Below are 57,423 nucleotides of genomic sequence, written 5' to 3'. Positions count from 1 at the left end.
CCGGAAAGGTGCCCTCGCGGTCACCGTCGACTGCCCGCCCGGCCGCGCAGACTTGCCGGACGGCAGGAAGATCCAGCGGGCCGGAAGGAGCACGATGCGGGCCGGAGAGTGGCGCCAGGACCAGGGCGAGCGCGGTACAGCAGGGTCGGTCCGTCGCGGTGGCACCGCGTCCGGTGCCCGGCCGGAACATCCGATCATGGCGCTTCAGCACGCCGCCGGGAACGCGGCGGTCGCCGCAGCCCTCTCCGGTGAGCACGGCAGCGCACCCGCCCTGCCGGTGCAGCGGGCACCCGGCGGCGCCCAGTCGGCCTCGACCGAGCAGGCGGCGCCGGACTACACCCCGCGACTGTCCCGGGGACCGCTGCTCAGCTCCGCCGAGCGGGCGGAGATCGAGGCGGCCGGTCCCGGCAGCGCGGTGCAGGCCGAGACCGGGTCGTTCGCGCAGGCGCAGGCGTACCTGGACGCCAGCAGGTACTACGACTGGCTGCAACTGCCGCCGGGAAGGCGGCTGTACGTCGCCACCCTGGCCTGGGAGAGGCGGGCGGATTCCGGCGGCATCCGCGAGACCCCCGCGTACGTGCTGGCCCGAGGCATCATGATGCGGTCCGCGCCCGAGGGCGACCCGCTGCGCGAGGAACTGGAAGCGGAACTGACCACCGACGTACGCGACACGTTCGCGGCCACTCTCGCCGCCCAGGATCTCCAGCCCGGCCAGGAGAACAGCGAGGGACTCAGCGCGCAGCAGATCGATGAGTTCAACCGAAAGAACCAGCAGGCCAACACGCTGCTCCGGCGACTCTTCGTGATCATTCAGCAGGGTCTGGAGGTGGCCGGGGCCGAGGGGAGGAACTCGGCGGACCGGCAGTGGCGCCGCCACACCGGAGCCGTGGCGCGGGCCCTCGCACACGGCGGGCGGGTCAACGTCCGGGTGGAGATCCCCCGGGAGGAGACGGCGGAACCGATCGGTGGCAGGTCGCTGCCGGAGTGGTTGGGGATGCGGAACCTGCCGAAGCGGGCGTTCAGCACGCACGACATGACCGGCGGCAGCGAGGAGACGCTGCGCGAGGTCGGCGGTGTGAAGGCGACGGCCGGCAAACTGGTCAAGTACCCCCGTCGCGACGAGCGTGGCGCGGACATCGCGGCCGGCGGGATCGGCAGCCGTGACTTCAACGGTGACGTGGTGCTCCCCAACGGCGTGCACGGCCACATCCTGCTCGTCTACAAACCGCCCACCGCCAGCGACATCGGCTGGCTCCAGATCGGCCTGGAGACCACCGCCCCCGAATCGATGAAGGACACGGTGCTGCACGCGATCGGGCTGTCCAAGCCGGATCCGAACGCCCCGCAGAATCCGGTCGGATACCGCCACACCGCCAAGTCCACCGAGGCGACCGCCAACCCGGCGTCCAGCGTCGGCGGGCTCAAGCAGGACAAGATCGGGACGGGCAAGCTGGACACCATGCGGGTCACGCTCGGCGGCGACTGGTTGCGCAAGCTCAAGGCGGAGGACGCCAAACTGACCGAGCAGATCAACCGGGCGGACCGGGACGAACGCAGGCTGCGGGAGATCTTCTCCGCGCTGGTCGGCACCGGGGACGACTACGCACAGCTCGTCGCCGACGAGCCGACGGCCGTGCCCGACGACCCGGACCTGATCGCTCGCGCCCCCAAGTGAGGGCGGCCTCGGTCGGACACCCTCGGCGGTGGGGGGTGCATGGACGGGTCAGTAGTCCTGGACCTTCCTGATCGCCTCGACCTTCTGGTTCGTCTCGTAGTCCGGGCCATTGCGGTTGAACTCGTGTCCCGCGCTGCGCTGCTCGATGACGAAGTAGTACTTGTCGCCGCTGATCGTGATCGGTACCCGGTTGCTGGGTCGCGGATGGAAGTGGGTGAGTTCGCCGACCTCCACGCCGCCCGGGCTGGCGACCGGGGTCCTGGTCGCCACGGTGTCGTCGTCGCGGAGCATCTTCAGCAGTTGGCGGCCGGTGATGAGCCGGGTGACCAGGGCGTCCTCCAGATAGGTCAGGGATGTCGCCGGCACGGGTCGCGTCGCGGGTCTGCCGGATCTCGACCACGCGTTGGTCGCACCCGCGGCCAGGTGCGTCTTGCCGGTCGCGCCCAGCCAGGCCAGGAGCACCTTCGCTTCGCCGTCGTCGAGTATCGACATCACCGCGTCCTGGGGGCTTGCCTTGAGCATGGTGTGGAACTGGTACTTGTCCTCCTTCGCCAGGGCGTCGCGATTCTTGCCGAAGATGCCGAACAGGGCTTCTTGGAGCATGACCTGGGTGAGCAGCGCTGCCACGTTGCCGCTCACCTGCGGGAGTGGCGCGTCCGGGTAGTCCGCCGGGGGATAGCTCTGCCTCCAGTGCGCCTTCATGCCGGCGACCATGACGTGGGCTTCGACCCGGGCGAAGTCGTAGACCCTGCGATGTTCCTCCTTGAACAACCCGGACATCGGCGACGGCTGCGGGGCCGGCCGCTTGCCGACGGCCCGGGCCGACGCGCCGCCCCGGCCACCGCGTGCCGCCGGAACGCCTCGAGTGGGTCGGCTTGCGCCCTGCGCTGGCACGGTCGACCGGTTGTGCCGTTCCTGCGCCACCTCGATCTCCTCCGCGCTGGCCTTGCCCAGGTTCTCGTACGGAAGGGAGACGTTGGTCTGCTGGTTGGCGCTGTCGAACGGGTCGACGTTCGTCTTGTTCTTGCGCACACTGGTCGCAGCGGCGTCGATGATCAGGCTGAAGTTTTGCTCCTCTGAGCGCAGCGACTTGTTGTACGCGTTGAGGATCTCCTCGAGCGAGCCCTTTCCCGTCAACGCCTTGCCGAGCTTCTTGCGTGCCGAGATCACCGCAGGCCGCGCGTAGTTCCTGGTCGGCAAGGGACCGTAGATCAGCTCGATGGTCGGCGAGTTCCTCGGCGGGGCGGCGCCCTCCACCTCCAGCTTGAGCAGGGGGAGCGGGTCGTTCTCCCCGACCGGGGTCGCCTTGTCCGTCCTGGCCAGCGCCATGCCGTTGACGAGGACGACCGTGTCATCGTCGCTGGTGAGCTGCACCTTGGGGATCTCGACCTCGATGCCGGTGCGTTTGGCATCGGTCAGTTCCTGAGGCTGAGCGTACGGCGCTGGGCGGTCGGGGTCGTGCGCGTTGATGTACTCGGTCAGCTTCTCGTCGGTCATGTCGTTGTCGGTGACGAACTGCTCCAGCCGGGACGGCGCTCCCGCCGGCTGCGGCAGCAGCGGCCCCCGATTCAGCTTGCCGCGCTCCAGTTCGAAACGCATGAGGAAGTCCTGGTCGTCGGCCAGGCCCGCAGCGTTCAGCCGTTGCTGGAAGGCGTCCATCGTCATCCGCTGCACCGGCGTGTCCCGGCCGTTCGTCCCGGTCACCGAGGCGTTCCCTGCCGTCCGCTGCACCCCTGGGGCCCGGGCCACGTCCGGCCTGACCGGCTGGTCCCGCTGGGCCGGACCCAGCCGTGGCTCCGGGGAGGACGACGCATCTGCCCGCTGCGCGGGCGGCTCCCTGAGCGCCCGGTGGGCGTTCGCCTCCGCCGCCCGCTCGAAGGCGTCACCCGGGTCGGAGACCCGCTGGCCGTGACCGTTGTCGGTGCCGGCGACCGGGCCGGAGCGCTGCTGGATGACGTGGGTGAGTTCGTGGGCGAGGGTGTGCCGGTCGCTCCCGCCCCGGCCGAGCACCACGTGCGATCCCGACGTGTAGGCCCGGGCGTCCACCTCCGCCGCCGAGCGCTCGGCGAGCGCACCGGTGTGCAGGCGTACGTCGGAGAAGTCCGCGCCCAGCCGGGCTTCCATGTCCCGCCGTACCGGCTCGGCCAGCGGGCTGCCGGAGGAGCGCAGCACCTCGTTCACCGCCGACCGTTGGACCGGCTCCGACTCGTGGCCGTGGTCCGGGTCGGCGCAGCGCATCCGCTGGACCGCCCGGGTGGCTGCGGCGTTGCCCGCTCGGTGTTGCAGGTCCAGGATCGTGGCCGCCGCACCGGTCGGCCCGACAACGGTCGGCCCGACGGGGACCGCACCGGTCTCCGGTCGGGCCTGTTCGGCGCCGGTGGTCTCCGGCCGGGCCGGCGTGACGGGGCGGGCCGAGGCGTCGCGGCCGGCCGGATCGTGTGCTCGCATCGCTGCCCTCTCGTCAGTGGACCCGCGCGGGCTCCCCGCGTGGTTGGTACGCGCCGAACTCGCTCTCCAGCAGCAGCCGGCCGAGCTTGCGGTACTCCCGCTGCACCGCGCCGACCAGGTCCGCCATCCGCACCGGCCGGCCGGCCTGCGCGGCCAGGTAGGCGGCGGTCACCACGCAGGCCCGGATGCTGCCGCCGGCCAGCTCGAAGCTGCGGGCGCAGAAGTCCAGGTCCAGGTCGGGGTCGCGGGGCAGCTCGGTGCCGAGGCAACGGTCCCAGAGCGCCCGCCGCTGCGCCACGTCCGGCATGGCGAAGTCGACGATCAGGTCGAGCCGCCGGGTGAACGCCTCGTCCAGGTTGGCGCGCAGGTTCGTGGTGAGCACCGCGACGCCGTCGAAGGACTCCATGCGTTGCAGCAGGTAGGCGCTCTCCAGGTTGGCGTACCGGTCGCGGGCGTCCTTGACCTCCGACCGTTTGCCGAAGATGGCGTCCGCCTCGTCGAACAGCAGCAGCCCGTTGACACCGGCCGCCTCGGTGAAGATCCGTTCCAGGTTCTTCTCCGTCTGGCCGACGTACTTGTCCACCACCGTGGACAGGTCCACGACGTACAGGTCCAGACCGAGGTCGGCGGCGACCACCTCCGCCGACATGGTCTTGCCGGTGCCCGAGTCACCGGCGAACAACGCCAGCACCCCGCGCCCCCGCCCGCCGCCGGGGCGCATCCGCCACCGGCCGAGTACCCGGTCCCGGTACCGCACCCGCAGGGCCAGCTCCCGCAACTGGTCGTGCACCTGGTCGGGCAGCACCAGATCGGACCAGCCGACGCCGGGTTCGATCCGCCGGGACAGCCGGGCCAGACCACCGGCGTTCTGTCCGCGTACCCCCGCGCGCAGGTGGCCGGCGTCCACCCGGTCCGCGCCCGCGAAGAGCGCGAGCTGGTCGGCGGCCTGCGCGGCCCGCCGGATCTGGTCCGGGCCGAGCAGGTACGCGGCCAGCTCCCGCGCCGGGTCCACGCCGTCGGTCCAGCCCTCGGGCCGGTCGGCGGCCCGCGCCGCGCCCGCCGTGCGCCACAGCCGGGCCCGGCCCTGCTCGTCCAGCGGTGCGGCGGTGACCAGCAGCGGCGCCTGCCGGCTCCAGTGCGGATCCCACTCGACCGTCCCGGTGAGCAGCACCGGCACCGGCTGGTCGGTGACCCGACGCAGCAGACGGGCATGTGCCGGCACGCCGATCGGGTCGAGTGCCTGGACCGGGCCGGCGACCAGGCCGGCACCGCGCAGCCGAGCCTCCCGCACCACCACGGCCAGCACGTCGGCCGGGGCCGGCTCGGCGGCCAACGCGTCCAGGTCGAGCCGGAGCACCGCCCAACCGGCCGAGACCAGCGCCGCGACCCCCAGGTCGTCGGCGACGGCGCCGGGCTGTTCCCGCAGGTAGGCCCGGCGCACTCCGGCGCGTACCGCCGCGCCGAGGCGGTGCGCGGTGTCCGACGGCGGGGCCGTGTCGTCCCCGACGGGCCAGGCCAGCTCGGCGAGCCGGGCGTCGACGGTGTCGTCACCGAGCAGGTACCCGGCCACCCGGTCGGGCACCCGCAGCGACCGGGACAGGTACGGCTGGTCCGGCTGCTCGACCAGCAGCAGCCCACCGCCGACCAGGGGCGCGGCGGCGGCGAACCGGGACCGACCGGTGACCGCCGAGGCGGGCAACCCACACAGCTCCAGGGCCAGCCCGATGGTGGCGCGACGCCTGCTGACGTCGTCGTTGAGATAGCCGTAGAGCTTCTCGAACCGGGCCTCGACGTCGGGCAGCAACGCGACCAGCAGGAAGTCCACGTCCAGCGCGGTGAGTCCGAACCGGCGGGCCAACCGGAGCAGTCGCGGTTCCGGGCCGAGATGTAAGGAGGGGTCCCCTGCTATACACGAGGCGTTAGCAGGGGACCCCTCCTTACTCGACACCCCGACGTTCGCGGCAGCTCGCGCAGGTGCGGCAGTTCGCGCAGGTGCGGCGGCCAGGCGTTCGGCGTGGTCGGCTGACACGTACAGCCCACGGAAGGCGTCGTCCGGGTCGGGGTCGTCCCGGCGGCGCTCGGTCACCGCCTGCCGTACCCGCGCGGCGAGCAGCCCGAGCCGCTCCGACAGGTACGCCGTGTCGTCTGCCTCGCTCACCGCAGACCGCCCGGCCCGGGGAACCGACCGTCGCCGTCCCGGCGGGGGTTCGCCATCGTGTGCGTACGCCGACTCACCCGCGCCCCGGCGACGTCGCCGACCTGGACGGTCCGCTCCCGCACCGGCGGGGCGGCCGGCGACCGGCGGGTCGACACCGGGGCGGTGACCACCAGGTCCAGCGATGGTTTGAGCTCGCCCCCGAGCGCGGTCCACACGTCGGCCAGGGCACGTCCCTCGCCGGGCGGCGCGGCGACCGACATCGGCACCGCCAGACCCAGCGCGGCCAGCGAACCGGTCATCCGCTCGGCCGGCAGCTCGTCGTACCGGACCAGGCCGGCGAGCAGGGTGGCGAGCAGGCGGTGCTCGTCGGTGGGCCGGTTGGTCCACGCGGTGACCAGATAGGACAGCGCAAAGAAGTGCGGCGAGTCGTGCCAGGCCACCGTCTGGCCGGTCTCGTCCCGCTCCGCGACCCGGCCCTGGAAGTACCGGGACCGGTCCTCCCGGATGTCGTAGAGGAACAGGTTCACCGTCGGTGCGTTGCGGCGGGTCGCCCAGTCCCGGGTGGGCGCGTCGAACGACACCTCCACCCCGGTACCCGTCAGCGCCTCGGTGGCGACCAGCCCGCGCAGGGCCTCGTCGATCTCGTGTATCACGCGCCCGCTCCCATCGTCGTCACCAGCTGCGGCGCAGCAGTCCGGGCGGTTGCTGGGCCGGCAGCACCACCAGGAAGGGGGTGTTCACCGGGCGGAACCCGGTGCCGGTGGCCACCGCCCGGCGTTCGCCCAGCCGGTCCTTCGGCAGCACCAGCACCTGGCCGGTGAAGGTGCCGTCGGCGGCCGGCCGTACCGGTGCGGCGGTCGCGGTGATGCCGATGTCCCAGGCCAGGCGCACCGGTTGGCGGGGTGGGAAGTCGAAGCCCCGGATCGTGGCGACGAAGCCGGGCGGTCCGATCCCCGGCACCGCCTCGATACGCGGCTGGAGCACCCGCAGCCGCGCGGTGGCGGTGTCGTTGTCCGGGTCGGCGTTGCCGCCGGTGGTGGAGACGGTGCCCCGGACGGTCGTGTCGAGGGCCGCGCCGGGGGCGAGCGTGCCGCCCACCGTGGCGGCAGCACCGGGGGCGAGGTCCGGCACCGGGCAGCCGTCGTCGCGGCAGTCGGGCAGGAGCCCACCGGCCGGTACCCCGTCGGGCAGGCCGGCGCGGACCCGCAGGCCGGTCGCGGTGGTCCCGCCCGCGTTGCGCACCGTGTACCGGACGGTGACGACGCCGCCGACGTAGCCCGGCTGCGGGTCGACCGAGACGGTGATCGTCGGGTCGGCCGGACTGTCCGGCGGTGCGGGTACGACCCGGACGGTGGTCACCGTGGCGTTGTCCGACGGGTCCGCGTCGGTCGGGCTGGTCTCGACCGACCAGCCCACCTCGAAGCTGCCGGGAGCGTCGCCCACCAGGTCGACCCGGACCTCGACGGTGCGTCCCACCTCGACGCGGCCCAGCGCGCAGCGCAGGGTGGCGAGCACGCACTCACCGGCCGACGTGTCGAGGCCGGTCACTGACAGCCCGGCCGGTACGCGGAGGGTGCCCTGGACGTCGTCGGCGGCGGTCGGCCCCTGGTCGGTGACGGCGAACCGCAGCGAGGTCCGCCCGCCGACCGTGGTGGTGGGCGCGGGTGCCGACACGCTGGTGGCGACGTCCACGCGGCGCTGCCAGCTCGGCTCCTTCTGCCGTCCGGGCAGGTGCCCGGTGAGCGGTCCGACGGTGCCGGCGGCCAGGTCGTAGCTCCACAGTGCCTCGGGCGAGTTGTTGCCCTCGGCGCGGCGGGCCGAGAAGGCGAGCCGCTGGCCGTCCGGCGACCAGGCCACGTCGCGGGGCTGGTGCGGGGCGTCCTCGCGGTCGGGCACCGGCAGGGCGCACGACCCGCCACCGGCGGGCAGCAGCAGACGGCAGTCGCCGTCGTCCAGGTCGAGCAGGACCAGGCCGTCGGCCTCCCGGTTGAAGGCCAGCCGGGTGCCGTCCGGCGAGAACGCCGCGCTGTCGTCGACGACCGGGCACCCGACGCCGCAGATCGTCTCGGTCAGGTCGGTCTGGTCGAGGCCGTTGCCGGCGTTGGCGGTCCAGATGTGGGTCGACACCTCACCCCGGTAGGTGCCTCGGGTGAAGGCGATCCGGGTGCCGTCGGGCGACCAGGCGGGCTGGGTGTCGTCGAGTCCGGCCAGCGGTGCCGGGACCGGCAGGTCCAGCAGGAGCTCCCCGCTGACGGCGTCGACCACCTCGATCCGGGAGGGGGTACGTCCTCCCGGGCCGTCGCCCGGCGAGTTGCGGACCAGGGCCAGCCGGGTGCCGTCGGGCGACCACGCCGGGTCGGTCTCCCGGTCGCCGCTGCCCCGCCCGGCGATCGGCAGCAGCCGTGGCCGACCACCGTCGGCGTCCACGATCCACAACCGTTCGGTCCGTACGCCGTCGACCGTCTCGAACCGGGTGACCGCGATCTGTCGCCCGTCCGGCGAGTACGCCTGCCGCTCGAACCACGGATCACCGTCCACCGGCTCCCAGAGCAGCAAGGAGTTGTCGAGCGCCCCCGGGTCCTCGCGGAGCACCGATACGCCCAGGTCGCGCGGGTCCACCCCGTCGGGCCGGATGTCCTGGAGGGTGGCGGTGGTCCGGTCGAGGGCGCTGGTCCGGCCGACCAGCAGGGACTCGGTGTCGCTGCCGGGCGCGGCGTACCAGGTGGGATGGCTGACGTCGCGGTTCTCGTCGAGTCGCGGCACCACCACGCACTGACACACGTCCTCCTGCACCAGCACCGAGTAGACCCGGTCGACGTCACCGCTCGCGCTGCCGTCGGGCAGCGTCCGGCTGACGAACGCCACGGTGGTCCCGTCGGCGGTCCACGCCGGCTGCCGGGCCTGCCAGCCGCCGGGCAGCATCTGGGTCCGCGCGGTGCCGTCCGGGGCGATCAGCCACACCTCGGGGGCCGGTTCGGCCGGCCCGACCGTGTAGGCGAGACGTCCGTGCTCCGGGTTCGGGTCCCAGGCCGGCTCGGCGGCCCCGGTCGCCTCGGTGGTGACCTGGGCGACCGGGCCGCCGTCGACGGAGATCCGATAGACCTGGGGGAGCGTGGCGTCGCCACGCAGGCCGGCGAAGGCCAGCGTCGTGCCCTCCGGTGACCAGGTCGGCCACCTGTTGTCGCCGGTGCCGTCGGTCACCCGTCGGCTGTCGCCGGTCGCGACGTCGACCACGAAGACGTCGTGCGCGCCGTCGGCCCGACCGGCGGCCGAGCTGTACGCGATCCGGGTGCCGTCGGGGGAGAGGACCGGCCGGGACTCGTCGGTCGAGTTCCGGGTGACCCGCAGCACCGGGCCCGTGCCCCGCCGCAGGTAGACCTCAGTGGTGCGCGCGTCCCGCCGGCCCACCCAGGTCACCGCCGACCCCCGGGCCGACACCTCGTCGTCGAAGTGGCCCGGGCCGGTGCCGAAGAACGGCGCCGCCGTCGCCGAGGAGCCCTCGCCCGTGACGACACCGAGGCTGCGGTGCCCGGTGCCGGCGTACGCGATCCGCTGGCTCAGATCGTCGTTCGGAGCCGGTGCGGGTGGCGCGGTCGGGGCCGGTGCGGGCGCGGCGACGGCGACCCCTGTGGTGGGTGGCGGCGCGGCGACGAGCAGCACGGCCAGGACGACAGGGAATCCGATCATGCGTCGCACGTGGACCTCGCGAGGCGTACGTCGTACGGGATGGCCACCGTCATCCTCCGGTGCTCCGGCGTCCGGCCGCCTCGGCCTGCCGGGCACCCGAGGGGGCATCCGGCTCCGCCCGTTCAGGCAAACACGCCTCAGATCAGGCCGTTGCGCAGCGCGTACGCCACGGCGTGCGCCCGGTTGCGCAGTTGCAGCCGACTGGTGACGTCGTGCAGGACGTTCTTCACGGTCCGCTCCGAGTACGACAGCTTGCTGGCGATCTCCCGGGTGTCGAGCCCGTCCGCGACCAGCCGCAGCACGTCCACCTCCCGGGTGCTCAGCCCGAGCAGGGTGAGGCCGCGTGGTTCGAGGACCTGCCGCTGCAACCGCCCCATCTGGGCCATCAGCCGACCCAGCAGGTCCGCCGGGAGCGCGCCCTCACCACGGGCCACGGCCAGCACGATGTGGCTGAGTCGTTCCGCGCTCGCCTCGGTGCGGCGGACCAGCCCCACCACGCCGTGCTCCACCGCCTGGGACAACCCGGCGTCGTCGATCCGGGCCGGCACCAGTACCAGTTTGGCCGGGCCGGTCCGGTGCAGGCGGCGCAGCAGCCGGATGGCCGACTCGTCGAGGACGTCGACGACCACCAGCGAGACGCTCTCCGGCGTCTCCCGGCCCGGCTCGATCACCCACAGGTCCGGTCGGGCACGCAGTTGGCTCTCCACCCCCGACCGCGAGATCGGGTCCTCCGCGTGAACGCTCACCGTGACACGCTGCATCCTCAGCCTCCCCCACACCTCGACGCCCGGACCTGTTCGTCCGGCCCGGACGGCGCGGCACGGCGGGTGCCGCGCCGGTCCGCAGAGCATGACCGGCGTGACTTCGCGTGCACCTAACGTGGACCTAACGGGCAACGGTTCTGCCCGTGCCGGTTCCCCGCCGGACGGTCGGCAGGCGTCGCCACCCGCCTAGCGTGGGCGGACATGAGCGTCTCGTTGGGTCTGGTGGACACCCCGACGGTGGTCGTGCCGGGAGAAAACGTCGACATACCGGTGACGATCCGCAACTCGGGTGACGTCGTCGAAGCGTACGACCTCGCCATCGTCGGCGTACCCGACGCATGGGTGACGTTCGATCCACCCCGGGTGTCCCTCTATCCCGGCGCCAGCCAGACCGTCGTGCTCACCGTCCGTCCGCCCCGGTCCTCCGAGGTCCGCGCCGGGGACCTGCCGTACGGCGTGCGGGTGGTCCCGTCGGAGGCGCCGGAGACCGCGACGGTCGAGGAAGGCGTGCTGACCATCGCGCCGTTCTCCGAGGTGGGCGCCGAACTCCGGCCGCAGGTGCGGCGGGCCCGGCTCACTGCCCGCTACCGCCTCGCCGTCGTCAACGGCGGCAACATCGGCGAGGAGTTGACCGTCTCCGCGACCGACGGGGCGGAGCAACTGCGCTTCACGGCCCGCCCGCCGGCGATGATCCTGGCCGCGGGCGAGCAGTACCAGGCCGGGCTCCGCGTACGGACACGGCGGCTGCTCTGGCGCGGTACGCCACGTCACCTGCCGTTCCGGGCCCTGCTGACCGACCGGGACGGCCGCGCGATCACCCTGGACGGCACTCTGGTGCAGCAGCCCGTCCTCTCCGGGTGGCTGCTCAAACTGTTGGCGCTGTTGTTGGCGTTGCTGCTGCTCCTGCTGGCGCTCTGGTTCGGCCTGCTGCGCCCGGCGGTGCAGTCGGCCGCTCAGGAGGCCGCCGACGAGCGGGTGGCGCAGGCCGCGACCCAGATGGAGGCGTCCGCGAACGAGGCCGCCGGCCAGGCGGCCCGGGAGGCCGTGGCGCAGGAACGGGCCGAAACCCCCGCCGCGCCGCCGGCGAGCCCGTCGCCGACCCCGGCGGCCGCCACCGGCGGTGGGCAGTTCGCCACCGCGCTGACGCTGCGGACCAACCCCGGCAGCACGGCGTCCCGCAGCTACACGGTGCCCCGTAACCGGGTCCTGCTGCTCACGGACTTCCTGGTCGACAACCCGCAGGGGGACACCGGCACGTTGACCATCACCGCCGACGACGTGCGGGTGGTCACCTACGGCCTGGAGAACTTCCGCAACCAGGACTACCACTCGGTCACCCCGATCCGGGTACCGGCCGGAGCGCAGGTGACCCTCACCATCGAGTGCCGGCAACCCGGCACCCCGGTCGGCGCCGCCACCCCCCGGACCTGCCAGGAGGGGCTCTACCTGAACGGCATCCTGAACCGGACCAGGCAGAGCTAGACCGCTGGCACCCGGTCCCTGGCCGGCACGGACAACGATGGCGGCCACCGTGCACGGTGGCCGCCATCGTCGTTGCCTCGGCGACCGATCAGCTCCCTCGGCCGCCGACCCGACCGTCGTACGCCGCTCACAGCGGCGGCGCGACGTCCCGGCGCTCCTCGACCCGGCGGTACTCCGCCGGCTGCTTGGTGGTGACCACCTGGCGGCGGCGGCCCCAGACCAGGGTCGTCATGATCAGACCGAGTACGCCGGCGGCCATCAGGATCCAGCCGACGACGTCCAGGTCGAGACCACCGATGCTGGCGTTGACCGCGAAGGCGAGGATCGCGCCGAGCGCGAGCAGGAAAACACTGGTTCCGATACCCATGACAGCCTCCTTCTTCCAGGGGCGCGGTGTGCTGTCGTGAGGGTCTGTACCCCGACGGTGACCGGCACAATCACGTCGGGAAGCGGGGTGGGCGGTCGAGCGATCTTGTCATCGGGTAGAGTTGGCGCGTCCCCGGCACTTCGCGGGGCACGCGGACGTAGCGCAGCTGGTAGCGCATCACCTTGCCAAGGTGAGGGTCGCGGGTTCGAATCCCGTCGTCCGCTCGCAGCCTGCCCACACCCCTCGGGTGTCGGCGGTCTCCACGGGCGATTGGCGCAGTGGGAGCGCGCTTCCTTGACACGGAAGAGGTCACTGGTTCAAACCCAGTATCGCCCACCGCCGTACCGCACTAGGCCACTGTCACCGGACGAAGATCTGGGTACCCACACGGAGACCTCAAGGTCGTGCTCGATCCTGGATCGAGTGGTTATGGTGCCGCCGGTGAAGCCACTCGATCCCGGATTGAGCGTGATCTTGGCTGGGCGGGCCACACGCTCCTCGGCTATTCGCCCCCGTCGAGGGAGCAGGCTGAGCTTCTCGCCGTCAGTGACGTCCGCTGTTGTCGGGCAGGGCGAAGCGCCATCCAGCGGTACGTGCCGACGGCACGAAGCGGTCCACCGCGTCGACGGTCTGGCTCCGGTCTCCACCCCCGTCGTGCAGCAGCACCACCGCGCCGGGTGCGGCACCGTCGGTGAGTCGCCGCAGCAGTTCGTCGGTGCCGGGTGGCTCCCAGTCGGTGACGGCGAGCCGCCACCCCATCGGCCGCATGCCGAGCGCGGCGGCGACGGTGGGGGTCTGACCCCATGCGCCGTACGGGGCGCGGAAGTAGCCGACCCGGGTGTACGGGACGGCCTGCCGGATCACCGCGTTGGTCTCCAGCAGGTCCGAGGCGATGCGTCCGGCGGCCCAGCCGCTCATGTCGTCGTGCCGCATCCCGTGGTTGCCGAGCACGTGGCCCTCGGCGGTGATCCGGCGGACCACCTCCGGGTACCTGACGACCTGGTCGCCCCGGAGGAAGAAGATCGCCCGGACGTCGTGGTCGGCCAGCACGTCGAGCAGGCGCGGGGTGTGCACCGGATGGGGCCCGTCGTCGAAGGTGAGGCAGAGGACCTGCCCGGTGTCGATCACCTCGACCGGGCGTGCCGGCGGGGGCCCGATGCCCGGCCGTAACGTGACGGCGGGGTAGGGGGCGTGGCGAGACTGGGTGGACGGTGGCATCACCGGTGGCCTTCCGACGAGGTGGTGCGGCGAGTAGGTCGCGTGGGGCGCGGACCCGCCCCACCTGGCACGGCGACGATGCTGCGGTGGCGATGCGGTCGTTCCGGGAGCGTCCGGTAACTTGGTCGAAACGTTACGGCCGTCGATGCCGGGGCGTCAACGGTCGATACGTCCGACTCTCGGCATATTGCCTGCTCAGAGAGCTGGAAAGCGATATCGAAAACTTTCCGGACGCGTCTCCGGTCAGTGTTCGAGGTAGGTGGCGTGGTCGAAGTCGGCGTACCGGCCGTCACCGCCGATGTCCTGCACCCAGAGCCCGAGCAGCGAACCGGTGAAGCCCCAGGCGGTGAACTCCCCGTCGACCATCTCCGTGGCGTGCTCGTCGGAGAGGATGGTGGCGTCCAACTCGACCGGCACCTGCTGCCAGCCGTCACCCAGGTCGTACTCGAAGCGCAACACCGGGCCGTCGAAGGTCACCCGCAGGCCGACCCGGCGGGCGCCGCCGGTGTTGACGGTCAGCTCCGGGTACGCGGTGCGCCGCCCCCGGTCGCAGCTGAGCACCTCCAGCACGACGCGCCCGTCGTCGGCACGGGTCAGATAGAGGTGGTGCCAGTTGCGGGTGTTGTAGTAGCCGGTCACGCCGGCCAGGTGCCGGTGGTCGCGCGGGTCGAACTCGACGACCGTCTCCAGCGAACAGTGCGTCGCACCGACCCGGCGGGCGACCAGGCTCGGGGTCTGCTTGCCGGTCGGCGACTGTCCACCGTGCACCCGCAGGTGCGAGGGTCGGGAGCGCAGGTCGATCCAGTCGTCGTCGGCCGGGCGGCGCAGAGTCGACCAGCACACCGCCAGTTCGGGTGCGTCGAAGTGGTCGACGGCCGGTTCCGCCGGCCACGGGTGGGCCGGCAGGTCCGGAGCCGGGACCTCGTCGGCCGGGATCCCGCCGTCGATGCGGGGCCACCCGCCGGACGGCCAGTCCACCTTCTGCAGGGCGGTCTCCCGCCCCAGCACGCACTTCCCGAGCGGGGTGTACGGGCGGCCGACCAGGTGCGCCAGGTACCAGTCGCCGTGCGGGGTCTGCACCAGGCTGCCGTGTCCGGCCTTCTGCAACCTGAGGTCGGGCCGACCGACGGAGGTGAGCAGCGGTCCGGCGGGGTCGACCTCGTACGGCCCGAACAGCTCGCGCGAGCGGGCCACCGTGACCTGGTGCTCCCAGCTCGTGCCGCCCTCGGCGGTGACCAGCCAGTACCAGCCGTCGCGGCGGTACAGGTGCGGTCCCTCGGTCAGGCCGACGTCGGTGCCGGTGAAGATGACCCGTGGCTCGCCGACCATGCGCTTGCCGACCGGGTCGTACTGCTGGATCTCGATGCCGCCGAAGCGGTCGCGGCCGGGCCGCCACTCGGCGCTCAGCGCGAGCACCCAGGTGGTGCCGTCGTCGTCGTGGAACAGGGCGGCGTCGAAGCCGTGTGAGTGCAGCCGTACCGGCTCCGACCACGGGCCGGCGATGCTCGGTGCGGTGGTGAGGAAGTTCTGCGCGTCCCAGTAGCCGCCCGCGAAGCTGGCCACGTCGCTGTAGACGAGGTGGAACAGTCCGTCGTGGTGGGTCAGGTCGGGTGCCCAGATCCCGGCGGCGTCGTCGCAGCCGCGCAGGTCGAGCAGGCGGCGGTCGGTGACGATCCCACCCAGGTCACGCCAGTGCACCAGGTCCGTGGAATGGTGCACGCGCACGCCCGGATACCACTCGAAGGTCGAGGTGGCCAGGTAGTAGTCGTCGCCGACGCGCAGGATGGAGGGGTCGGGGTGGAAACCGGCGAGGATCGGGTTCCGGATCGACCGGGTGGTGGCCACGTCCGCGGTCTCGGCCGACATGCGCTACTCCTTCAGGCTTCGATCCCGGTGGATTTCCGGAAGTGGGCTGCGGGAACCCGCCAAGATTCGGCTCACCGTAGCCGGTAGTGTCTGCTTGCGACAGCCCTCTTGACCGCGTACGTCGACGCGTCGTAACGTGCCGGCCATCACGTCGAAAATACCGGCAACGGGTTGAAACTTTCGAACTGCCATTCGCGGCCTGTCGCCGATCGCGGTGCCCCCATGCGTACGTCACCGGTTGTCGAAGGGATACAGATGACAGCGCCCGTCTCCCGCAGGTCACTTCTCGGCCTGGCCGGTCTCGGCGCCGGTGCCTTCCTGCTCGGAGGATGCGGCGGGGACGAGTCCGACAACGCCGGTGCCCCGCAGACGATCAACTGGTGGCACATCCAGAACACCGAGCCGATGCTGCCGGTCTGGGCCGACCTGGCGCGGGTGTACTCGGGCCGGCACTCGAACGTGACGTTCGACATCACGCCGCTGGAGAACGAGATCTTCAAGGCCGAGCTGGCCGAGATCACCAAGAAGGGCACGCCACCGGACCTGTTCCAGTCGTGGGGCGGCGGCCTGTTGCGGCAGCAGGTGGAGGCGGGCCTGGTCAAGGACATCACGGCCGACGTGGAGCCGTGGATCGGGCAGTTGCTGCCGGCCGCGTTGCAGCCCTACACGATCGACGGACGGATCTACGGCATCCCGTTCGACGTCGGTATGACCGGCTTCTGGTACAACCGGGACCACTTCTCCGACGCCGGCATCACCTCGCCGCCGACCACCTGGACCGGGCTGCTGGAGGCGGTCGGCAAGCTCAAGGCCCGGGGCATCACCCCCATCGCGCTCGCCGGCAAGGACAAGTGGCCGGGGCACTTCTACTGGGCGTACCTGGTGATGCGTGTCGGTGGCCTGGAGGCCCTGCGCCGCGCGGGTGAGACCGGGAACTTCGACACCCCGGAGTTCGTGGCCGCGGGTGAGCGTCTGCAGGAGCTGATCGATCTCAAGCCGTTCCAGCGGAACTGGCGCTCGGCGGAGTACGGCACGGCGGACGGGCAGGGTGCGGCGATGGGCAACGGCGAGGCCGCCATGGAGCTGATGGGCCAGTGGGCGCCCTCGATCCAGGCGTCGTCGTCGAACAGCAAGCGCGGCATCGGCAACCAGCTCGGCTTCTTCACCTTCCCGACGGTGGAGGGCGGCAAGGGCGACGCCACCGACGCGTTCGGCGGCGGCAACGGCTTCGCGGTCGGCCGCGACGCGCCGCCCGCGACGGTGGACTTCCTGCGCACGCTGCTGCGGTCGGAGAACCAGCGCCGGGCCGCCGAGACCGGTGCCGTGCTGCCCACCAACCTGGCCGCCGTCGGCCGGATCAAGGACCCGAACAACCAGGTGGTGGCGGCGCACCTGGCCGTCGCTGCCGGTTTCCAGCTCTACCTCGACCAGGCGTACCCGCCGGCGGTCGGCCAGCAGGTCAACGACAGCGTCGCCGAGCTGATGGTCGGCCGCAAGCGGGCGGATCAGATCGTCAAGGACATCACCGCGGTGGCGAAGAGCCAGCAGTGACGCCTCCGTCGGCGGCGTCCATCGAGCGAGGAGATGGAGGCGCCGCGTGGCTGCCAACGACAACCGCACAGTGACCATCGCGGCGATCGCCCGCCTGGCCGGCGTGTCGGTGCCGACCGTCTCACGGGTCATCAACGGGCGTTCGGACGTAGCCCCCCAGACGCGTCAGCGGGTGGAGGAGTTACTCACCCGGCACGGATACCGACGGCGTCCGCCGAGTATGCGGGCGAGTTCGGGGTTGGTGGACCTGGTCTTCAACGACCTGGACAGCCCGTGGGCGGTGGAGATCATCCGGGGTGTGGAGGACGTCGCGCACGCCGCCGGGGTGGGTACGGTGGTCTCCGCCATCCACCGCCGCACCTCCTCGGCCAAGCAGTGGCTGGACAACATCCGGACCCGCTCCACCGAGGGCGTCATCTTCGTCACCTCCACGTTGGAGGGACCGCAGCAGGCCGAGCTGCGCCGCCTCAACATCCCGGTGGTGATCGTCGACCCGGCCGGTGTCCCCGCCCAGGACGCGCCGACGATCGGTGCCACCAACTGGGCCGGCAGCCTGCGGGCCACCGAGTACCTGATCGGGCTGGGTCACCGGCGGATCGGGTTCATCGCCGGACTGCCCCAGTTGATGTGCAGCCGGGCCCGGATGGACGGCTACCGCGCGGCGCTGGAGACGGCCGGTATCCCGGTGGACGACCGGTTGATCCAGGTCGGCAACTTCTATCACGAGGCGGGGTTCTCCGGCGGGGTGCGGTTGCTCGGGCTGGCCGATCCGCCGACGGCGATCTTCGCGTCCAGTGACCAGATGGCGTTGGGGGTGTACGAGGCGGTCCGACAGCGGGGTCTGCGGGTGCCGGACGACGTCAGCGTGGTCGGCTTCGACGACCTGCCGGAGGTGCGCTGGTCCTCGCCCCCGTTGACCACGGTGCGTCAGCCGTTGGCGGAGATGGGGATGTTGGCGGCGCGTACGGTGCTGCGGCTGGCCAAGGGGGAGAAGGTGGAGAGCCCCCGGATCGAGTTGGCCACCGAACTGGTCGTCCGGGACAGCGCGGCGGCGCCGAGGAGCTGACCACCCGACGGCCCGAAGGATCTGCCCCACCTCCCGGTATGCGCGTGAAAATTCCGGCACTAGGGTAGGAGTTGTCGGCTGCCTCGCCGGGTGGGTCGCCGTACCGGGTTGGGTGGGTGGAGCTGTGGTTGCCAGAGAGACCCGCAGGGTCACGATTTCGGCGATCGCCGATCTGGCCGGCGTGTCCGTGCCGACCGTGTCGCGGGTGATCAACGGGCGTTCGGACGTGGCTCCCCAGACGCGTCAGCGGGTGGAGGAGTTGCTGACCCGGCACGGGTACCAGCGGCGTCCGCCGAGTATGCGGGCGAGTTCGGGGTTGGTGGACCTGGTCTTCAACGACCTGGACAGCCCGTGGGCGGTGGAGATCATCCGGGGTGTGGAGGACGTCGCGCACGCCGCCGGGGTGGGTACGGTGGTCTCCGCCATCCACCGGCAGACCGCTCCCGCCGAGCAGTGGCTGACCAGCCTGCGCGGCCGGGGCACCGAGGGCGTCATCTTCGTGACGTCCATGGTCGAAGCGCCGATGCGGGCCGAGCTACGGCGGATGGACGTCCCGGTGGTGATCGTGGACGCCGACGGCCTGCCGCCGCAGGACGCGCCGACGGTCGGTGCCACCAACTGGGCGGGCGGCCTGCGGGCCACCGAGTACCTGATCGGGCTGGGTCACCGGCGGATCGGGTTCATCGCCGGGCCGCCGCAGTTGATGTGCAGCCGGGCCCGGATGGACGGCTACCGCGCGGCGCTGGAGGCCGCCGGGCTGGGCTTCGACGACGCGCTGGTCTGCCCGGGCGACTTCTATCACGAGTCGGGGTTCGTGGGCGGCACCCGCCTGCTGGGGCTGGCCGATCCGCCGACGGCGATCTTCGCGTCCAGTGACCAGATGGCGTTGGGGGTGTACGAGGCGGTCCGGCAGCGGGGGTTGCGGGTGCCGGACGACGTCAGCGTGGTGGGCTTCGACGACCTGCCGGAGGTGCGCTGGTCCTCGCCGCCGATGACCACGGTGCGTCAGCCGTTGGCCGAGATGGGGATGTTGGCGGCGCGTACGGTGCTGCGGCTGGCCAAGGGGGAGAAGGTGGAGAGCCCTCGGATCGAGTTGGCCACCGAACTGGTCGTGCGGGACAGCGCCGCCACCCGGTCGACCACCGGATGAGCTACCGATACTTTTCCGGAAGTTGTTGACGCGCGTCTCGGTCGCGACGACGATTTAGCGTGCCAACCTTCGATGAAGGAGCCGGCCAGGGGTGCCCGCCGTGCCCGCGGCACCGCCCTGCCGAAGCCCGTGCCCGGCGCACGCCGTAGGCGTCCGCCGGGCACGGCACCGGACCGGCTTCTGCCCAGGGCAGATCCGCTGTCGGTGAACGAGGTGCCTCGTCACGCCCGACCCACGGCAGGGTGGACCACATGAGAATGCTCATGCTGGGCGGCAGCGGGTTCGTGGGCCGGGCGACGGTCGCCGAGGGCCTCCGTCGTGAATGGTCGGTGACGGTGTTCAACCGGGGGCGGCACGGGGCTCCTCCGGACGGCGTACGACACCTGGTCGGCGACCGCACCACCTCGGACGGGTTGGCCGCGCTGGCCGACGGCGAGTGGGACGTGGTGGTCGACACCTGGGACGGCGCGCCCCGGGCCGCCCAAGCCGGCGCGCGGATGCTCGCCGGACGGGTCGGGCACTACGTCTACGTCTCCTCCGGTGCGGTCTACGCGCCGCCGGTTCCCGCCGGGGTGACCGAGGACGCCGCCGTGGTCGACGCCGACCCGGACGCCGCCGACGGCGACTACCCGACCCTCAAACGCGGTGCCGAGCGGGCGGTGCAGGAGGTCTTCGGCGACCGGGTGCTGCTGGGCCGGGCCGGGCTGATCCTCGGCCCTGGCGAGGACATCGGCCGGTTGCCGTGGTGGCTGACGCGCATCGCCCGGGGCGGTGACGTGCTCGCGCCCGGTCCCGCCGACCTGCCGGTGCAGTACGTCGACGTGCGGGACCTGGCCGTCTTCCTGCTCGACGCCGGTGCCGCCGGCCTCGGCGGTGCCGTCAACGTGGTGGACCGTGCCGGGCACACCACCATGGGGGAACTGCTCGCCGCCGCTGTCGCGGCGACCGGCGCCGACGCGTCGCTGCGGTGGGTCGGGCCGGAGCGTCTGCGCGACGCGGGCGTGTCACCGTGGACCGAGTTGCCGGTCTGGCTGCCGCCCGGCCACGCGTACCGGTGGATGCAGCAGATCGACGTGAGTCGGGCGTTCGCCGCCGGGTTCACCGGTCGACCGGTCTCCGACACCGTCGCCGACACCTGGGAATGGCTGCGCCGGGTCGGCACGGTGCCCGACCGGGCGGGCCGACCGGCCCGGGAGCCGGTGGGTCTCGACCCGGTCCGCGAGGCCGCCCTGCTCGCCGAGCTGGCCACCGGCCACCCGGTTCCGCCAGCCCACTGAGCGTCGGCCCGGCCCTCCCCGCGACGTCACCCGGTCAGCCGAGGCGCACCGGCAGGTCCAGCGTCTCGTCGACCGGGCGGCGTGGGGTGGGCCGGCCGGGTCGACCGAACCCGATCCGCATCACCATCTGCGGGGTGCCGAACCTCCCCAACGACATCCGGAGCTGTTCGCGGGCCGAGGGCACCTCGATCGGCTGGGACAGCATCGACACGGACAGCCCGGAGTCGGTGGCGGCGAGCAGGACCCGCTGCAACGCCTGCCCGGCGACGACCTGGTCGACGGCGGTGTTGCCGGCCGAACCGAGCACCGCCACCAGCGGCTCCGGCTCGAAGTCGCGGCCGGGTGCGCGCTGGGCGCCACCGAAGCCGCGCGACGGCAGCAGGTCCTGGGGTTCGGCCTGCGGCCCGCCGGCTGCGGCCGGCACCCCGTCGGGCGCGGGCTCGGCGCGTGCCCAGGCGACGCGTTCGGCCCGGTAGGCGGGGTCGCGTTCGAGGACACGGTGCGCGCCACGGGCGATCTCGGCGAAGGCGGTGACCGCGCTGACCCCGATCAGCAGTTCCAGCCAGCAGTGCTCCGCGCGGGCCGCCTCGCCGAGGCGCCAACGGGTGTCGGCGGGTACCGGGTCCGGCCAGAACGGGGCACGGTTGCTGAACCGGCGGCGGATCGCCGCGTGCAGGTTCTGCTCGGCCGGAGTCGGTCGGCGTGGCAGGTCCGGCACCAATCGGGCCAGCACGGTCGGTTCCGCCGGGTACGGCCGCAGCCGGACGGTGGCCGGGTTACCCGCCACCGCCAGCGCCAGCCGCAGGTTGAACAGTGCCGCGCCACCGGCGACCCGGGCACCCCAGCCGCTCGGGTCGGTGGCGGGCAGCCGCCGCTGCGGGTCGAGCAGCACCTCGATCCCGCCGTCGCGCAGCCGGAACCGCCAGGGCTGGACGTTGTGCAGGGACGGCGCCCGAATCGCGTCGGCCGCGGCGACCCGAAGCTGCTCGACGGTGTAGCCGGTCTCCATGGTCCTGCCCCCTCACGCTCGCCGGTACCTCCCTACGGTGCGCCTCGGGAACCCCCGCCCAGCAGGGCCACACGTCCCGAACCCCCGGGACACCCCGCCCCGGCCCGGACGCCTCGCACCGGCGTCGACCCCTCGGGACGGGACCTTCGGCCCGTGCGTGTGGTGGGGGAGAACGGGTAGAAACGAGGGATGATCCGGGTGTTCCTGCTCGACGACCACGAGGTCGTCCGTCGTGGCCTAGCCGACCTGCTCCAGGCCAGCGGCGACATAGAGGTGGTCGGCGAGTCCGGCTCCGCGCCGGAGGCCGCCCGCCGGATCCCGGCGCTCCGCCCCGACGTGGCGATCCTCGACGCCCGGCTCCCCGACGGCAACGGCATCGACGTGTGTCGGGACGTACGGGCCGTGGACTCCTCGATCAAGGGCCTGATCCTCACCTCGTACGAGGACGACGAGGCGCTGTTCGCGGCGATCATGGCCGGAGCCTCCGGGTACGTGCTCAAGCAGATCCGCGGCACCGACCTGGTCGACGCGGTACGCCGGGTGGCGGCCGGACAGTCGCTGCTCGACCCGGCGATCACCACCCGCGTCCTGGACCGCATCCGCAGCGGGGTGGAGCAGCCGCGCGAGTTGCAGTCCCTCACCGAGCAGGAACGGCGGATCCTGGAGTACGTCGCCGAGGGACTGACCAATCGGGAGATCGCCGGCAAGATGTTCCTGGCCGAGAAGACGGTCAAGAACTACGTCTCCAGCGTGCTGGCCAAGCTCGGCCTGGAACGGCGTACCCAGGCCGCCGTGCTGGCCACCCGGCTGCTCGGCAAACCCCGCTGACGCGTACGCGCGACTGCGCCGGTCAGTCCCGCAGCGGGATCGACCAGCGCAGTTCGGTGCCGCGCGGACGAGCCGGGCGTACCTCGAAGGTGCCGTCGTGGCGTTCCGCGCGTTCGCGCAGGTTCACCAGCCCGCCCCGGGCGGCGGCCGGGTCGCATCCCACCCCGTCGTCGGTGACCAGCACGGTCACCCGGCCACCGTCGACCCGTACCGAGACCGTCACGGCCGACGCTTCGGCGTGGCGTACCGCGTTGGACAGGGCCTCCCGGAGCACGGCGGTGAGGTCGGGGCGGACCGCGTCCGGGACGGCGCTGTCGACCGGGCCGGTCAGTTCCAGCCGGGGACGGAAGCCCAACGACTCGGTGGCCACCTCCACCGCCTCGCGGATCTCGGTGCGCAGCGCCGCGCTCACCGGGCTACGCAGTTCGAAGATGGTGCGGCGGATGTCGGAGATGGTGGCGTCCAGGTCGTCGACCGCCGCGTTGAGCCGTTTGGTGAGTTCGGGCCGCGCCGCCAGCGGCACCGCGCTCTGCAGGTGCAGACCGGTGGCGAACAACCGCTGGATGACCACGTCGTGCAGGTCCCGGGCGATCCGCTCGCGGTCCTCCAGGACCACCAACTGCTCGCGCTCCTCCTGGCCGCGCGCCCGTTCCATGGCCAGCGCGGCCTGTCCGGCGAAGCTGCCGAGCAGCGCCACGTCCTCGTCGGTGGCACCACCGTGCTCGGCCGTGTGCGCGATCACCAGGACGCCGTGCAGGGTGTCGGCGGTGGCCAGCGGCGAGATCACCGCCGGCCCGGTGTGCAGCACCGCCGGCCAGGGAGCGGCGTGGGCGAGGTCGTCCACCGAGTCGTGCCGGCGCTGCGCGATGGGCCCGGCGAAGCTGGTGTCCGCCGCCGGCAGCACCGTGCCGACCAGCGCGCGGGCCTGAGCGCCGGCGCCGTCGACCACCTCCACCGTGAAGTGGTCGGCCTCGTCGTCATAGAGCAGCACCAGCGCCAGTTCGGCCTCGGCGACCTCGCGGGCCCGGCGCGCCACCAGCGTCAGCGCGTCGGTGCGGCGTACCTCGCCGAGCAGCAGCGAGGTGATCTCGGCGGTGGCGGCGAGCCAGCGTTCCCGCCGGTGCGCCAGCGCGTACAGCCGGGCGTTCTCGATCGCCACCCCGGCCGCCGCGGCGAGCGCCACGACGATCTCCTCGTCGTCCTCGGTGAACTGCGCGCCGCCCTGCTTCTCGGCCAGATAGAGGTTGCCGAAGACCTGGTCGCGGATGCGGACAGGCACCCCGAGGAAGGTGTGCATCGGCGGGTGGTTCGGCGGGAACCCGTAGGAGCGCGGGTGCTGGGTGATGTCCGGCATCCGCAGCGGCTTCGGGTCGTCGATCAGCAGGCCGAGCACGCCCCGGCCATGCGGCAGGTCACCGATCCTGGCGTGCAGCTCGGGGGAGATGCCGTGGGTGATGAAGTCGTGCAGCGTCCGGTCGGTGCCGATCACGCCGAGCGCGCCGTACCGGGCGCCGGCCAGGTCGCAGGCGGACTGCACGATCCGTTGCAGGGTGCTGCGCAGGTCCAGGTCGGTGCCGATGCCGACCACCGCGTCGAGCAGAGCCCGCAGCCGTTCCCGGCTCGTCATCACCTCCCCGACGCGGTCCAGCATCTCCTGGAGCAGTTCGTCCAGGTGGACGCGGGAGAGCGGACTGAGGCCGAGAGAGGGCGGCTCGTGCCGGGGGTGGGGTTCGCCGACGGTCACCCGGCGATGCTAACCGGCTGTCCCCTCCACGGCGGACACGTCCACCACCTGCGCACGGTCCAGTCGCGGCGTGTGCGGCGGACCGGCGTTCGCCGGGTCCGCGACCCCGAGCCGCAGGACGAGGTACGGGTGGCCGAGCCCGGCCAGCACCCCGCGCAGGACCTGCCGGGTCGCCGGCACCTCCACCACCCCGCTCAGCGGTACCACCGAGACACCCAGCCGGGTGGCGGTCAGCCAGGCGGCCGAGAGCGCCTCACCGGCCCGCAGCCAGTCCACCGGCTCGTCCTGGTCGCCGTGGAGCACCCCGTACGACGCGGCCCGGTCGTGCCCCGGCCCCACCGGCAACGTCCCCGGGCGGCCGAAGTCCCGGCCCGGCACGGTGGTCTGCGCCGCCTGCTCGGGTAGCACCTCGGAGGTCAGCCCGGTCCCGGCGGCCCGGCTGGTCCAGTAGTCCAACTCCTCGCGCAGCCGGGAGTCGTCCGACTCGACGGCGGCGGCGCGCGAGGCGGCAGCGGCCAACTCCAGCACCTGGTCGCGGTCGAGGATCTCCACCCGGGCGCCCTCCTGGTAGGCGGCGGTGCTGACCGCGTCCAGTCGTTCGTCGCCGACCGGTTCGTCACTGACCGGTCGCCGGTCGGTGTGCCGGACCTGCATGCACTGCACGGCGCGCATCGCGTCCGGGTCGGCCCCGCCGGGACGCGGGTCGGTCAGCCGGGCGAGCAGGTCCGGCTCCGCCGGGTCGGGCATCCGCCGTACGGTGGCCGTCCAGCCCTCGGCGGCCAGCGCCAGCCGGGCGTGGTGCAGCGCCGCCCCGCAGCTCAACCGGACCAGCTCGCCCTCCGGATCGGTCGCCGTCAACTGCGGGTCGCGGACCATCCGCAGCTCCAGCGCGTCGGGCAGGACCCGCCAGCGCCACGGCTGCGAGTTGTGCACCGACGGGGCCCGACCGGCCATGGTGGCGGCCTCGGCGAGCGCGGTGGGCAACGGGCGATGCGTGGCCGGCGTCTGGTGGCTCATCCTCACGACCTTTCCGTCTCTGCTCATCGTGCCGCACCTCCCTACGGCCGTGGGCCGGGTCTGCTTCATCCTGTGCCATCGGCCGGTCACCCGCACGGTCCACAGGTCCCGGCGCCGACGGGTAGTTCGGCCCGGTTTCTGGCCCGAGTACCCGACGGCGGGGCACCGTGCCTGCGACGATCCGCGCATGGCGGAACCGACGGCGGACGGGCCGGACCACGGTCCGCGCGAGTGCCTGCCGCCGCGACCCGTTCCGTCGGCCGGACCACGCTGGTGGTGGCTGTGGGCGCCGCTGACCGCACTGACCGCGCTGGTGCTGGCCGGCGCGGCGGTACGGCTGTCCGGGCGACCCGCCGTGGCCGACGCGCTGTGGGCGGTGGCCACCCTGGTCGCGTTGCTGCCGGCCGCCGCCTCGATGCTGCGTGAGCTGTGGCGGCGACGCTTCGGGGTGGACGTGATCGCGGTCCTGGCGCTGGCCGGCGCGCTCGTCGTCGGCGAGTACCTGGCCGGTGCGGTGGTCGCGGTGATGTTGGCGACCGGCCGGACCCTGGAGGCGTACGCGCACCGGCGGGCGACCCGTGACCTGCGCTCCCTGCTCGCCCGCGCGCCGCGTACCGCCCGTCGGCGGACGGCCGACGGCGCCGTGGAGGTGGTGCCGGTGGACCGGCTGGCGGCCGGGGACCGGCTGCTGGTCGGGCCGGGCGACGTGGTCGCCGTCGACGGGATCGTCGAGTCCCCGGCGACGCTCGACGAGTCGGTGGTGACCGGGGAGTCCCGGCTGGTCGAGCGGGCGGTGGGGGAGCGGGTGGTCAGTGGGGTGGTGAACGCCGGGGCGGGCTTCGGGTTGCGGGCCACCGAGAGTGCCGCCCGCAGCACGTACGCGGGCATCGTCCGACTGGCCGAGGAGGCGACCGCCCGCAAGGCCCCGACGGTGCGGCTGGCCGACCGCTACGCCGTCGCCTTCGTGCCGTTCACCCTCGTGCTGGCCGGTCTGGGCTGGCTGCTGTCCGGGGAGTTCCTGCGGGCGGTGGCGGTACTGGTGGTGGCGACCCCGTGTCCGCTGCTGCTGGCCACCCCGATCGCCATCGTCAGCGGGCTGTCCCGGGTGGCCCGGCGGGGGATGCTGGTCCGCGACGGCGGATCGCTGGAGGTGCTGGGCCGCGCCCGCACCCTGCTGGTCGACAAGACCGGCACGCTCACCCTGGGCCGGCCCCGGGTCGCCGACCTGGTGGTGGCCTCCGGTGGCGACGCCGACGAGATGCTGCGCTCGGCTGCCTCGGTGGAACAACTCTCTCCGCACGTGCTGGCGACGGCGCTGGTCCGCCACGCCCGGGAGCGGGGGATGCGGCTGGTCGCGCCGACGGAGGTGACCGAGGAGGCGGGCCGGGGGGTGAGCGGGCGGGTGGACGGACGGTGGATCCGCGTCGGTCAGCTCGGTGACGACGCGCCGCCGTGGGCGCTGCCCGTCCGTACCCGCGCCGAGCAGGCCGGACACACGGTGGTGTGGGTGTCCGACGAGACCGGGCCGTTCGGCGCGGTGGTGCTGGAGGACCCGGTCCGCCCGGACGCCCGCCGGGTGGTGGACCGGCTGCGTACGGCTGGGATGACCCGGATCGTGATGGTCACCGGAGACCGACCGGAGACGGCGCGCCGGGTCGCGCGGGACGTCGGCGTGGACGACGTGCTGGCCCGGTGCACCCCGCCGGAGAAGGCGGCCCGGGTCCGGGCCGAGGCGGGGCGGGCGGTCACCGTGATGGTCGGTGACGGCGTCAACGACGCGCCGGCCCTGGCCGAGGCGCACGTCGGGGTGGCGATGGGTGCCACCGGGGCGACCGCCTCCGCCGACGTCGCCGACGCCGTGCTGAGCGTCGACCGGCTCGACCCGCTGGCCGACGCGGTGGAGGTGGCCCGCCGGGCCCGGCGGATCGCGGTGCAGAGCGCCACGGTGGGGATGGGACTGGCGGTCGTCGCGATGGGGTTCGCGGCGGCCGGCAAGCTACCGCCGGTGGCCGGGGCGTTCCTTCAGGAGGGGATCGACGTCCTGGTGATCCTCAACGCCCTGCGGGCACTCGGCGGCGGGCCGCGCCGACCGGCCTGACACCGGCCGTCTCGGTCACGGCGTCGGCGATCGGCTCAGCGTTCCCGAACGACCGCCACCGGGCACTGCGCGTGCTGGATGAGCTGCTGGCTGACCGAGCCGAGCAGCATGCCGCGCAGGCCACCCCGGCCCCGGGTGCCGACCACGACCAGTTGCGCCTGACGGCTGGACTCGATCAGCAGTCCGGCCGCCGCGGAGGCGCCCGTCTCGACGCTGACCTCGACGTCGGGGAAGGTCTCCCGCCAGCGGCGCACCGCCTCGTCCAGCTCTGCGCGGTCCTCGGCCAAGGCGGCGTCGCGGGCCTGCTCACCGGTGAGGTTCCACTGTTCGCGTCCGGGCTGCCAGGCACGCACCACCCGCAGCGGCACCCGGCGCAGTGCCGCGTGCTCGACGGCGAAGCCGAGCGCCACCAGGGACGGTTCGGAGCCGTCCACCCCGACGGTGACGTGCCCGGCCCGCGCGGCGTCGACGGTGTCGCGACGGACCACCACCACCGGACAGTGCGCGTGCGCGGTGACACTGACCGCCGTGGAACCGGCGAGCAAACCGGCGAAGCCACCGTGTCCCCGACCGCCCAGCACCACCAGGTCGGCCTCTGCCGAGCTCTCCTCCAGCACCAGGGCCGGCGGGCCGTCGCGGACCTCACCGCGTACGGTCAGCTCGGGGTTGGCCGCACCGGCGTCCGCCGCCGCCTTGCCCACCAGCTCCTCGACCTGCTGGCGGGCCTGCTCGTCGGGCCACATCCCGGGCGTGACGCCGGGACCGACCCAGCCGGCCACGGTGAGCCACTCGAAGACGTACACCAGCCGGACCGGTCGGCCGTCCCGACGGGCCTGGTCCAGCGCCCAGTCCAGGGCCGCCGCCGCGTCCGGTGAGCCGTCGTAGCCCACCACGATCTCCGCGCCGCTCGTACTCCTGGTCATGGCTGCTTCCTTTCCTCAGGGGTTGGTCGGGTCGGTCTCGCGGACCCAGCGCCACTGCGCCACCCGGGGGTCGTCCTCGCCGTACCGGCGGGTGTGGTCGCGGGCCGCGTCGCGCGCGTCGGTCATCTCCTGCCGCAGGTACGCCACCCGGTCGCCGAGCCCGGGCACCCGGTCGATCACGTCGATGACGAGGTGGAACCGGTCCAGGTCGTTGAGCATCACCATGTCGAACGGCGTGGTGGTGGTGCCCTCCTCCTTGTACCCGCGTACGTGCAGGTTGCGGTGGTTCGTGCGGCGGTAGGTGAGCCGGTGGATCAGCCACGGGTAGCCGTGGTACGCGAAGATGATCGGCTTGTCGCGGGTGAACAACGTGTCGAACTCGTTGTCCGGCAGGCCGTGCGGGTGCTCGCTCGACGGCTGGAGCCGCATCAGGTCGACCACGTTGATGACCCGGACCTTGAGGTCGGGCAGGTGCCGGCGCAGCAGGTCCGCCGCCGCCAGGGTCTCCAGGGTCGGTACGTCACCGGCGCAGGCGAGGACCACGTCCGGCTCGCTGCCGGCGTCCGTGCTGGCCCAGTCCCAGATGCCGACCCCGCGCCGGCAGTGCTGGACGGCCTCGTCAATGGTCAGCCAGTTCGGTGCGGTCTGCTTGCCGGCCACCACCACGTTGACGTAGTGCCGGCTGCGCAGGCAATGGTCCATGGTGGAGAGCAGGGTGTTCGCGTCCGGCGGCAGGTACACCCGGACGACCTCGGCCTTCTTGTTCATCACGTGGTCGATGAAGCCCGGGTCCTGGTGCGAGAAGCCGTTGTGGTCCTGCCGCCAGACGTGGCTGGAGAGCAGGTAGTTCAGCGACGCCAGCGGCATCCGCCAGGGGATGCCCCGGGTCACCTTCAGCCACTTCGCGTGCTGGTTGACCATCGAGTCGACGATGTGGATGAACGCCTCGTAGCTGGTGAAGACGCCGTGCCGGCCGGTCAGCAGGTAGCCCTCCAGCCAGCCCTGGCACAGGTGCTCGGAGAGCACCTCCATCACCCGCCCGTCGGGGGAGAGGTGGTCGTCGCCGGGCACCGTGGCGGCCATCCAGGCCCGGTCGGTGACCTCGAAGGCCGCCTGGAGCCGGTTGGAGGCCACCTCGTCCGGCCCGAAGAGCCGGAACGTCTGCGGGTTCGCGGCGATCACGTCCCGGATCCACCGGCCCAGTTCCCCGGTGGCGCTGGTGGCCGTGGCACCGGGACGCGGCACGTCCACCGCGTAGTCGTGGAAGTCCGGCAGGACCAGGTCACGCAGCACCGACCCGCCGTTGGTGACCGGGTTGGCGCTCATCCGCCGGTCACCCGTGGGCGGCAGGGCGGTCAGCTCGGCGACCGGGGCGCCGGTGGCGTCGAACAGCTCCTCCGGGCGGTAGCTGCGCAGCCAGCGCTCCAACTCGGCCAGATGCTCCGGATTGCTGCGGACGTTCGACAACGGCACCTGGTGGGCTCGGTACGTGCCCTCGACCTGCTTGCCGTCGACCTCGTGCGGACCGGTCCAGCCCTTCGGCGTCCGCAGGACGATCATCGGCCAGCGGGGACGTTCGGTGCCGGCACCGGATCGGGCCCGACGCTGGATCTCGGCGATCTCGTCCAGCGCCCGGTCCAGGGTGGCGGCGAGCGCCTCGTGCACGGCGGAGGGTTCGTCACCGGCCACCACGTACGGCTGGTAGCCGTGACCGCGCATCATGGCGAGCAGGTCGGACTCGGGGATCCGGTCCAGCACCGTCGGGTTGGCGATCTTGTAGCCGTTGAGGTGCAGGATGGGCAGCACCGCGCCGTCCCGGGCGGGATTGAGGAACACGGTCGACTGCCAGCTCCCGGCCAGCGGGCCGGTCTCCGCCTCGCCGTCCCCGATGACACAGGCCACCAGCAGGTCGGGATTGTCGAACGCGGCACCGTAGGCGTGGCTCAGCGCGTACCCCAGCTCGCCGCCCTCGTGGATCGAGCCCGGCACCTCCGCCGCCACGTGGCTGGGGATGCCGCCGGGGAAGGAGAACTGGCGGAACAGCCGGGCCATGCCGGCCTCGTCGCGGCCGACGCCCGGATACCGCTCGCTCCAGGTGCCCTCCAGCCAGGTGTTCGCGACGACGGCCGGACCGCCGTGGCCGGGACCGGTGACGAAGAGGGCCGACAGGTCGCGGGCGACGATCACCCGGTTGAGGTGGGCGTAGATCAGGTTCAGGCCGGGCGAGGTGCCCCAGTGTCCCAGCAGCCGGGGCTTGACGTGCTCGGCAGCCAGCGGTTCGCGGAGCAGGGGATTGTCGAGCAGATAGATCTGCCCGACGCTGAGATAGTTCGCCGCCCGCCAGTAGGCGTCCAGGCGGCGCAGGTCCTCGTCGGTCAGGGTGCTCGGGATGTCCACGGCCGTGTCCATACTGCTTGAGCCTCTCGCGGGTCGGTGGATTCTGCATCCGCAGCGCGGGTTTCCTGCCTCCAGCTTCGCGGGATCGGCGGGCGTGGATCAGGGCCGTTGGTCCCGCCCGTCCGGGTGCCCTGGCCCGTCGTCGGCGGGCGGCCCGGAGACGCCGCGGACCACCAGCACCGGGGCCGGGGCGTGGTAGAGCAGCGACTGGCTGACCGCGCCGAGCATGCCGCGCCACGGTTCGTCGCCGCGCGCGGCGACCACCACCAACTGCGCGGCACGCGACTGCTCGACCAGGACGTCACCCGGTTCACCCCGGACGACCCGGCACTCCACCGCGACGTCGGGGTGCCCGGCACCGTGCCGGGCCACCAGCGCGGCGAGCCGGTCGGTGGCCTCGCCCACCGCCGCGTCGGACTCGGCCACCCAGACCACCAGCAGGTGCGAGCGGTGCCGTCCGGCACAGGCGTACGCCCAGGTCAGGGCGATCTCGGCGGAGGTCGAGCCGTCCACGCCGACCAGCACCGGTCCGGCCGGCGGGGGCTCCTGGCGGGCGACCAGCACCGGGCACTCGGCGCGGGCGGCCACCTGGACGGCGGGACTGTCGGCCGGGATGCAGCGGTCGCAGTGGGCCATGCCGCCGTCCCCGACGGCCACCAGGAAGGCCGCCTCGGACTTGCGGACCAGCGTCGCCACCGCCGCACCCTCGATGATCTCGGCGGTGACCGGGACGTCCGGCTCGCTCTGGTTGGCCGCCACGGTGGCCTCGGCGAGCAGTTCCTCGGCGTGCGAGCGGGACGCGGAGACCGCGGGTGCCTCCAGCGCGGCCCAGTTGAACGCGTGCATCAGGTGCAGCGCGCGGCCGTGGGCGGCGGCCACCCGCGCGGCGGTACGGGCCACCGGCAGCGCGCCGTCCGGACCGACGCCGACCAGCACCGGCGCCTCGCTGCCTGGGGCCATCCGCCATCACCCCCGCAACTGCGCTCGGCCTGCTGTCGAGGCTAGTCGCGCCGGTGCGCCCCCGGGGCGTGATCGCCGGACGGCAGCCCGGCGTGCGGCCCACCGAAACCCATCGGCACCCCGAACCGCTGGGTGGTGCCGGCGGCGACTGGTCAGGACGCCGGCCGCGCCCGGAGCACGACCGCGCTGGCATTGTCCGCCCCACCGGCGGCCAGCGAGGCGTCCAGCAGGGCCGCGACCGCGTCCGCCGGATCGGCGCGGACCAGGGCGTCCCGCATCCCGTGGTAGCCGACCTGGTCGCTGACCCCGTCGGTGCAGAGCAGCCAGATGTCGCCCGGGCGCAGCGTCACCGCCAGCAGGTCGGCCTCGGGCGCGGCCGGATGGCCGGCGTAGCGGGTGAGCTGGTAGCGGGCCCGCGCGGCGGCGGGGGAGTCCACCGGGTACCAGCCGTGCAGCACGCCCAGCCAGGCGACCGTGTGATCGGTGGTGACCAGTTCCAGCAGGTCGTCGCGGAGGCGGTAGGCGCGCGAGTCACCCAACTGGACCACCCAGCCCTGCCTCCCGTCCGGCTCGACGACCAGGCCGGTCAGGGTGCACCCGGTCAGCTCGGCGCGACCCGCCCCGGCCTCGCGTACGGCGGTCTGGGCCGCGTCGGCGGCGGTGCGCAGCCCGGCGGCCCCGACCTCGGGCCAGGCGGCGCGGACCCGGGCGGCGAAGGTCGGCACGGCGGCGGCACCGGCGCGACGGCTGCCCGCACCGTCGCCCATGCCGTCGGCCACCACGGCGAAGGGGAGCGCGGGATCGACGTGCAGCACGTCGTAGTTCTCCCGGTAACGGTTGCCGACCACGCTGCCGCCGGCCACCTCCAGCGTCAGTCCGGCGAGCGTGAAGCGACGCACCTCGCCCCTGGCGACCTGGCTCATCCGACCCCTCCGACCCCCGACCGGCGGGGAGCCCCGCGCGGCCCCGACCCTAACGGAGGAGGGCATGCGCGGGGGTGTCAACCAGGGTTGACAGGAGCGATGCTGTCAATGTAAGTTGACGACATGAGTCAGGCGACGGAACTCGCGGCCGCGGCCGGCAGCACCGACCCCCGGGTTGGCCTGCGCGCGGTCCGCGCCCTGCGCCGGCTGCTCGAACGGCTCGAGGTGGTCCAGGTCGACAACGCCCGACGACAGGGCTGGTCCTGGCAGGAGATCGCCGACGCGCTCGAGGTCAGTCGGCAGGCGGTCCACAAGAAGCACGCCGGGCGACCGGCGGTCGGATCCTCCTGGGAGGCGTGATGTTCGAACGGTTCACCGACCGCGCCCGTGCCGTGGTGCGGCACGCGCGCGACGAGGCCCGGGCCGAGGGGCGGCGACCCGTCGGCACCGAGCACCTGCTGCTCGGCATCCTCGCCGACGGCGACGCACTGGCCGTCCGGGTGCTCCGCGACGCCGGGGTCACCGGTGACGACCTGCGGGAGCGGGTACGCCGGCACACCGTCCGAGGTGGCGACGGGCTCGCCGAGGCCGACGCCGCCGCGCTGCGGGAGATCGGCATCGACCTGGCCGCGATCGTGGCCCGGATCGAGGAGTCCTTCGGCCCGGACGCGTTGCGTGAGGCCGTTCCGGCACCACGTCGCCGCTGGGGTCGGCTACGGCGGCAACCGGGCGGGCCGTTCTCCGCCCGCGCCAGGAAGGTGCTGGAGCTCTCCCTGCGCGAGGCGATGCGACTGCGTCACCGGCACATCGGCACCGAGCACATCCTGCTGGGGCTGCTCCGCGAGGGCAACGGGCTGGCCGCGCTGGTGCTCACCGAGGCCGGCGTGGACCTGGCCGACGTACGCCACCGGGTGGAGACCGCCCTGCGGGCCGCCGCCTGAGCCGCGACGCCACAGGTCGGCGTCACACCCGCCGGGTGGGTGAACCTGGTCACCCAGCGCCGGGTCGCCGAACCGCCGACCGTGCCGCACACTGACGCCGTGGAAGCTGGACGGCACGGACGGGCCCTGCGCAGTGCGGTCGTGGTCAACCCGGTGAAGGTGGACGATCTCGACACGTTCCGCCGCACCGTCGTCGACGCGCTCGCCGCCGCCGGCTGGCCCGAGCCGCTGTGGCTGGAGACCACCGTCGAGGACCCCGGTCGCGGCCAGACCGAGCAGGCCCTAACCGAGGGCGTGGACGTGGTCTTCGCCTGCGGCGGCGACGGCACCGTGATGGCCTGCGTCAGCGCCCTGGTCGGCACCGACGTGGCCCTCGCCGTGCTTCCCCAGGGCACCGGCAACCTGCTCGCCGCCAACCTGGGGCTCTCCACCGACCTGGCCGCCGGGATCGAGGTGGCCGTCGAGCGCGGCCGGCGGCTGCTCGACGTCGGCGAGGTCGACGGGCAGCACTTCGCGGTGATGGCCGGCATGGGCTTCGACGCCCAGATGCTGGCCGCCACCAACGAGACGACGAAACGGCGGATCGGCTGGCCGGCGTACGTCGTGGGCGCCGCCCGGCACCTGCGGGACCGGCCGATGAGGGTGTCCATCTCGCTGGACGACCAGCCGCCGCTGCGCCGCCGCGCCCGCTCGGTGCTGGTCGCCAACGTCGGCCGGCTCCAGGGCGGGGTACGCCTGCTCACCGAGGCCGAACCCGACGACGGCTACCTCGACGTCGCCGTGCTCACCCCGCACCGGTTGCGGCACTGGGTCTCGCTCGGCTGGGCGGTGGTACGCCGCCGCGACCGGGTGCCCCGGATGGAGGTCTTCCGGGCCCGTCGGGTGACCATCACCAGCAACCGTGCGCAGCCGCGCCAGTTGGACGGCGACCTGATCGAGCCCGGCCGTGAGCTGAGCGTGCAAATCCGCCGACGGGCCCTGTGGCTGTGCGTACCGCAGCCGGAGAGCACACCCGACCTGGCCGAGGACGCGTCCGGTGCCGCCGAGCGGGGTGAGCGGCTCATCGAGGAGGGCCGGGGTGAGTAGCACCAAGATGGTGCCGGAGACCCGGCTGATGTCCGACGAGCAGCTCTGCGCCGACCACGCCTGGCAGACGCTGCGCCGCGAGGGCCGCTGGCACCTGCTGCACGACGCCTTCGTCCGGTTCCGCTACGGCGACGGGTTCAGCCACGCCCGCGCCTTCGCCTTCCAGCTCTGCCTGGCGGTGGTGCCGTTCCTGATCGCGCTGACCGGGCTCATCTCGGAACTCGGGGCGGCCGAGGGCGGCGAGGTGGTGGCCGACACCGTCCTGGCGCTCACCCCCGGCGCCAGCGAGGCGGTCGTCGCCGAACTGCTCGGCGAGGGCGAGGGCGGCGAACGCGTCGAGGACATCGGCGAGGTGGCGCTGGCCCTCGGCCTGTGCACCGGGCTGGTCGCGCTGACCAGCACGATGGCGCAGATCGAGCGGGGTGCCAACCGGATCTACGGCGTCGAGCGCGACCGCCCCGCCCTGCGGAAGTACCTGCGCGCCGCGGTGCTCGCCGTCATCGCCGGCATCCCGGCGCTGACCGGATTCCTCATCCTCGTCGGCGGCGGCCCGATGGGCGACTCGGTGGAACGCCGCTACGCGTGGGGCGAGCTGGCCGCCGTCGTCTGGGACGTGGTGCGCTGGCCGCTCAGCCTCGGGCTGACCGTGCTGGCCGTCGCGGTGCTGTTCCGGTACGCGCCACGTCGCCGCCAACCCGGCCTGTCCTGGCTGCTCTTCGGCGCCGGCATCGCCACCGCGCTGTGGTGGCTGGCCAGCCTGCTGCTCGCCGGCTACGTGCGGTTCAGTGAGGACTTCGGCCAGACGTACGGCGCGCTGACCGGCATGATGGCGTTGTTGCTCTGGGCCAACCTCACCGGCATGGCGCTCTTCGGCGGGCTGGCCTTCGCCGCCCAACTGGAGGCGGTCCGCATCGGCGTGTCCGAGCCCGCCAAGCCGGACCTGTGGAAGCCGAACGCCCCGCGTACGGGTCTGCACGACACCGGCGAGATGACCGCGCTGTAGGCCCGCCACCCGGAACCGGACCGTCGTCCGCCGGGTGGGTGGGTGTACGCACGCATCGACGCGGGTACAGCGCCACGCCAGAAGGCGTCGCCGTCGGTCGGCGCCACCTGAGAAGGAGGCTGCCGTGGGCGCGGTCCGGGACGTACTGCGACGACCGCTCGGTCACTTCACCGAACGTACCCTCGCCGGGCTGCTGCTCGTCCTCGGCGCCGGGGTCGGTTTCGGGCTGCTCTTGGTGCTGGTCCGCGTGCAGTGGACCCCGCTGTACGACGTGGACCACGGCGTGGCGGTCTGGCTCAACGAGCAGATCTCACCCATCGGTCCGCTGGTGACGGTGCTCAACGCCATCACCGACCTCGGCGGTCGACCGGTGATCGTCTGGCTGGTCACCGTGGCCGTGGTCGGGCTGCTGATCCGCAAGCAGGGTCGGCTCGCGGTCTTCCTGATCGTCACCGGAGCGGGCGCGCTGATCCTCGACCCGTCGCTCAAGACACTCGTCGACCGGCTGCGCCCCGAGGTGGACGTGCCCATCGGCACGTACGCCGGGCAGAGCTTCCCCAGCGGACACGCTCTCGGGTCGATGGTCGCCTACGGCGCGATGCTGCTGGTCTTCCTGCCGGCCATGGCGCCCCGCTGGCGCAAGCCGGCGATCGCCCTGGTCACCACCGTGGTGGTTCTGATCGGCTTCACCCGGGTCGCGCTCGGCGTGCACTTCCTCTCCGACGTGCTCGGCGCCTGGCTGCTCGGCGCGGCCTGGCTCGGCGTCACCGCGTACGCCTTCCGGCTGTGGCGGTTGGAACGCGGTCGACCGGCCGCGCCGCTGACCGACGGCCTGGAACCCGAGGCGGCGCACGAGGTGGCCCTGGCACCGGACGAGGAGAAACTGCTGCCGCACGCCCGCGCCGGCATCGCCGAGATCGTGGTCGGCTGGGTGCTGGTCTTCGGTGCCCTCTACGGCTTCGGCATGTTCGTCAGCTACTACGCCGACGGCACCTTCCTGGCCCGGCTCGACGAGACCGTGCCGCGCTGGTTCGCCGAGCACGGCACCCCGGCCCTGGACGACGTGAGCTGGTGGTGGAGCAAGGTCGGCGACACCCACGCCATCCTGCTCATCTCGATGGTCTTCTGCCCGCTGGTGCTGGCGATCTGGCGACGCTGGCGACCGGTGCTCTTCGTGGCGCTGACCATGTTCGGCGAGCTGACGCTCTTCCTCGCCTCCGCCGCCGCCGTGGACCGGCCGCGCCCGCCGGTGGAGAACCTGGACGGCCCGATGCCGACCTCGTCCTTCCCATCCGGCCACATCGCGGCCACGCTCTGCGTGTGGGTGGCGATCGCGGTGGTGGTCTTCCCACGTACCGACCGGTGGTGGCGCTGGCTGTTCGTGGCGGCGGCGGTGATCATGCCGGTCGGCGTGGCCATCTCCCGGATGTACCGGGGCATGCACCACCCGACCGACTTCATGGGCGCGATCATGCTGACCGGGCTCTGGATCGGGCTGCTCTACTGGGTGGTCCGCCCCAACGAGGACGTGCGGGCGGGCAACCGGCCGGAGATCGAGTCCGAGGACGTGGACACCCTGGACGACGAGCTGGCCAAGGCCGGCCAGCCGGGCTGAGGCGACCGTGCTGCGGGTGATGACCTGGAACATCCGCAACGGCGGGCAGGACCGGGGCGGCCCGGACCGGCGTACCCTGCTGGCCCGGGTCGTCGCCGCGTACCGGCCCGACGTCCTCGCCCTCCAAGAGCTGCGCGGCCTCGACGTGGCCCGCTTCGCGGCGGACGCCGGACTGACGCCCCACCTGGCCCGGTCACCCTTCGGCCAGCCGGTCGCGATACTCGTGCACCCGCGCTGGCCGACCGTGGCGACCGGGCCGGTCCGTCGCCCGTTCCACCACGCGGCGCAGCGCGTGACCCTGTCCACCGACGCCGGGCCGCTCGCGGTCCTGAGCACCCACTTCTATCCGTACCGTGGCGGTCGCCGCCTGGCCGAGGCCCGCTGGGCGGCCACCGCGCTGCGCCGGGCCCGCGCCGACCTCGCCCTGCTCGCCGGGGACCTGAACACCCTCGCCCCGTACGCCGACCACGCTCATGACGTCGACCGCGTTGACCGCGTTGACCGCGTTGACCGCGTTGACCGCGTTGACCGCGTTGACCGCGTTGACCGCGTTGACCGCGTCGACCGCGCTGACCACGCACACCACGCTTATGACGCCGACCACGCTCACCACGCCGAGAGCCTGGCCCGGCTGGCACCCGCGTACCGCCGTCGGCACCTGCGCCGCGACGGACGGACCGTGGACACCCGGGCGATCGCCCGCCTGCTCGCCACCGGTCTGGTCGACCTGGCCGCCACCGCCGGACCGACCGTGCCCACCGGCCACGGCCGCACCCCGGAGTTCGCCGAGATGCGCCTGGACTACCTGCTGGCCACCCCCGCCCTGGCTGCCCACCTGGTCGACGTCCAGGTGATACGCACTCCCGACACCCACCAAGCCTCCGACCACCACCCCGTAGTCGCCACCTTCACCCTCACCCCACCCACCTAGCGCATGTCCGCCTCGTCCAGCCCAGCCGACCTGTACCCGCCTGGCTCCTGCCCGGTCCATCCCCGTGCCAGTTCCTTGGCTAGACCGACGGTGAGCGCAGGCTGCGAGTGTGTCGAGTGTCGTGGACGAGTAGTCCACGTCCGGCGCCCCATGCCCGGGACCCTCCACCTGGTCCGGTCCGGTGCGCCGGCCACCGCACGTCCCGCACTCGCACGTCGCGCACCCGCACGTCGCGCACCCGCACGTCGCGCACCCGCACGTCGCGCACCCGCACGTCGCGCACCCGCACGTCGCGCACCCGCACGTCCCGCGTCCGGCGTCCGGCGTCGCGCGTCCGGCGTCCGGCGTCGCGCGTCCGGCGTCCGGCGTCGCGCGTCCGGCGTCGCGCGTCCGGCGTCCCGCGTCCCGCGCGAGCCCACCATGATCCGCGCAACTTCATTGATATTGCTGCCTCAGAGGCTCCCGGAGACAGCAACATCAATGAAGTTGCGCGGATCTTGCACCATGTTGCGCAGCCGGGCCACTGACCCCGCCGACGCGCCGCGCCCGACCCCGCCCGACCGCGCCTGGCCGTACCGCACCGCACACGCCCGCCTGCGTTGATTAAGAAGCTTTGGTCACGGAAGGATTGGACGGAGGCACAAACTCCTTGGTCATCCCCGCTGGGCATGGTCCGTCGGGAGTACGTCCGCCCTGCCCCGGCACACACCCACCTGGGCGACCACCCGGGGTGATGGGAGCTGGTGGTGCGGGAGGAGTCCGTCGCTGAGTGGGCGGGTGGTGTGGACGCGGTGCCCGGTCGGGGTGAGCTGGTGCGGAACTTTCGTCCCCGAGTGGGCGAGCGGGGGAGCGGCTACGGTGCCGGGGTGGCTGGCACAACGCGGCTACGGTGTGGCCGTGATCGACTCGTCACCGCCCCGACGTGCGCGCGAGGCTGAGCCTGAGGCGCTGTCAGCCGGGGCGGTCGCGGCGCGGGCCGTCGCGCTGGTGGTGGTGCTGCCGTTCCGGTTGGCCTGGGAGTTGCTGGTCGCCGTCGCCGGGCTGCTGCACCGGTGGGTGATCGCGCCGACCGTGTGGGTCCTCGACCGGTGTGTGTGGCGGCCGATCCGCTGGCTGGTGCGCCACCTGGTCTGGATTCCGCTGCTCTGGACGCTGCGGGTCCTCGGATGGCTCTGGCACACCCTGGTCCGGGTTCCGTCGACCTGGCTGTGGCGTCGCCTCGTCGAGGTCTGGTACGGCGTACTGCGGCCACCCCTGCGCTGGTGCGGTCAGGTGCTCGCCCGGTTGCTGCGCTGGTGCGGCCGGGGGCTGGCCTGGCTGGTACGGGTCGTCGTGCTGGCGCCGTCGTACTACCTGATGTGGGTGCCGCTGGTCTGGACCGTACGGCTGCTCACCCCGCCCGCCCGACTGCTGGGCCGATGGCTCGCGGCGCTGGCCGGGCTGCTCGTCGCCGTGCTGGGCTGGGCCTGGCGTACGGCGGGGCGCATCCTCCGCTGGTGCTGGGTGTGGACGCTGCGCCCGGTGTTCCAGGCCGGGCTGTGGGTGTGGACGCACCTGCTACTGCCCGTCTGCCGAGCGGTCGGTGCCGTCTGGCAGACGACGGTCGGCTGGCTGCGGCGCGGCGTCCTGGAACCGATCGGCCAGGCCACCCGCGAGGTCCTGGCCAGCCTCGGCCTACGCCGCTGACCACACGAGCGAACCGGCGGCACTGGCGCGAGCACGGCTCGGTCCGATGTAAGGAGGGGTCCCCTACTAACGCCTCGTGCATAGCAGGGGACCCCTCCTTACATCCGCACCCCGGCCGGGACGGGGGAGCCTGGGGGTCAGAGGACCAGGTTGAGCAGGACGGTCAGCACGATCGAGGCGACGATCGAGAAGAGGATCATCAGGAGGCAGCCGAGACCGCCGCCCGCCGGTCGGATCTCCGTGTTGCCGATACGCATGGCTCACATCCTGCCGGTCACAGTTCGCGCAGCCGGGGCAGCAACTGCTCCTGCGCCCAGTCGAGGAACATCGGTTGGCGGTCCCCGCCGACCTGCACCAGCGCCACGTGCGTGAAGCCGGCGTCGACGAACCTCTTGAACGCGGCCACGTGCTTGTCCACGTCCGGGCCGCAGGAGATGCCGGCGGCCACGTCCTCCTCGCGTACGGACTGCGAGGCGGCCTCGAACGCGTCGGTGTCGGGCAGTTCGGCGTTGACCTTCCAGCCGAGTCCGAACCAGCGGAACTGGTCGTGCGCGATCTTGCGGCACTCGGCCTCGTCCGGGCCGTAGCAGATGGCCACCTGACCGTAGCGGGGTCGTCCGGCGCCACCGGCCTCCTCGTACATCTCCACCAGGTGCGCCTGCGGCTCGGTGGCGATCATGCCGTCGGCGTACTCGGCGGCCAGGGTGGCCGACTGCCGTCCGGACGCGGCCACCGCCATCGGCACCGGCGGGTCGGGCCGGTCCCACAGGTACGCGTCGGGCACGTCGTAGTGGTTGCCGGAGAAGGTCAGCGTCTCGCCGTTGAGCAGCGGCCGGATGATCTGCAACGCCTCCTCGAACATCTCGTGCCGTTGCTGTACGTGCGGCCAGGCGCCCACCACGTGCTCGTTGAGGTTCTCCCCGGCACCCAGGCCGAGGGTGAACCGCCCGTCGGAGAGGAGCCCGACGGTGGCGGCCTTCTGCGCCACCACGGCCGGGTGGTAGCGGCGGATCGGGCAGGTCACGAACGACATCAGCTCCGCGCGGGAGGTGGCGTGGGCGACCGCGCCCAGCACCGACCAGGCGTACGGCGAGTGGCCCTGCGACTCCAGCCAGGGGTAGTAGTGGTCGGACATGACGAGCTGGTCGAAACCGGCTGCCTCGGCCCGTACCGCGTAGTCGACGAGCTCCTTGGGGCCTGCCTGTTCGCACATCAACGTGTATCCGATGCTGACCATGCTGTCTCCTTCGCTCCCCGGTGGTCCGTTTGCGGATACCCGGGCCTGGTTGGGTCAACCCTCATCGACGCTTGACGAGCTTTCCAGAGGCTGCCTACCGTTATCTGAACCGGTTCAGGTGCCGGCCGGGGGCTCATCCTGTGGTGGGGATGGTCGGCCCGTGGCGGCCCGGCTTCTCGTGGGCCGTCACGGGTCGCCGCCCGTCGAGCCGCGCTACTGAACCGGTTGCTTCGGAGGCTTCATCGGCCTACGCTGATGCCTGCCTCGCCGGGCCTCTCGCCGTGCGGCTGCCGGGCACAGCCGCCGCACCTGCCACTCACCGCAATCCCTCCTGGGCACGGGGGAGAGAACTCCTGCGAGGAATCGATGAGAAGACTTTTCGGGGCCGTCGGCGCCGTGCTGCTGGCGACCGTCGCCGCAGTGTTCGCCTTCGGCCCGTCGGCGCACGCCGCCACCGGCTTCACCGTCAGCGGCGGCAAGCTGTACGACGCCAACGGCAACGAGTTCATCATGCGCGGCGTCAACCACGCGCACACCTGGTACGCCAACCAGACCAGTTCCTTCGCCAACGTCAAGGCGCTCGGCGCGAACACCGTCCGGGTGGTGCTGTCCAGCGGGGACCGGTGGACCCGCAACAGCGCCGACGACGTGTCGAACGTGATCCAGCTCTGCAAGACCAACCGGCTGATCTGCGTCCTGGAGGTGCACGACACCACCGGGTACGGCGAGCAGAGCGGCGCGATCACCCTGGACCGGGCGGTCGACTACTGGCTGAGCATCGCCAGCGCGCTCAACGGCCAGGAACGGTACGTCATCGTCAACATCGGCAACGAGCCGTACGGCAACCAGAACTACTCGTCCTGGGCCACCGACACGTCGAGCGCGATCCGGCGGCTGCGTACTGCGGGTCTCGCGCACACGATCATGGTGGACGGCCCGAACTGGGGCCAGGACTGGTCCTTCACCATGCGGGACAGCGCGCCGACGGTGTTCAACGCCGACCCGGCCCGCAACACCGTCTTCTCGATCCACATGTACGGCGTCTTCGACACCGCCGCCGAGATCAGCGACTACCTGGGCCGCTTCCGCAGCCGGGGCCTGCCGATCGTGGTCGGCGAGTTCGGCCACTACCACTCCGACGGCGACCCCGACGAGGACGCCATCCTCTCCTACACGCAGGCGAACGGCATCGGCTGGCTGGGCTGGTCGTGGAGCGGCAACGGCGGTGGCGTGGAGTACCTCGACATGGCCACCTCGTTCAACCCGAACCAGTTGACCACCTGGGGTCAGCGCCTGTTCAACGGCACCAACGGCATCCGGCAGACGGCCCGGGAGGCCAGTGTCTTCGGCGGCACCCCGCCGCCGACCACGCCTCCGCCCACGACGCCTCCGCCGACGACCCCGCCGCCCACCACGCCTCCGCCCACCACGCCTCCGCCGACCACCCCGCCGCCGGGCGCAGGCTGCACGGCGACGTACTCGATCACCGGTCAGTGGCAGGGCGGCTTCCAGGGCGACATCCGGGTGACGGCCGGCAGCCGCGCCATCACGGGCTGGACGGTGCGCTGGACCTTCGCCAGCGGCCAGTCGCTGAGCCAGTCCTGGAACGCCACGGTCACCAGCAGCGGTAACGCCGTGACCGCTCGCAACGTCTCCTACAACGGCCAGCTCGGGGCCGGTGCCAGCACCAGCTTCGGCTTCATCGGTAGCTGGACCGGCAGCAACCCGGCTCCTGCGGTGACCTGCACCGCGAGCTGACGACGTACCCCTGACGATGGCCGGGCCCGACGCGGGCCCGGCCATCATCTCCGTGCCCGACGCCGCTCGGACCTCGCCGATGGGGTGAGGTCCGGTGCACGATGTCGACCGTCGCGCGACGACCTTGAACCCCGCGCGAGTCGCCGCCGGTGTCTGCCGCGCCGTCTTTGCTCTGCTTCAACCACGCACTGATGTCGCGTCCAAACCGTTGCGTTGGTTGTTGAAGGAGAGCAAAGGGGCCGAGGGATACCTCTTCGGGACGCCCGACCGCGGACGGGCGTCGCAATGGGCGGACCCACCGGGCGAGCGCCTGGCACAGGGACTCGGCGACCGGCTTCCCAGCGACCTTTCAGGGCCGCCCGATACGGTGCCGCCGTCAGCGTCCGTTCCTAAAGGGAGCCCGGGCACCAGACCCCGCAGGAGAACTGAATGGTCTTCAAGAAGATGTTGAGCGCGTTGGGCGTGGGCGGTCCGAGTGTGGACACCGTCCTGGCCAACCCGAACACCAGGCCCGGGCTGGCCCTCGACGGTCAGGTGAACCTGCTCGGCGGGGAGGCGGCGGCGAGCATCGAGCAGATCGTGATCGGCCTGGTCACCCGGGTCGAGGTCGGTCAGCAGGCCGGAGTGATGGAGTTCCACCGGCAGGTGGTCAGCGGCCCGCTCCAGCTCGCCGCGAAGCAGGCGCTGTCCATCCCGTTCCAGCTTCCTGTGCCGTGGGAGACCCCCATCACCGGGCTGTACGGCCAGCGGCTGCACGGCATGTCGATGGGCCTGCGTACCGAGCTGGCGATCGCCAAGGCGGTCGACAAGGGCGACCTGGACGAGATCAACGTGCACCCGCTGCCGGTGCAGGAGCGGATCCTGGAGGCGTTCCTCCAGCTCGGCTTCCGCTTCAAGAAGGCCGACCTGGAGCGCGGCATGATCCAGGGCGTACGCCAGACGCTGCCGTTCTATCAGGAGATCGAGTTCTTCGCCGCGCCGCAGTACGCGCAGACCGTCAACGAACTCGAAGTCACGTTCGTGGCCAACCCGCACGGCGTGGACGTGGTGCTGGAGTGCGACAAGCGGGGCGGATTCCTCGCACCCGGGCAGGACGTGTTCGGCCGGTACCAGGTGGCCCACTCCGACGCCGAGCGGTCCGACTGGGTGGAGACGGTCGACGGCTGGATCCAGGAGACCATCGGGCGGTTCGGTGCGCTGCGCGCCCAGGCGTTCGGCCCGCAGGGCTACGGCGCGCCGCAGGGTTACGGTGCGCCCGGCTACGGTCCGCAGGGCTACGGCCCACAGGGGTACGGTCAGCCGGGCTACGGCGCCCCGAACAAGTTCGGCCCGCCGCAGCGGCGGGGCGGGGTCGGCATGGGCGGTGTGGTCGCCGGTGCGGCGCTCGGCGCGGCGGGCGGCATGCTCGCCGGTCACATGCTCGGCAACGCCTTCGACGGTGCCGAGGAAGAGATCACTGAGGCGGCCGGTGATTTCGGCGGTGACTTCGACGGCGGCGGCGACTTCGGCGGCTTCGAGGAGTTCTAAAAGCCTCGCCCCGCCCGGCGGGACGTGGCGAGACAGGACGATGGCCCTCCGGGAGACTTCCCGGAGGGCCACCGCACGCAAGGGGTCAGCGCCGCCCGCGCTGCTTGCGCTCCGCGGCCGAACGCCGCTGGCTACCGGCCTTGGCCAGACCACGGCTACCCAGGTAACCGATGGTCAGCAGCGTGATGAAGAACCACGCCTGACCGGGGTTGTTCAGGTTCAGGCCGTTCGCGGTGGTCCCGCGCCAGAAGGCAGAGATCACCACGAGGGTGACGGCTGCCGCGTAGATCCAGAACTCCGTCGTCAGGAACGACTGCTTGGTCTCCGTACCCGGAGACGGCATCTCCTCCCGGTGCCCGTCATGCATCATCGGCATCGGGCGGGTGGCGGCCTCCTGCATGGCCTGCCGGTTCTGGGCGTCCTGCGCCGGACGGTTCATCGGTCTGGTGGATGCAGCCTGCGTGCTCATCTGTCCTCCTCAGGATGTGATGAGTCGTCACCTGCGGCCCTCGCCCCGCTACCGCGTGTCGGCCACGGCACGGTTCGCGCACATGGCGGGGGCACCCGCCGTCTACCCCGCCGCCGGGGGGCAGTAACACCCCGCCACCTGGCCGAATCCGTCCGGCCCGAGAATCGTGCCCGGCCCGGCGGATGCCTCCCGAACGAGTCGGATGTCCCGTTCCGACGCTCTCCGCGGCACGCACCGGGCGTTGACGCTCGCCGCTGCGAGTCCACAACGCCGACCCGGACAGAGGAGCCGCGAGTCCACAACGCCGACCCGGACAGAGGAGCGCAGACGCTGGTCGTCGACGGTCCCACCCGGCACGTCAGTTGACGCTCGCCGCTGCGCGAGTCCAGGTCGCCGCCGGGCCAGCCCGACGGCGCCGCCGACGTCAGACCGGTAGACAGGACGCCGGCCCGGTAGACAGGTGGTGCGGGTTTGGCGGGCCGGTCACCGGGCACGCCATCAGGACCGACGCTTCTGCGAGGTGATGGATCGTGCGTGAGGACGACATGCGACAGGACGCCGCCCGCCGGGCCGAGGAACGGATCGCCGGCGGCGTGTACGGCGAGGGCGCCGTGGACGAGGTGACCGTGCCGCCCACCGATGTGGAGAGTGCCATCCAGCGCGACGACCGGGACGATCCGGCACACGTGCCGATCGACCCCACCGTGCTGCGCGACGGCGGTCCCACCCGGGGGCAGGGCGCGCTCACCACGACGGGCGGTACGGCCGGACCGGCCAGCGCCCGCCGGGTGGCCCGTCAGCCGGAGCGCCACCGGGGCAAGGTGGCACCGACCACCACCGGCGACGCCACCACCGGCGGGATGAGCACCCCGTCTGGCGGCAGCACCAGCGACCAGTCCACTCCCGCCACCCACGTGGGCAGCTTCGACTGACCCACCCACCCACCGGCCCGGCCCTCGCGAGGGCCGGGCCGTCCTCGTTCCCCACCCGTCCCCGCCCCTCACGTCCCCGCCCCTCACACCCTCGCCGATCATGGACTTGTGGCTGCGACATAAGCCGCACAAGATGCCCAAACCTTCGCCACAACTCCATGATCGGCGCAGCGCCCGCTGGGCGGGGCGGGGCAGGGCGGCGTGGCTATCCCCGCCCGGGAGGGTGGGGTCGGGGGTCAGGTGGTGGGGGTGAGGGTGGTGAGGCGTTGGGTGGCGCGGGTGAGGGCGACGTAGAGGTCGCTGCGCCCACGGGGTGACTCGGCGACGATCCGGTCCGGGTCGACCACGATCACCGAGTCGAACTCCAGGCCCTTGGCCTCGGCGACGGTCAGCACCACGACCCGGTTCTCCAGGTCGGGCTGCTCGCCGACGGCCGCCTCGGGCAGCGCGGTGGTGAGCGCGGTGCCGAGGTCGTCGACGCGACCGGCCGGCACGATCACTCCGAGCCGTCCGTCGGTGAGCCCGGCGGCCTCGTCGGTGGCGACGTCGACCAGCTCCGCCGCCAGCCGGTCCGCCGGTACGTCCCGCGCGGCGGGCGGGAAGCCGCTGGCGCGTACGGCCCGGGGTGGGCGCAGGGTCGGGTCGATCTCGGCGAGTACGCCGGCGGCCACCTCCATGATCTCGGCGGGGGTGCGGTAGCTGACGGTCAACTCGGTGAGCCGCCACCGGTCGGCCACGTACGGGGCCAGCGCCTCCGACCAGGACGGGGTGCCGGCCAGGGCCCCGGTCTGGGCCACGTCGCCGACGATCGTCATGGAGCGGCTCGGGCACCGGCGCATCAGCAGTCGCCAGGCCATCGGGGACAGTTCCTGCGCCTCGTCGACGATGACGTGGCCGAACGCCCAGGACCGGTCGGCGGCGGCACGCTGGGCGGTGGTCAGGCGGTCGGCCTCCTCCTGCCGTTCCAGCAGCCGGTCGGCGTCGAGCAGGTCGGTCACGCCGAGGATCTCGCCACCGTCGGCCTCGTCCTCGACGTCGATGGACCGGGAGCCCCGGGCGATCTCCAGCACGCCCTCGGCGTACTCGCGTTCCATGGCCCGGATGCGTTCCCGGCGGGCGGCGGCGGCCCGGTCGTCCTCGCCGAGCAGTTCCGCCGCCTCGTCCAGCAGCGGTACGTCGGCCGGGGTCCAGCCGCCGGGCTCGCGGTGCAGGGCGGCCCGCTCGTCGGCGGTGAGCATCGGCGCGGCGGTGGCGATGCGGTCGGTGCGGGCGTACAGGTCGGCGAGCAGGCGTTGCGGGGTCAGGACCGGCCACAACTCGTCCAGCGCGGCGATGATCTCCGGTTCCTCGCGCAGTTCCCGGCGGATCTCGGCGCGGTCGGCCTCTTCGAGCAGGTTGTCCCCGCCGAGCGGGTCGGCACCGATCCGTTCGGCGACCTGGTCGGCCAGGGCGTGGATGATCTCGACGTCGAAGAGGGCGCGGGCCAGGTTGTGCGGGCGGTCGCTGTGGCGGACGCGGTCCCGGGCGGCCCGGACGGTCTCCGGGTCGAGCAGGAGGACCTCCTGCTGCGGCAGCTCGATCTCCAGCGGCTCGTCCGGCACCCGCTGCCGGTCGCGTACCGCGTTGGCCAGCACCTCGGTCATCACCGACCGGCCTTTGAGGGCCGCGGTGGTGGCCGGCTCCGCGCGCCGGGCGCTCACGCCGGGAAAGAGGTCCCCCTGGGTACGCAGCAGCACGCCGGTCTCGGCCAGCGCGGGCAGCACCTGCGAGATGTAGCGCAGGAAGGTGACGTTCGGGCCGACCAGCAGTACGCCCCGGGTGGAGAGTTCCCGGCGGTGCGTGTAGAGCAGGTATGCGGCCCGGTGCAGCGCCACCGCGGTCTTGCCGGTGCCGGGGCCGCCCTGCACCACCAGCACGCCGGACAGGTCGGAGCGGATGATCCGGTCCTGTTCGGCCTGGATGGTCTCGACGATGTCGCGCATCCGGCCGGTACGCCCGGCGTTGAGCGCGGCCAGCAGCGACGCCTCGCCGGTCAGTTCCTCGTGGGCGGTGGGGGAGGCGGTGTTCAGGTCCAGCACCTCGTCGTTGAGGGCGACCACCTTGCGCTGCCGGGTACGCAGGTGACGCCGCCGCCGGATGCCCTGCGGGTTGGCGGCGGTGGCGAGGTAGAAGGCGCGGGCGGCCGGGGCACGCCAGTCCATCAGCAGCGGGTCGTAGTCCCCGTCGGTGTCGAAGATGCCGATCCGGCCGATGTAGTGGCGCTCGCCGTCGTCGGTGTCGAGCCGACCGAAGCAGAGACCGTTCTCCACCGCCGCGAACTGCTCGACCTGTTCGGCGTACATGCGGACCGCGCTGTCGCGCTGGGAACGGGCCTGGAGTGTGCCGCCCGCCGCCCGCAGCTCCTCGGTCAGCCGCCGTGACGCCTGGTCCCGCAGGTCGTCGAGGCGGTGGTAGAGCATCGAGACGTACTCCTGCTCGCGGCCGATCTCGTCGTCGGACGGCGAACCGCCGGAGTGCCTTGACAATCCGTCTCCCGGTGGGTTAGAGTTCGGTTAGGAACGGCTTTTTCGAGCCGTTCTTTTTTGTTGCCTGAACTGCCGAAGATACCGCGCGACGACCGCCGGAGCCAAGGCGGTCGAGCCCCGTCACACCCCCGTGTGCGACGCCCGCGCCCCGACTCCGGGCGGTGTGGTCACCGGCGTTCGGTGCAGACCTCGTCGGACCGCGCGACCGTGTCGGTGGACCAGGCGACCGCGACGGTGAAGCAGTAGTCGAGGCTGCGGTTGAGGCCGTAGACCACGAAACTGTCGGTACCGGCGGGCAGGTCGGCGAAGGGGTTCTTCGGCTGCCCGGTCCGACCACCCGAGATGATCACCGGTCCCTCCGCCCCGGCCGGGTACGTCCAGTTCAACGTGACGCTGTCCCGGTTGTCGCGCAGCGAGAGTTCGGTGGGCGGCGCGCCGGGCGAGGCCGGCGGCGCCTCCGGTGCCGACGCGGACGGGGGTGCCGCCCCGCTCGGGGTCTCCCCGGCGGTGGGGGAGCCGGGTTCGCCCGGGCCGTCGACCCGGGACACCCCGGCGATCACCGCGGCGGCACCGAGCAACACCACGACCACACCCGCCGCGATGATCGGCACCAACCGGTTCGGTCGGGGGGAGGGCGCGGCCGGCGTACGGGGTACCGGCACCGGGAGCAGCCGGGACGACGGGCCGGTGCGTTCCGGTTCCAGCCGGCGCAGCCGGTAGACCCCGGGTGCCTGCGGCGCCGGACCGGTCAGACCCATCACGCTCGGCGGTACGGCCGCCCCGCTCGACTCGGCCGTCGGCGTCTGGGCGGGCCGGGCCGGGTGGACGGGGTCGGGGGAGGGCGAATCGGTCGGTTGCCCGGTCCACCAGTCCTGCGGTGGCCCGGCCGGACCGTCCACCGGCTGCCGTGGGGTGGGCACCGGCGACGCCGCCCCGGCGGGCTGCGGACCGGTGTGGTGGCCCTGACCGGGGTGGTAGCCCTCGGGCGGGTGCTGCTCCCCGGCGTACCGGGGATCCGGGTCGCTCGCCGCCGGCCACGATGCGCCGGTGGGCCACGCGCCTTCACCGGTGTCACCCGTCGGCGTGCCGCCGACGGCACCAGTCGGCCACGTGCCGTCTCCCGCGGTGTCCGCCGGCCAGCCCGCCGGACCGGGCGCTTCCGTGGGCCAGCCCGCCTGATCGGTGCTGTCCGTGGGCCAACCGGTCTGACCGGTGGTGTCCATGGGCCAGTCCCGATCGGTGTCGTGCGGATCGGGCCAACCGGCCGCTCCCGACCCCGCCGGACCGGCCGCCGCCCAGGTCGGCGTGGTCTCCGAGTGGGAAGCCGGAGACCCCGTCCAGGTCGGTGCCGGTGGGGTGGCGGTGGGCGGCCAGTTCGGGTCGGTCCCGTCCCAGTCCGCTCGCGGGTCGTCCGGCCGGTCGTCGGTGTCGTGGTCGCGCCAGGCGGCCGGGGCGGCGGTGGCGCCCTGGGCCGCCCAGTCGCCGCTGGGCGGGGCGTCGCCCTGCGACGGGGTCCGGGCGGCCGGTACGACGGAGCCCTCCGCGCCCAACGGCGGGGTGTCGGCGCAGACGTGGTCGGGGTTGGCGGCGGCCCGGGACAACGACGCGACCTGGGCGGTCAGCGGGTCGTCCGGGGCGAGGTGCCGACGGGCGAGTTCCCGGGCCAGCGCGAGGTGGTCCTGCGCCTCGGTGAACTGCCCGCAGTCGCGTTGCATCGAGCCGAGCCGGGCGAGCATCTTGATGCCGCTGGGGTGCCCGTCGCCGTACACCTCGCGGTGCAGCTCCCAAGCGTCCTGGAGACGGTCGCGGGCCACCTGGCACTGGCCACGGGCGTACTCCACGGTGGCCAGGTCGGCGTGTGCGGCGAGCACCCGCAGGGACTCCGGCCCGTCCGAGGCGGTCAGTTCGATGATGACTTCCTGGTACAGCCGGGCGGCGCGGGACCAACTGCCCACCCTGTGCAGCACCGCCGCGAGGGTGGCGGCGGCGGCGACCGTACGCGGGTCGGGCCGGCCGTGCAGGCGGGTGGTGGCGGCGTACGCGTACGCGGCCCAGCCTCGTGCCGAGTGCGGTTCGCCGAGGGCGACCAGCACCCGCGCGTGCAGGCCGGCCGCCTCGGCCATCTCGGGTGTCGCGTTGGCCGGGCGCGGGTCGGCGCCGGTCAGCGCGTCGGCGAGGAGCCGCTGGGCACCGGCGAGATCGCCGGAGGAGACCAGGTCGTGCGCCTGATCAGTCAGTTCACCGAAGCCGGAGGGCACGCCCCATCGTGCTCACCCGACGACGTTATGTACAAGACCCGCGCCGGAGTGGTTCGGTCAGGATCCGGTCAGGGGCGGGTCAGGCGATCGGCCAGTGCCTCGCTGATCCGGCGTAACTGGTCGACCTGGGCGGGGCTGAGCGCGTCGAAGAGGTGGCGGCGTACCCCCTCGACGTGGCCGGGCGCGGCGGCGGCCAGGGCGGCGAAGCCGTCGTCGGTGAGCAGGGCGATCTGCCCGCGCCGGTCGGTCGGGCAGTCCTCCCGGCGGACCCAGCCGGCCGCCTCCAGGCGGGCCACCGCGTGCGAGAGCCGGCTGCGGGAGGAGCCGCTGGCCTCGGCGAGTTCGCTCATCCGCAGCCGACGCTCCGGCGCCTCGGAGAGCCGGACCAGGATCTCGTAGTACGCATGCGGCATCCCGGCGTCGCGTTGCAGTTCGCGGTCGAGCGTCTCCATCAACGCCCGGGAGGCGGTCAGGAACGCTCGCCAGGTGCGCTGCTCGTCCGGGTCCAGCCAGCGGGTCATGACCGCCATCATAACGGCATTAGTTGAACGCTCAACTAAAACGCGCTAGCCTCGGTGACATGGGAATCCATCGCCTCAACCACGCCGTCCTCTACGTCAGTGACCTGGAGCGCAGCGTCGCCTTCTATCGCGACGTGCTCGGCTTCCGCCGGGTGCCGATGACCCCGGAGGGGTTCCGGGGCGCTGCCTTCCTCCAGGCACCCGACTCCACCAACGACCACGACCTCGGCCTCTTCGAGATCGGCGCGGGAGTCGGCCGCTCGACCGCCGGCCGGGCCACCGTCGGCCTCTACCACCTGGCCTGGGAGGTGGACACGCTCGACGATCTGGCCGCCACCGCCCGCCGGCTGGCCGGGGCCGGTGCGCTGGTCGGCACCTCCGACCACGGCACCACCAAGAGCCTCTACGGACAGGACCCGGACGGGCTGGAGTTCGAGGTGGTCTGGCTGGTGCCGGCCGACCGGCTGGACGACGCCGCGCTCGACGCCCGCACCCGGATCGGCCGCCTCGACCTGGCCGCCGAGATCAGCCGGTACGGCGGCGACACCCGGGGCGGCATCGGCATCTCCGTCCCGGCCGCCTCGTCGCACTGACCCGTCCCGGCCGGTTCGATGCCCTGACGCCCCGCCCGCCGCGCGCCACCGCAGTCGCTGGTCGCGAGCGGGTAGCCCCACCATGGCGAGCGGCTGCCCGGGGTGGCCGCGTCGCCGCCGGGCGGTGCGGTAGAACGGCAGGGTGGCAGATGAGGTGGGGCGGCAGGTGGTGGTCCGGCACCTGAGGGTCTGGGTGCCGGGTGCGTTGCGGCGCGCGCGCCGGGCGACGGTGGTCCTCGGGTACGACGGGCGCGACCCCGCCCTGGCCGAGGAGGTCGTCCGGGTGGCCGGCGAGTGCGCCGCTGCCGTACGCGGTGCCCGGTTGACCGTGCTGGTGCTGGCCGGTGGCACCGAGGAGCTGCCGGCCCGGCTCGGTGCCGCCGAGGCGGGACTGCCGGCCGAGGTCACCGTGCACCTGATGCCCGGCCCGACGGCCCTGTTGCCGGTGGCGCTGCGCGCGTCCGGGGCGTCCGGCGCGCCGGTGCTGTCCTACCTGGAGGTGGAGGGGGCCGTCGATCCGGTGGCGCTCTCCGCCGCCGTCTCCGGCCGACCCGGTGAGGTGCTGGTGCCGGCCGGTCCGGACACCCCGCTGCGGTCGGCACTTGTCGACGCCGGGTTCCCGCTGGTCGCCGAGGTCGAGGTGCCCTCCGGTCGGCGGATCGGCTTCGGCACCGCCTCGGACCGCAGCCTGGAGTCGTTCAAGGAAAGCCTCTGGGAGGCCGGCGCCGGCCAGGCGGACCCCGCGCCGCTGGGTCACGCGCTGCTCGCCGAGCTGTCCCGCTCCGGCCCGCGTACGGTGACCGAGCTGCGCCGGTACGCGGTGACCGACACGGCGTACCGGGCCGTGGACGCGGTACGGGCCCTGGACGCGCTGCTCGACGCGGGCGCGGTGCGGCGTAACCCCGAGCAGGGGAGGCTCGGCGGGGACGTGGTGATCACGGCCGCCGCTCGGTGAGCCGTTTGACCACCAGGGACGCGCCGGTGGCGATCACCCCGATGCTGAAGACGAGTTGCGCGCAGACCAGCACCCGGGCGAACTGCCCCTGGGCGTGCACGTCGCCGTAGCCGACGGTGGTCAGCGTGGTGAGCGCGAAATAGAGCGCGTCCACCCGGGTGTGCAGCGCGACGAACTGCTCCGGAGCCACCCGGGCGACGACGTAGTCGGCCAGGGCGAAGGCGAGCAGCCCGGCGATCAGGGCCACCACCAGGTGCACCACCGAGGGTGGCTGCCGTCCGCGTGCGACGGCGACGAGTTGGCGGCGTACCTGGCCGGTGACCAGTGCGGCGACTCCGCCCACCAGCAGCAGTGTCAGGGCGACGCGCAGGCCGAGCCGGGCGCCGTTGGGATCGGCCTCGACCGGCACGACGAAGTACACGATCAGGAGCAGCAGGCCGGCCAGCCATGCCCGCCGACGCTCGTGCGGATGGTCCGGTGTCCGTGGCATGTCGAGATTGTCCGGTCCGACACCCCGCCGACCGGGCGGATCCGTCGATTCCGGGTGCGGCAGACCGAGGTTGGCGTGGCCGCCGGCACATGCGAGCGGGGCGCCGGAATGCTCCGACGCCCCGCGCGACTAACGGGCTCACGCCCGGGACTTGTCCTGCTTCCAGGAGAGCGGGCCGGGCAGGTCGACGCGGTGCGCCTTGGCCCGCGAGTTCCACGACCAGCGACCGATCTTGATGCTCCAGGACGAGAAACCGTTCTCGGTGAAGTTCAGGATCAGCGGCCCGTACTTCTTGCGTTTGCGGAACATCAGACCCATCGTGGGCCTCCCTTCGTCATCCCCGCGCGGCATCGAAGATTCCCGTAACGAAGATCGGCCAAACCACGCTCTGCACAGTGGAAGTCGAACGTCCGCAGTAGCCCGAATATCCTATTCATCAGATGGGTTTTCTCAGGCTCAAGATCCTGGTTGAATCATGAGTGTGTGGAGTGAAAGAGCGTTCATCCCAAATCATGGGAAGCGCTGAGTTGCCGACTCCACCCGGCGTTTCGGAGAGGACCCCTCATGCACCGCACCCCTCACCCCATCGCACCGGCCGCGCCGACCCGCCGCCCGGCACCGGTGACGGCGTGACCACCGCGCAGCGCAGCCGCACCGACGAGCTGCGGCCGGTGGACCCGGAGCTGTTCCGTACGCTGCTGCGCCGTCAGGCCAGCACGGTCACCGTGGTCACCGCCGTGGCCCGGGGCACCCGACCCGCCTGCCTCGGTGACATGGGCGCACCCCTGCGGGCCGGGTTCACCGCGACCTCGTTCACCTCCGTCTCGCTGGACCCGCCGCTGGTGTCGTTCTGCCTCGGCGCGACCTCGTCCAGCTCCCCGGTGCTCGACCGGGCCGAGCACGTCGCCGTGCACCTGCTCGCCGCCAACCAGACCGAGGCCGCGCGGATCTTCTCCACCAAGGGTGTCGACCGCTTCGCCGCGTACCCCTACTGGGAGGCCGGGCCGTTCGGGCTGCCGCTGCTGACCGGGGTGCTGGGGCGGCTGCTCTGCCGGGTGGTGCACCGGGTGCCCGCCGGCGACCACTCGCTGGTGATCGCCGAGCCGCTGGCGCTCGCCGAAGGGGTCGACGGCCCGCCACTACTGCACCACCGGGGCGGATACACCACGGCAGCCGCCGCGTGACCGTGTCCACCCACGACGGGTGGGTGGGTCAGCGAGGTTCCCAGGCGTCGGGAGCCGTGGTGAGTCGACGGACGTGGGTGGGCAGCCGGCCGCCCACCACGTCGGCCAGGCTCACCTCGTCGACCACCCGGCGCAGCGAGGCGCGCACCGCCACCCACAACCCGGGCAGGTGCTGCGCCACCCCGTCGTAACTGGTCTCCTCCGGGCGCAGCCCGCGTACGCCGGCCAGCGGTCCCTCCACCGCACGCAGCACCGCCCCGATGGTCACCTCCCGGGGCGGCCGGGCCAGGGCGTACCCGCCCTCGGCGCCGCGCTGGGCACGGACCAGCCCGGCCCGGCGTAGGTCGGCCAGGACCGCCTCCAGGAATTTGCGAGGCATGTCCTGCTCCGCGGAGATGGTCTGGGTGGACAGCAATGCCGGGTACGCGGCGGCCAAGCTCAGCGCCGCCCGTACCGCGTAGTCGCCACGCGCGGAGATCTGCACCCTGCCATCATGCCCAACCGGCCCGGGCCTGGGCGTCGCCGGGCTGACGGAGTGACCGACCGGATGGGTCGCGTCACGCCCGACGGGCCGCGCCGGACGGCCGCGTCAGGCCCAGCGGGGCTCGTGAACTGCCCCCGTCAGGCCCGACGGGCCTCGATCGACGGGCGGGACCGCAGCATCGGGGCCGGTTCGGCGGGCGACCGGGGACGGACGACCGGGCTCGGTCCGGGATGTTCGCGGGCGGCCCGGAAGGCGCCGGGGCTGACCCCGACCTCGCGGGTGAAGAACCGGCCGAAGTTGGTCGGCTCGGTGAAGCCGAGCTGCCGACCGATCCGGGCGATGGGCTCGTCGGTGGCGGCCAGCAACCGGCTGGCCTGGAGCGCGACCCGCTCGTCCACCACCTGCTTGGCGCTGCGCCCGGTCACCGCCAGGCAGGCCCGGGTGAGGGTACGCACCGAGCAGCCCAGCCGCTCGGCGTAGTCCTCGACCCGACGGGTGCGCTGGTAGCCGCGCTCCACCTCGCGGCACAACCGACGGAAGGTCTCCTCCTCCGGGCGGCCGGCGCGGCGTTGCTCGGACGGCAGCATGCTCAGGCGCAGCAGCAGCACGGTGAGCTGGTGGCGCAGCAGGCTGCGGCCGGCCGGCACGTCCTGGTGCCGACGAACGTCCACGGTCAACTGGGTCACCTCGTTGATGACCGCGTCCTCGTCCTCACCGGCGAGCTGCACCCGGGTGGGTACGTCGTCCACGTCGACGTCGAGCCCGCGCAACGTGTCCGGGTGCCAACGGACCACGGTGGCGTCCAGACGGGGCGGTGGGCAGCGCAGCACCTGCCCGGCGCGTACGCGCAGTAGTGTGCCGGGGCGGCAGGGCTGGGCGCGGAAGTCCACCTCGGCGACGCCGAGACCGCCCGTACCGAGCACGATCAGCTCCCGGTCGAGTAGGACCGGCCGCCGCCACCCGGCGTCGGGCTTGAGATCACACAGCGTGATCGTGTCGATTTCGGCCGGGCCGGAGGCAGCGTTGGGCAGAACCCTGTCGAGGTGACCGGAAGGGACCATCACCTGCGACGTTAGCCCGGGACCGGCCGGTACGCACCTCTGGTGGCGGGCGCGTCGCCGAGCCTGCGCCGCCTGCGTCCACGTCTCGATCGACCGGGGTGGGTGGCGTGCTCTTGTCGGCGTACCGGCCGGCGGTTACGTTACCGAGCGGTAGTCATCTGGTCGCCGTGGCGGGCGAACGGTCCGTGTCGGCGGCCCGACCGCCGGGGAGTCGCGGCCGGCTCGCGAGGGGATGGGCATGCAGGATCTGTTCTCGGTCGACGGCAAGAATGTCCTGGTGACCGGCGGTTCGCGCGGGATCGGGCTGATGATCGCCCGAGGGTTCGTGGCGGCCGGCGCGCACGTCATCATCTCGTCCCGCAAGGCGGCCGTCTGCGAAGCGGTCGCCGAGGAGCTGTCCACGCTCGGTCACTGCACCGCGATCCCGGCCGACCTCGGCAACGACGACGGGGCGCGGCAGTTGGCCGCCGCCGTCCGGGACCGGGTCGACCGGCTCGACGTCCTGGTCAACAACGCCGGCGCCACCTGGGGCGCGCCGCTCGCGGAGTATCCGGAGAGCGCCTTCGACAAGCTCTGGGCGGTCAACGTCAAGGCCGTCTTCCGGCTCACCACCGAACTGCTGCCGGTGCTGCGTACCGCCGCCAGCGCCGACGACCCGGCCCGCGTGATCAACATCGGCTCCGTCGACGGCATCCGGGTCCCGGCCATGGAGGTGTACGCCTACTCGGCGACGAAAGCGGCCCTGCACATGCTGACCCGCACGCTGGCGCACCAACTCGTCGGCGAGCGGATCACCGTCAACGCCGTCGCCCCGGGACCGTTCGAGAGCAAGATGATGGCGTTCGTGCTGGACGACCCGGATGCCAGGGCCGCCGTCGAGGCACAGGTGCCGCTCGGCCGGATCGGTCGCCCGGAGGACATGGCCGGCGTCGCGATCTTCCTGGCGTCGCGGGCCGGCGCGTACCTGACCGGCGCGGTGATCCCGGTCGACGGGGGCATGACCACGCACGGCTGAGCGTCCGTGGTGATGATCGCGCTGGCGCGCGGAGCCCTGGTGCGGCCCGGGTCGCGTGGCACGGGTGGTGCGGGTGGTGTGCGTACCGCCGGACGAGCCGGGGCCGCGCGGACTCGGCAGATCCGCGCGGCCCCCGCCTGGGTCGGTGGTCAGCGACCGGCGAGCAGCCGGTTCACCGCCGTGTCGACGTCCAGGTGCTCGGCCTCCCGGCCGCGCGGGACGACGACGTAGGTCCGCCGCAGGAAGCGCACCAGCACGCTGCGCGGCACCTCGAACAGGGCGTTGCCGTCGGGTGACGACAGCGCCAGCGCGACGAAGTCGCCGCGCGGGGTGGCCCACGGCCAGACCCGGACATCGCCGATGCCGGCCGGTTCGTCGAGCCCGGTGACCAGCAGCTCGCGAGCGAACGACCAACTCACCGCCTCGCCACCGGCCGATTCGGCGTGGAACAGGACATGGACCGCATACGGGTCAGCAGGGTCGTAGCGCAGACTGGCGCGCACCGGCAATGCGGTGGCGTCAGGCGCGACTAGCCTTAGCGACG

Annotated in this window: 46 protein-coding genes, 2 tRNA genes and 3 pseudogenes (1 of these 51 cut by a window edge); 25 read left to right on the top strand and 26 right to left on the bottom strand. The window is 72.8% G+C overall.

All coding sequences use genetic code 11. The features are described from left to right. The first annotated feature begins 196 nt into the window (after positions 1-196). Positions 197-1,675 carry a hypothetical protein gene (locus tag ABT008_RS10980; RefSeq protein ID WP_350695521.1) on the top strand — a complete coding sequence of 493 codons (1,479 nt, stop codon included), beginning with the start codon at positions 197-199 and terminating at the stop codon, positions 1,673-1,675. Between the two features lie 48 nt (positions 1,676-1,723). Here the strand turns inward: ABT008_RS10980 and ABT008_RS10975 are convergent, their stop codons facing one another. From ABT008_RS10975 to ABT008_RS10955, 5 genes are all read right to left on the bottom strand, one after another. Then, entirely contained in the window at positions 1,724-4,123 is a 2,400-nt protein-coding gene (locus ABT008_RS10975) for an eCIS core domain-containing protein (protein WP_350695520.1), read from the bottom strand. Positions 4,124-4,136: 13 nt separating this feature from the next. Beyond that, on the bottom strand, positions 4,137-6,281 hold the full coding sequence (locus tag ABT008_RS10970) for an ATP-binding protein (RefSeq protein WP_350695519.1): 2,145 nt from the start codon (positions 6,279-6,281) through the stop codon (positions 4,137-4,139). After that, complete coding sequence (locus ABT008_RS10965; protein WP_350695517.1) at positions 6,278-6,934, bottom strand: Pvc16 family protein; 657 nt, start codon at positions 6,932-6,934, stop codon at positions 6,278-6,280. The genes ABT008_RS10970 and ABT008_RS10965 overlap by 4 nt, the downstream gene beginning before the upstream one ends. Positions 6,935-6,953: 19 nt before the next feature. Beyond that, a complete protein-coding gene (locus ABT008_RS10960; protein WP_350695516.1) occupies positions 6,954-9,968 on the bottom strand; it encodes a hypothetical protein in 3,015 nt (1,004 codons plus the stop codon). Positions 9,969-10,105: 137 nt separating this feature from the next. Beyond that, entirely contained in the window at positions 10,106-10,714 is a 609-nt protein-coding gene (locus ABT008_RS10955; protein ID WP_350695515.1) for a helix-turn-helix transcriptional regulator, read from the bottom strand. A 219-nt stretch (positions 10,715-10,933) separates the two neighbouring features. Between ABT008_RS10955 and ABT008_RS10950 the strand changes: the two genes are divergently transcribed. After that, the gene (locus ABT008_RS10950; RefSeq protein WP_350695513.1) at positions 10,934-12,214 is read left to right on the top strand and encodes a COG1470 family protein; all 1,281 of its coding nucleotides are present in this window, start codon (positions 10,934-10,936) and stop codon (positions 12,212-12,214) included. Between the two features lie 127 nt (positions 12,215-12,341). On the opposite strand, the gene ABT008_RS10945 is transcribed toward ABT008_RS10950, so the two are convergent. Continuing rightward, positions 12,342-12,581, bottom strand: coding sequence for a DUF6458 family protein (locus ABT008_RS10945; RefSeq protein ID WP_350695511.1), 240 nt, complete (start codon positions 12,579-12,581; stop codon positions 12,342-12,344). A 151-nt stretch (positions 12,582-12,732) separates the two neighbouring features. On the opposite strand from ABT008_RS10945, the gene ABT008_RS10940 reads away from it, so the two are divergent. Both ABT008_RS10940 and ABT008_RS10935 read left to right on the top strand, forming a co-directional pair. Continuing rightward, positions 12,733-12,805 (top strand) — tRNA-Gly (locus tag ABT008_RS10940). A gap of 40 nt (positions 12,806-12,845) precedes the next feature. After that, positions 12,846-12,917: transfer RNA gene (locus tag ABT008_RS10935), tRNA-Val, on the top strand. A gap of 207 nt (positions 12,918-13,124) precedes the next feature. Here the strand turns inward: ABT008_RS10935 and ABT008_RS10930 are convergent. Together ABT008_RS10930 and ABT008_RS10925 are read right to left on the bottom strand one after the other, a co-directional pair. Further along, the gene (locus ABT008_RS10930) at positions 13,125-13,799 is read right to left on the bottom strand and encodes a polysaccharide deacetylase family protein (RefSeq protein ID WP_350695509.1); all 675 of its coding nucleotides are present in this window, start codon (positions 13,797-13,799) and stop codon (positions 13,125-13,127) included. 243 nt (positions 13,800-14,042) lie between these two features. Next, positions 14,043-15,665 carry a glycoside hydrolase family 43 protein gene (locus ABT008_RS10925; RefSeq protein WP_350695508.1) on the bottom strand — a complete coding sequence of 541 codons (1,623 nt, stop codon included), beginning with the start codon at positions 15,663-15,665 and terminating at the stop codon, positions 14,043-14,045. Between the two features lie 255 nt (positions 15,666-15,920). Between ABT008_RS10925 and ABT008_RS10920 the strand changes: the two genes are divergently transcribed. From ABT008_RS10920 to ABT008_RS10905, 4 genes are all read left to right on the top strand, one after another. Then, entirely contained in the window at positions 15,921-17,216 is a 1,296-nt protein-coding gene (locus ABT008_RS10920) for an extracellular solute-binding protein (protein WP_350695506.1), read from the top strand. Positions 17,217-17,262: 46 nt separating this feature from the next. Further along, the gene (locus tag ABT008_RS10915; RefSeq protein ID WP_350695504.1) at positions 17,263-18,282 is read left to right on the top strand and encodes a LacI family DNA-binding transcriptional regulator; all 1,020 of its coding nucleotides are present in this window, start codon (positions 17,263-17,265) and stop codon (positions 18,280-18,282) included. Positions 18,283-18,406: 124 nt separating this feature from the next. Beyond that, on the top strand, positions 18,407-19,432 hold the full coding sequence (locus tag ABT008_RS10910; RefSeq protein WP_350695503.1) for a LacI family DNA-binding transcriptional regulator: 1,026 nt from the start codon (positions 18,407-18,409) through the stop codon (positions 19,430-19,432). A 251-nt stretch (positions 19,433-19,683) separates the two neighbouring features. Then, positions 19,684-20,709, top strand: coding sequence for an NAD-dependent epimerase/dehydratase family protein (locus tag ABT008_RS10905; RefSeq protein WP_350695502.1), 1,026 nt, complete (start codon positions 19,684-19,686; stop codon positions 20,707-20,709). 34 nt (positions 20,710-20,743) lie between these two features. On the opposite strand, the gene ABT008_RS10900 is transcribed toward ABT008_RS10905, so the two are convergent. Continuing rightward, complete coding sequence (locus tag ABT008_RS10900) at positions 20,744-21,718, bottom strand: Acg family FMN-binding oxidoreductase (protein WP_350695500.1); 975 nt, start codon at positions 21,716-21,718, stop codon at positions 20,744-20,746. 189 nt (positions 21,719-21,907) lie between these two features. On the opposite strand from ABT008_RS10900, the gene ABT008_RS10895 reads away from it, so the two are divergent. Continuing rightward, a complete protein-coding gene (locus ABT008_RS10895) occupies positions 21,908-22,546 on the top strand; it encodes a response regulator (protein WP_117226524.1) in 639 nt (212 codons plus the stop codon). Positions 22,547-22,568: 22 nt separating this feature from the next. On the opposite strand, the gene ABT008_RS10890 is transcribed toward ABT008_RS10895, so the two are convergent. Together ABT008_RS10890 and ABT008_RS10885 are read right to left on the bottom strand one after the other, a co-directional pair. Next, a complete protein-coding gene (locus tag ABT008_RS10890; RefSeq protein WP_350695620.1) occupies positions 22,569-24,197 on the bottom strand; it encodes a GAF domain-containing sensor histidine kinase in 1,629 nt (542 codons plus the stop codon). Positions 24,198-24,299: 102 nt separating this feature from the next. Continuing rightward, entirely contained in the window at positions 24,300-25,307 is a 1,008-nt protein-coding gene (locus ABT008_RS10885; RefSeq protein ID WP_350695498.1) for an Acg family FMN-binding oxidoreductase, read from the bottom strand. A gap of 187 nt (positions 25,308-25,494) precedes the next feature. On the opposite strand from ABT008_RS10885, the gene ABT008_RS10880 reads away from it, so the two are divergent. Beyond that, entirely contained in the window at positions 25,495-27,405 is a 1,911-nt protein-coding gene (locus ABT008_RS10880) for a heavy metal translocating P-type ATPase (protein ID WP_350695496.1), read from the top strand. A 35-nt stretch (positions 27,406-27,440) separates the two neighbouring features. Here ABT008_RS10880 and ABT008_RS10875 read toward each other — a convergent pair whose 3' ends face one another. The 5 genes and pseudogenes from ABT008_RS10875 to ABT008_RS10855 form a co-directional block, all read right to left on the bottom strand. Continuing rightward, on the bottom strand, positions 27,441-28,328 hold the full coding sequence (locus ABT008_RS10875) for a universal stress protein (RefSeq protein WP_350695494.1): 888 nt from the start codon (positions 28,326-28,328) through the stop codon (positions 27,441-27,443). A gap of 15 nt (positions 28,329-28,343) precedes the next feature. Further along, positions 28,344-30,737, bottom strand: coding sequence for a phosphoketolase family protein (locus tag ABT008_RS10870; protein WP_350695493.1), 2,394 nt, complete (start codon positions 30,735-30,737; stop codon positions 28,344-28,346). Positions 30,738-30,824: 87 nt separating this feature from the next. After that, complete coding sequence (locus ABT008_RS10865; protein ID WP_350695492.1) at positions 30,825-31,685, bottom strand: universal stress protein; 861 nt, start codon at positions 31,683-31,685, stop codon at positions 30,825-30,827. Between the two features lie 86 nt (positions 31,686-31,771). Further along, positions 31,772-31,834, bottom strand: a pseudogene (locus tag ABT008_RS10860) (hypothetical protein); the annotation flags it as partial. 3 nt (positions 31,835-31,837) lie between these two features. Beyond that, complete coding sequence (locus ABT008_RS10855; RefSeq protein ID WP_350695490.1) at positions 31,838-32,608, bottom strand: PP2C family protein-serine/threonine phosphatase; 771 nt, start codon at positions 32,606-32,608, stop codon at positions 31,838-31,840. 123 nt (positions 32,609-32,731) lie between these two features. On the opposite strand from ABT008_RS10855, the gene ABT008_RS10850 reads away from it, so the two are divergent. The 8 genes and pseudogenes from ABT008_RS10850 to ABT008_RS10820 all read left to right on the top strand — a co-directional run bounded on the left by ABT008_RS10850 (position 32,732) and on the right by ABT008_RS10820 (position 39,870). After that, entirely contained in the window at positions 32,732-32,968 is a 237-nt protein-coding gene (locus tag ABT008_RS10850; RefSeq protein ID WP_111218248.1) for an HTH domain-containing protein, read from the top strand. Beyond that, positions 32,968-33,156 (top strand): annotated as a pseudogene (locus ABT008_RS30465) (Clp protease N-terminal domain-containing protein); the annotation flags it as partial. The gene ABT008_RS10850 and the pseudogene ABT008_RS30465, both read left to right, overlap by 1 nt. A 183-nt stretch (positions 33,157-33,339) precedes the next feature. Beyond that, positions 33,340-33,549: pseudogene (locus tag ABT008_RS30460) on the top strand (Clp protease N-terminal domain-containing protein); the annotation flags it as partial. Positions 33,550-33,648: 99 nt separating this feature from the next. Next, complete coding sequence (locus tag ABT008_RS10840; protein ID WP_350695618.1) at positions 33,649-34,635, top strand: diacylglycerol/lipid kinase family protein; 987 nt, start codon at positions 33,649-33,651, stop codon at positions 34,633-34,635. Then, positions 34,628-35,638: a YihY/virulence factor BrkB family protein gene (locus tag ABT008_RS10835; protein WP_350695488.1), complete on the top strand. Its 1,011-nt coding sequence runs from the start codon at positions 34,628-34,630 to the stop codon at positions 35,636-35,638. Before ABT008_RS10840 ends, ABT008_RS10835 begins: the two co-directional genes overlap by 8 nt. 124 nt (positions 35,639-35,762) lie before the next feature. Continuing rightward, positions 35,763-37,253, top strand: coding sequence for a phosphatase PAP2 family protein (locus tag ABT008_RS10830; RefSeq protein WP_350695486.1), 1,491 nt, complete (start codon positions 35,763-35,765; stop codon positions 37,251-37,253). A gap of 19 nt (positions 37,254-37,272) precedes the next feature. Then, positions 37,273-38,184, top strand: coding sequence for an endonuclease/exonuclease/phosphatase family protein (locus ABT008_RS10825; RefSeq protein WP_502890391.1), 912 nt, complete (start codon positions 37,273-37,275; stop codon positions 38,182-38,184). 897 nt (positions 38,185-39,081) lie between these two features. Continuing rightward, positions 39,082-39,870, top strand: coding sequence for a hypothetical protein (locus ABT008_RS10820; RefSeq protein ID WP_350695483.1), 789 nt, complete (start codon positions 39,082-39,084; stop codon positions 39,868-39,870). A gap of 274 nt (positions 39,871-40,144) precedes the next feature. Here ABT008_RS10820 and ABT008_RS10815 read toward each other — a convergent pair whose 3' ends face one another. Continuing rightward, positions 40,145-41,107, bottom strand: a complete 963-nt coding sequence (locus tag ABT008_RS10815) for a TIGR03557 family F420-dependent LLM class oxidoreductase (protein ID WP_350695482.1) — start codon at positions 41,105-41,107, stop codon at positions 40,145-40,147. Between the two features lie 366 nt (positions 41,108-41,473). Between ABT008_RS10815 and ABT008_RS10810 the strand changes: the two genes are divergently transcribed. Further along, complete coding sequence (locus ABT008_RS10810) at positions 41,474-42,865, top strand: cellulase family glycosylhydrolase (RefSeq protein WP_350695480.1); 1,392 nt, start codon at positions 41,474-41,476, stop codon at positions 42,863-42,865. 429 nt (positions 42,866-43,294) lie between these two features. Beyond that, positions 43,295-44,392, top strand: coding sequence for a sporulation protein (locus ABT008_RS10805; protein WP_350695479.1), 1,098 nt, complete (start codon positions 43,295-43,297; stop codon positions 44,390-44,392). An 85-nt stretch (positions 44,393-44,477) separates the two neighbouring features. On the opposite strand, the gene ABT008_RS10800 is transcribed toward ABT008_RS10805, so the two are convergent. Further along, a complete protein-coding gene (locus ABT008_RS10800; protein ID WP_131051311.1) occupies positions 44,478-44,861 on the bottom strand; it encodes a hypothetical protein in 384 nt (127 codons plus the stop codon). 530 nt (positions 44,862-45,391) lie between these two features. On the opposite strand from ABT008_RS10800, the gene ABT008_RS10795 reads away from it, so the two are divergent. Then, positions 45,392-45,793 (top strand): hypothetical protein, encoded by a 402-nt coding sequence (locus ABT008_RS10795; protein WP_350695477.1) that lies wholly within the window; start codon positions 45,392-45,394, stop codon positions 45,791-45,793. Positions 45,794-46,029: 236 nt separating this feature from the next. On the opposite strand, the gene ABT008_RS10790 is transcribed toward ABT008_RS10795, so the two are convergent. The 3 genes from ABT008_RS10790 to ABT008_RS10780 all read right to left on the bottom strand — a co-directional run bounded on the left by ABT008_RS10790 (position 46,030) and on the right by ABT008_RS10780 (position 51,106). After that, positions 46,030-48,318, bottom strand: a complete 2,289-nt coding sequence (locus ABT008_RS10790; protein WP_502890390.1) for a HelD family protein — start codon at positions 48,316-48,318, stop codon at positions 46,030-46,032. Between the two features lie 167 nt (positions 48,319-48,485). Beyond that, entirely contained in the window at positions 48,486-50,576 is a 2,091-nt protein-coding gene (locus ABT008_RS30455; RefSeq protein WP_502890389.1) for a tetratricopeptide repeat protein, read from the bottom strand. Between the two features lie 68 nt (positions 50,577-50,644). Then, positions 50,645-51,106 (bottom strand): MarR family winged helix-turn-helix transcriptional regulator, encoded by a 462-nt coding sequence (locus ABT008_RS10780; RefSeq protein ID WP_350695476.1) that lies wholly within the window; start codon positions 51,104-51,106, stop codon positions 50,645-50,647. A 50-nt stretch (positions 51,107-51,156) separates the two neighbouring features. On the opposite strand from ABT008_RS10780, the gene ABT008_RS10775 reads away from it, so the two are divergent. Together ABT008_RS10775 and ABT008_RS10770 are read left to right on the top strand one after the other, a co-directional pair. After that, on the top strand, positions 51,157-51,690 hold the full coding sequence (locus ABT008_RS10775) for a VOC family protein (protein WP_350695474.1): 534 nt from the start codon (positions 51,157-51,159) through the stop codon (positions 51,688-51,690). 142 nt (positions 51,691-51,832) lie between these two features. After that, positions 51,833-52,645 (top strand): hypothetical protein, encoded by an 813-nt coding sequence (locus tag ABT008_RS10770; RefSeq protein ID WP_350695473.1) that lies wholly within the window; start codon positions 51,833-51,835, stop codon positions 52,643-52,645. Here the strand turns inward: ABT008_RS10770 and ABT008_RS10765 are convergent. Both ABT008_RS10765 and ABT008_RS10760 read right to left on the bottom strand, forming a co-directional pair. Beyond that, positions 52,626-53,135: a potassium channel family protein gene (locus ABT008_RS10765; RefSeq protein WP_350695472.1), complete on the bottom strand. Its 510-nt coding sequence runs from the start codon at positions 53,133-53,135 to the stop codon at positions 52,626-52,628. The two genes, ABT008_RS10770 and ABT008_RS10765, sit on opposite strands and share 20 nt — an antisense overlap. A gap of 138 nt (positions 53,136-53,273) precedes the next feature. Beyond that, positions 53,274-53,453 (bottom strand): DUF4236 domain-containing protein, encoded by a 180-nt coding sequence (locus tag ABT008_RS10760; RefSeq protein ID WP_131056659.1) that lies wholly within the window; start codon positions 53,451-53,453, stop codon positions 53,274-53,276. Between the two features lie 311 nt (positions 53,454-53,764). On the opposite strand from ABT008_RS10760, the gene ABT008_RS10755 reads away from it, so the two are divergent. Continuing rightward, on the top strand, positions 53,765-54,319 hold the full coding sequence (locus tag ABT008_RS10755; protein WP_350695470.1) for a flavin reductase family protein: 555 nt from the start codon (positions 53,765-53,767) through the stop codon (positions 54,317-54,319). A 28-nt stretch (positions 54,320-54,347) separates the two neighbouring features. Here the strand turns inward: ABT008_RS10755 and ABT008_RS10750 are convergent, their stop codons facing one another. Together ABT008_RS10750 and ABT008_RS10745 are read right to left on the bottom strand one after the other, a co-directional pair. Beyond that, positions 54,348-54,803: an RrF2 family transcriptional regulator gene (locus ABT008_RS10750; RefSeq protein WP_350695468.1), complete on the bottom strand. Its 456-nt coding sequence runs from the start codon at positions 54,801-54,803 to the stop codon at positions 54,348-54,350. A 137-nt stretch (positions 54,804-54,940) separates the two neighbouring features. Then, positions 54,941-55,864, bottom strand: coding sequence for a helix-turn-helix domain-containing protein (locus ABT008_RS10745; RefSeq protein WP_350695467.1), 924 nt, complete (start codon positions 55,862-55,864; stop codon positions 54,941-54,943). A gap of 238 nt (positions 55,865-56,102) precedes the next feature. On the opposite strand from ABT008_RS10745, the gene ABT008_RS10740 reads away from it, so the two are divergent. Continuing rightward, positions 56,103-56,879: an SDR family oxidoreductase gene (locus tag ABT008_RS10740; RefSeq protein WP_350695465.1), complete on the top strand. Its 777-nt coding sequence runs from the start codon at positions 56,103-56,105 to the stop codon at positions 56,877-56,879. 149 nt (positions 56,880-57,028) lie between these two features. On the opposite strand, the gene ABT008_RS10735 is transcribed toward ABT008_RS10740, so the two are convergent. Then, positions 57,029-57,423, bottom strand: the 3' portion of a protein-coding gene (locus ABT008_RS10735) for an SsgA family sporulation/cell division regulator (protein WP_007457244.1). 37 nt of this gene lie beyond the right edge of the window; the window shows 395 of its 432 coding nt (coding positions 38-432); its start codon lies off the right edge, out of view — the gene reads right to left on this strand; its stop codon occupies positions 57,029-57,031.

Source organism: Micromonospora sp. NPDC002389 (genome assembly GCF_040296095.1).
Classification (GTDB): domain Bacteria; phylum Actinomycetota; class Actinomycetes; order Mycobacteriales; family Micromonosporaceae; genus Micromonospora.
The sequence above is the reverse complement of the archived record's forward strand: the minus strand, read 5'-3'. Positions and strand labels throughout refer to the sequence as shown.

What these genes read in the sequence shown, in the direction of transcription:
- ABT008_RS10810 (WP_350695480.1), top strand. Translation starts at nt 41,474, where the DNA reads ATGAGAAGACTTTTCGGGGCCGTCGGCGCCGTGCTGCTGGCGACCGTC.
- ABT008_RS10890 (WP_350695620.1), bottom strand. Translation starts at nt 24,197, where the DNA reads ATGCTGGACCGCGTCGGGGAGGTGATGACGAGCCGGGAACGGCTGCGG.
- ABT008_RS10800 (WP_131051311.1), bottom strand. Translation starts at nt 44,861, where the DNA reads ATGAGCACGCAGGCTGCATCCACCAGACCGATGAACCGTCCGGCGCAG.
- ABT008_RS10745 (WP_350695467.1), bottom strand. Translation starts at nt 55,864, where the DNA reads ATGGTCCCTTCCGGTCACCTCGACAGGGTTCTGCCCAACGCTGCCTCC.
- ABT008_RS10905 (WP_350695502.1), top strand. Translation starts at nt 19,684, where the DNA reads ATGAGAATGCTCATGCTGGGCGGCAGCGGGTTCGTGGGCCGGGCGACG.
- ABT008_RS10870 (WP_350695493.1), bottom strand. Translation starts at nt 30,737, where the DNA reads ATGGACACGGCCGTGGACATCCCGAGCACCCTGACCGACGAGGACCTG.
- ABT008_RS10760 (WP_131056659.1), bottom strand. Translation starts at nt 53,453, where the DNA reads ATGGGTCTGATGTTCCGCAAACGCAAGAAGTACGGGCCGCTGATCCTG.
- ABT008_RS10765 (WP_350695472.1), bottom strand. Translation starts at nt 53,135, where the DNA reads ATGCCACGGACACCGGACCATCCGCACGAGCGTCGGCGGGCATGGCTG.
- ABT008_RS10875 (WP_350695494.1), bottom strand. Translation starts at nt 28,328, where the DNA reads ATGACCAGGAGTACGAGCGGCGCGGAGATCGTGGTGGGCTACGACGGC.
- ABT008_RS10925 (WP_350695508.1), bottom strand. Translation starts at nt 15,665, where the DNA reads ATGTCGGCCGAGACCGCGGACGTGGCCACCACCCGGTCGATCCGGAAC.
- ABT008_RS10855 (WP_350695490.1), bottom strand. Translation starts at nt 32,608, where the DNA reads ATGAGCCAGGTCGCCAGGGGCGAGGTGCGTCGCTTCACGCTCGCCGGA.
- ABT008_RS10920 (WP_350695506.1), top strand. Translation starts at nt 15,921, where the DNA reads ATGACAGCGCCCGTCTCCCGCAGGTCACTTCTCGGCCTGGCCGGTCTC.
- ABT008_RS10950 (WP_350695513.1), top strand. Translation starts at nt 10,934, where the DNA reads ATGAGCGTCTCGTTGGGTCTGGTGGACACCCCGACGGTGGTCGTGCCG.
- ABT008_RS10945 (WP_350695511.1), bottom strand. Translation starts at nt 12,581, where the DNA reads ATGGGTATCGGAACCAGTGTTTTCCTGCTCGCGCTCGGCGCGATCCTC.
- ABT008_RS10930 (WP_350695509.1), bottom strand. Translation starts at nt 13,799, where the DNA reads ATGCCACCGTCCACCCAGTCTCGCCACGCCCCCTACCCCGCCGTCACG.
- ABT008_RS10815 (WP_350695482.1), bottom strand. Translation starts at nt 41,107, where the DNA reads ATGGTCAGCATCGGATACACGTTGATGTGCGAACAGGCAGGCCCCAAG.
- ABT008_RS10865 (WP_350695492.1), bottom strand. Translation starts at nt 31,685, where the DNA reads ATGGCCCCAGGCAGCGAGGCGCCGGTGCTGGTCGGCGTCGGTCCGGAC.
- ABT008_RS10975 (WP_350695520.1), bottom strand. Translation starts at nt 4,123, where the DNA reads ATGCGAGCACACGATCCGGCCGGCCGCGACGCCTCGGCCCGCCCCGTC.
- ABT008_RS10885 (WP_350695498.1), bottom strand. Translation starts at nt 25,307, where the DNA reads ATGAGCCACCAGACGCCGGCCACGCATCGCCCGTTGCCCACCGCGCTC.
- ABT008_RS10775 (WP_350695474.1), top strand. Translation starts at nt 51,157, where the DNA reads ATGGGAATCCATCGCCTCAACCACGCCGTCCTCTACGTCAGTGACCTG.
- ABT008_RS10805 (WP_350695479.1), top strand. Translation starts at nt 43,295, where the DNA reads ATGGTCTTCAAGAAGATGTTGAGCGCGTTGGGCGTGGGCGGTCCGAGT.
- ABT008_RS10850 (WP_111218248.1), top strand. Translation starts at nt 32,732, where the DNA reads ATGAGTCAGGCGACGGAACTCGCGGCCGCGGCCGGCAGCACCGACCCC.
- ABT008_RS10740 (WP_350695465.1), top strand. Translation starts at nt 56,103, where the DNA reads ATGCAGGATCTGTTCTCGGTCGACGGCAAGAATGTCCTGGTGACCGGC.
- ABT008_RS10980 (WP_350695521.1), top strand. Translation starts at nt 197, where the DNA reads ATGGCGCTTCAGCACGCCGCCGGGAACGCGGCGGTCGCCGCAGCCCTC.
- ABT008_RS10895 (WP_117226524.1), top strand. Translation starts at nt 21,908, where the DNA reads ATGATCCGGGTGTTCCTGCTCGACGACCACGAGGTCGTCCGTCGTGGC.
- ABT008_RS10900 (WP_350695500.1), bottom strand. Translation starts at nt 21,718, where the DNA reads ATGGAGACCGGCTACACCGTCGAGCAGCTTCGGGTCGCCGCGGCCGAC.
- ABT008_RS10825 (WP_502890391.1), top strand. Translation starts at nt 37,273, where the DNA reads ATGACCTGGAACATCCGCAACGGCGGGCAGGACCGGGGCGGCCCGGAC.
- ABT008_RS10880 (WP_350695496.1), top strand. Translation starts at nt 25,495, where the DNA reads ATGGCGGAACCGACGGCGGACGGGCCGGACCACGGTCCGCGCGAGTGC.
- ABT008_RS10780 (WP_350695476.1), bottom strand. Translation starts at nt 51,106, where the DNA reads ATGGCGGTCATGACCCGCTGGCTGGACCCGGACGAGCAGCGCACCTGG.
- ABT008_RS10960 (WP_350695516.1), bottom strand. Translation starts at nt 9,968, where the DNA reads ATGATCGGATTCCCTGTCGTCCTGGCCGTGCTGCTCGTCGCCGCGCCG.